This window comes from Fictibacillus arsenicus (assembly GCF_001999465.1).
Taxonomy (GTDB): domain Bacteria; phylum Bacillota; class Bacilli; order Bacillales; family Fictibacillaceae; genus Fictibacillus; species Fictibacillus arsenicus.
In genome coordinates this window covers 230686-288356 of sequence record NZ_MQMF01000003.1, presented here as the reverse complement: position 1 = coordinate 288356, position 57671 = coordinate 230686, and the positions used below count along the sequence as shown (strand labels likewise).

General features: G+C 37.6%; 50 protein-coding genes, 1 riboswitch and 1 other annotated feature (2 of these 52 only partly in view). Of the genes, 40 read left to right on the top strand and 10 right to left on the bottom strand.

The features are described 5' to 3' along the window. Window positions 1-211, top strand: partial view of a nuclease-related domain-containing protein gene (locus UN64_RS15380; RefSeq protein WP_077364339.1) — the 3' portion only. 470 nt of this gene lie to the left of the window's left edge; only the last 211 of its 681 coding nucleotides appear in the window; the start codon falls outside the window, past its left edge; it ends in the stop codon at window positions 209-211. A gap of 494 nt (window positions 212-705) precedes the next feature. Here UN64_RS15380 and UN64_RS15370 read toward each other — a convergent pair whose 3' ends face one another. Next, window positions 706-1668, bottom strand: a complete 963-nt coding sequence (locus UN64_RS15370) for a quinone oxidoreductase family protein (protein ID WP_139343147.1) — start codon at window positions 1666-1668, stop codon at window positions 706-708. A gap of 177 nt (window positions 1669-1845) precedes the next feature. On the opposite strand from UN64_RS15370, the gene UN64_RS15365 reads away from it, so the two are divergent. Continuing rightward, entirely contained in the window at window positions 1846-2046 is a 201-nt protein-coding gene (locus UN64_RS15365; RefSeq protein ID WP_077364333.1) for a DUF6501 family protein, read from the top strand. Window positions 2047-2105: 59 nt separating this feature from the next. On the opposite strand, the gene UN64_RS15360 is transcribed toward UN64_RS15365, so the two are convergent. After that, window positions 2106-3185, bottom strand: a complete 1080-nt coding sequence (locus UN64_RS15360; protein WP_139343145.1) for a bifunctional 3-deoxy-7-phosphoheptulonate synthase/chorismate mutase — start codon at window positions 3183-3185, stop codon at window positions 2106-2108. A gap of 315 nt (window positions 3186-3500) precedes the next feature. Continuing rightward, window positions 3501-3705 (top strand) — a binding site (T-box leader). A gap of 60 nt (window positions 3706-3765) precedes the next feature. Here UN64_RS15360 and aroC point away from each other — a divergent pair. The 5 genes from aroC to katA all read left to right on the top strand — a co-directional run bounded on the left by aroC (window position 3766) and on the right by katA (window position 10149). Continuing rightward, entirely contained in the window at window positions 3766-4935 is a 1170-nt protein-coding gene (gene aroC, locus UN64_RS15355; RefSeq protein ID WP_077364329.1) for a chorismate synthase, read from the top strand. Then, entirely contained in the window at window positions 4936-6009 is a 1074-nt protein-coding gene (gene aroB / locus UN64_RS15350) for a 3-dehydroquinate synthase (RefSeq protein ID WP_077364327.1), read from the top strand. Window positions 6010-6027: 18 nt separating this feature from the next. Next, on the top strand, window positions 6028-7125 hold the full coding sequence (locus tag UN64_RS15345; protein ID WP_077364325.1) for a prephenate dehydrogenase: 1098 nt from the start codon (window positions 6028-6030) through the stop codon (window positions 7123-7125). A gap of 14 nt (window positions 7126-7139) precedes the next feature. Next, on the top strand, window positions 7140-8426 hold the full coding sequence (gene aroA / locus UN64_RS15340) for a 3-phosphoshikimate 1-carboxyvinyltransferase (RefSeq protein ID WP_245802051.1): 1287 nt from the start codon (window positions 7140-7142) through the stop codon (window positions 8424-8426). Between the two features lie 262 nt (window positions 8427-8688). Then, window positions 8689-10149: a catalase KatA gene (gene katA, locus UN64_RS15335; protein WP_077364323.1), complete on the top strand. Its 1461-nt coding sequence runs from the start codon at window positions 8689-8691 to the stop codon at window positions 10147-10149. A gap of 56 nt (window positions 10150-10205) precedes the next feature. Here katA and cbpA read toward each other — a convergent pair whose 3' ends face one another. Next, window positions 10206-10853 (bottom strand): cyclic di-AMP binding protein CbpA, encoded by a 648-nt coding sequence (gene cbpA / locus UN64_RS15330; RefSeq protein ID WP_077364321.1) that lies wholly within the window; start codon window positions 10851-10853, stop codon window positions 10206-10208. Between the two features lie 417 nt (window positions 10854-11270). Here cbpA and abc-f point away from each other — a divergent pair, with 417 nt between their 5' ends. The 6 genes from abc-f (at window position 11271) to UN64_RS15300 (ending at window position 20158) form a co-directional block, all read left to right on the top strand. Beyond that, entirely contained in the window at window positions 11271-12890 is a 1620-nt protein-coding gene (gene abc-f / locus UN64_RS15325) for a ribosomal protection-like ABC-F family protein (protein WP_171978934.1), read from the top strand. Window positions 12891-12995: 105 nt separating this feature from the next. Next, a complete protein-coding gene (locus UN64_RS15320; RefSeq protein WP_077364317.1) occupies window positions 12996-14537 on the top strand; it encodes an FAD-dependent oxidoreductase in 1542 nt (513 codons plus the stop codon). Window positions 14538-15048: 511 nt separating this feature from the next. After that, entirely contained in the window at window positions 15049-16788 is a 1740-nt protein-coding gene (locus tag UN64_RS15315; RefSeq protein ID WP_077364315.1) for an ABC transporter ATP-binding protein, read from the top strand. Next, entirely contained in the window at window positions 16785-18563 is a 1779-nt protein-coding gene (locus UN64_RS15310) for an ABC transporter ATP-binding protein (protein ID WP_077364313.1), read from the top strand. The genes UN64_RS15315 and UN64_RS15310 overlap by 4 nt, the downstream gene beginning before the upstream one ends. Window positions 18564-18934: 371 nt before the next feature. Next, a complete protein-coding gene (locus UN64_RS15305) occupies window positions 18935-19693 on the top strand; it encodes a TspO/MBR family protein (protein ID WP_077364311.1) in 759 nt (252 codons plus the stop codon). 30 nt (window positions 19694-19723) lie between these two features. Next, window positions 19724-20158 carry a hypothetical protein gene (locus UN64_RS15300; protein ID WP_077364309.1) on the top strand — a complete coding sequence of 145 codons (435 nt, stop codon included), beginning with the start codon at window positions 19724-19726 and terminating at the stop codon, window positions 20156-20158. Window positions 20159-20203: 45 nt separating this feature from the next. Here UN64_RS15300 and UN64_RS15295 read toward each other — a convergent pair whose 3' ends face one another. After that, window positions 20204-21532 (bottom strand): oligosaccharide flippase family protein, encoded by a 1329-nt coding sequence (locus tag UN64_RS15295; protein ID WP_077364653.1) that lies wholly within the window; start codon window positions 21530-21532, stop codon window positions 20204-20206. 133 nt (window positions 21533-21665) lie between these two features. Between UN64_RS15295 and UN64_RS15290 the strand changes: the two genes are divergently transcribed. The 7 genes from UN64_RS15290 to UN64_RS15260 all read left to right on the top strand — a co-directional run bounded on the left by UN64_RS15290 (window position 21666) and on the right by UN64_RS15260 (window position 30719). Continuing rightward, window positions 21666-22937 (top strand): M24 family metallopeptidase, encoded by a 1272-nt coding sequence (locus UN64_RS15290; RefSeq protein ID WP_077364307.1) that lies wholly within the window; start codon window positions 21666-21668, stop codon window positions 22935-22937. 96 nt (window positions 22938-23033) lie between these two features. Next, window positions 23034-23531, top strand: coding sequence for a GNAT family N-acetyltransferase (locus tag UN64_RS15285; RefSeq protein ID WP_077364305.1), 498 nt, complete (start codon window positions 23034-23036; stop codon window positions 23529-23531). Window positions 23532-23641: 110 nt separating this feature from the next. Then, window positions 23642-24838 carry a GTP-binding protein gene (locus tag UN64_RS15280; protein ID WP_077364303.1) on the top strand — a complete coding sequence of 399 codons (1197 nt, stop codon included), beginning with the start codon at window positions 23642-23644 and terminating at the stop codon, window positions 24836-24838. Window positions 24839-24939: 101 nt separating this feature from the next. Next, a complete protein-coding gene (locus UN64_RS15275; protein ID WP_077364301.1) occupies window positions 24940-25680 on the top strand; it encodes a CBS domain-containing protein in 741 nt (246 codons plus the stop codon). 262 nt (window positions 25681-25942) lie between these two features. After that, window positions 25943-28900 (top strand): formate dehydrogenase subunit alpha, encoded by a 2958-nt coding sequence (gene fdhF, locus UN64_RS15270; RefSeq protein WP_245802058.1) that lies wholly within the window; start codon window positions 25943-25945, stop codon window positions 28898-28900. Further along, window positions 28893-29456: a helical membrane plugin domain-containing protein gene (locus UN64_RS15265; RefSeq protein ID WP_077364297.1), complete on the top strand. Its 564-nt coding sequence runs from the start codon at window positions 28893-28895 to the stop codon at window positions 29454-29456. Before fdhF ends, UN64_RS15265 begins: the two co-directional genes overlap by 8 nt. A gap of 3 nt (window positions 29457-29459) precedes the next feature. Further along, a complete protein-coding gene (locus UN64_RS15260) occupies window positions 29460-30719 on the top strand; it encodes an L-lactate MFS transporter (RefSeq protein WP_077364295.1) in 1260 nt (419 codons plus the stop codon). Window positions 30720-31266: 547 nt separating this feature from the next. Here the strand turns inward: UN64_RS15260 and gltC are convergent. Further along, on the bottom strand, window positions 31267-32169 hold the full coding sequence (gene gltC / locus UN64_RS15255) for a glutamate biosynthesis transcriptional regulator GltC (protein WP_077364293.1): 903 nt from the start codon (window positions 32167-32169) through the stop codon (window positions 31267-31269). 138 nt (window positions 32170-32307) lie between these two features. Between gltC and gltB the strand changes: the two genes are divergently transcribed. The 7 genes from gltB (at window position 32308) to UN64_RS15220 (ending at window position 43251) form a co-directional block, all read left to right on the top strand. After that, complete coding sequence (gene gltB / locus UN64_RS15250) at window positions 32308-36864, top strand: glutamate synthase large subunit (RefSeq protein ID WP_077364291.1); 4557 nt, start codon at window positions 32308-32310, stop codon at window positions 36862-36864. Window positions 36865-36889: 25 nt separating this feature from the next. Beyond that, window positions 36890-38368: a glutamate synthase subunit beta gene (locus UN64_RS15245; protein WP_077364289.1), complete on the top strand. Its 1479-nt coding sequence runs from the start codon at window positions 36890-36892 to the stop codon at window positions 38366-38368. Window positions 38369-38473: 105 nt separating this feature from the next. Further along, entirely contained in the window at window positions 38474-39403 is a 930-nt protein-coding gene (locus UN64_RS15240; RefSeq protein WP_077364287.1) for a manganese-dependent inorganic pyrophosphatase, read from the top strand. 108 nt (window positions 39404-39511) lie between these two features. Then, window positions 39512-39618, top strand: a riboswitch (TPP riboswitch). Window positions 39619-39710: 92 nt separating this feature from the next. After that, window positions 39711-40418, top strand: coding sequence for a thiaminase II (tenA, locus tag UN64_RS15235; RefSeq protein WP_077364285.1), 708 nt, complete (start codon window positions 39711-39713; stop codon window positions 40416-40418). Continuing rightward, the gene (locus UN64_RS15230; RefSeq protein WP_077364283.1) at window positions 40411-40992 is read left to right on the top strand and encodes an ECF transporter S component; all 582 of its coding nucleotides are present in this window, start codon (window positions 40411-40413) and stop codon (window positions 40990-40992) included. Before tenA ends, UN64_RS15230 begins: the two co-directional genes overlap by 8 nt. A gap of 14 nt (window positions 40993-41006) precedes the next feature. After that, window positions 41007-42476, top strand: a complete 1470-nt coding sequence (locus tag UN64_RS15225) for an ABC transporter ATP-binding protein (RefSeq protein ID WP_077364280.1) — start codon at window positions 41007-41009, stop codon at window positions 42474-42476. Continuing rightward, complete coding sequence (locus UN64_RS15220; protein ID WP_077364278.1) at window positions 42454-43251, top strand: energy-coupling factor transporter transmembrane component T family protein; 798 nt, start codon at window positions 42454-42456, stop codon at window positions 43249-43251. Before UN64_RS15225 ends, UN64_RS15220 begins: the two co-directional genes overlap by 23 nt. A gap of 32 nt (window positions 43252-43283) precedes the next feature. On the opposite strand, the gene UN64_RS15215 is transcribed toward UN64_RS15220, so the two are convergent. Both UN64_RS15215 and UN64_RS15210 read right to left on the bottom strand, forming a co-directional pair. Beyond that, window positions 43284-43580 (bottom strand): hypothetical protein, encoded by a 297-nt coding sequence (locus UN64_RS15215; protein ID WP_077364276.1) that lies wholly within the window; start codon window positions 43578-43580, stop codon window positions 43284-43286. Window positions 43581-43691: 111 nt separating this feature from the next. Further along, on the bottom strand, window positions 43692-44312 hold the full coding sequence (locus UN64_RS15210) for a DUF2238 domain-containing protein (protein WP_077364274.1): 621 nt from the start codon (window positions 44310-44312) through the stop codon (window positions 43692-43694). A gap of 106 nt (window positions 44313-44418) precedes the next feature. Between UN64_RS15210 and UN64_RS15205 the strand changes: the two genes are divergently transcribed. From UN64_RS15205 to UN64_RS15200, 3 genes are all read left to right on the top strand, one after another. Beyond that, the gene (locus UN64_RS15205; protein WP_077364272.1) at window positions 44419-45288 is read left to right on the top strand and encodes a chemotaxis protein; all 870 of its coding nucleotides are present in this window, start codon (window positions 44419-44421) and stop codon (window positions 45286-45288) included. A gap of 236 nt (window positions 45289-45524) precedes the next feature. Beyond that, window positions 45525-45662, top strand: coding sequence for a hypothetical protein (locus UN64_RS22005; RefSeq protein WP_425590120.1), 138 nt, complete (start codon window positions 45525-45527; stop codon window positions 45660-45662). 31 nt (window positions 45663-45693) lie between these two features. Further along, window positions 45694-46158 carry an aminoacyl-tRNA deacylase gene (locus UN64_RS15200; protein ID WP_077364270.1) on the top strand — a complete coding sequence of 155 codons (465 nt, stop codon included), beginning with the start codon at window positions 45694-45696 and terminating at the stop codon, window positions 46156-46158. A 240-nt stretch (window positions 46159-46398) separates the two neighbouring features. Here the strand turns inward: UN64_RS15200 and UN64_RS15195 are convergent, their stop codons facing one another. Both UN64_RS15195 and UN64_RS15190 read right to left on the bottom strand, forming a co-directional pair. After that, complete coding sequence (locus tag UN64_RS15195; RefSeq protein WP_077364268.1) at window positions 46399-47502, bottom strand: AbrB family transcriptional regulator; 1104 nt, start codon at window positions 47500-47502, stop codon at window positions 46399-46401. 85 nt (window positions 47503-47587) lie between these two features. Further along, entirely contained in the window at window positions 47588-48226 is a 639-nt protein-coding gene (locus UN64_RS15190; RefSeq protein ID WP_077364266.1) for a YczE/YyaS/YitT family protein, read from the bottom strand. Window positions 48227-48382: 156 nt separating this feature from the next. Between UN64_RS15190 and aac(6') the strand changes: the two genes are divergently transcribed. Beyond that, window positions 48383-48826: an aminoglycoside 6'-N-acetyltransferase gene (gene aac(6'), locus UN64_RS15185; protein ID WP_077364264.1), complete on the top strand. Its 444-nt coding sequence runs from the start codon at window positions 48383-48385 to the stop codon at window positions 48824-48826. On the opposite strand, the gene UN64_RS15180 is transcribed toward aac(6'), so the two are convergent. Next, the gene (locus UN64_RS15180) at window positions 48823-49098 is read right to left on the bottom strand and encodes a hypothetical protein (RefSeq protein WP_077364262.1); all 276 of its coding nucleotides are present in this window, start codon (window positions 49096-49098) and stop codon (window positions 48823-48825) included. The genes aac(6') and UN64_RS15180 overlap by 4 nt on opposite strands. Window positions 49099-49359: 261 nt before the next feature. On the opposite strand from UN64_RS15180, the gene galT reads away from it, so the two are divergent. The 9 genes from galT to UN64_RS15135 form a co-directional block, all read left to right on the top strand. Then, window positions 49360-50346: a galactose-1-phosphate uridylyltransferase gene (gene galT / locus UN64_RS15175; protein ID WP_077364260.1), complete on the top strand. Its 987-nt coding sequence runs from the start codon at window positions 49360-49362 to the stop codon at window positions 50344-50346. A gap of 126 nt (window positions 50347-50472) precedes the next feature. Beyond that, on the top strand, window positions 50473-52149 hold the full coding sequence (locus tag UN64_RS15170) for a DUF6044 family protein (protein ID WP_077364258.1): 1677 nt from the start codon (window positions 50473-50475) through the stop codon (window positions 52147-52149). Window positions 52150-52168: 19 nt separating this feature from the next. Further along, window positions 52169-53206, top strand: coding sequence for a glycosyltransferase family 2 protein (locus UN64_RS15165; protein ID WP_077364256.1), 1038 nt, complete (start codon window positions 52169-52171; stop codon window positions 53204-53206). Then, window positions 53160-53594 (top strand): GtrA family protein, encoded by a 435-nt coding sequence (locus UN64_RS15160; protein WP_245802050.1) that lies wholly within the window; start codon window positions 53160-53162, stop codon window positions 53592-53594. The genes UN64_RS15165 and UN64_RS15160 overlap by 47 nt, the downstream gene beginning before the upstream one ends. 11 nt (window positions 53595-53605) lie before the next feature. Then, window positions 53606-54181, top strand: coding sequence for a DUF2238 domain-containing protein (locus UN64_RS15155; RefSeq protein ID WP_077364254.1), 576 nt, complete (start codon window positions 53606-53608; stop codon window positions 54179-54181). Between the two features lie 188 nt (window positions 54182-54369). Then, a complete protein-coding gene (locus UN64_RS15150; protein ID WP_077364251.1) occupies window positions 54370-55305 on the top strand; it encodes a DUF6454 family protein in 936 nt (311 codons plus the stop codon). Window positions 55306-55433: 128 nt separating this feature from the next. After that, window positions 55434-56198 carry a MerR family transcriptional regulator gene (locus UN64_RS15145; protein WP_077364249.1) on the top strand — a complete coding sequence of 255 codons (765 nt, stop codon included), beginning with the start codon at window positions 55434-55436 and terminating at the stop codon, window positions 56196-56198. Between the two features lie 113 nt (window positions 56199-56311). After that, window positions 56312-57499 (top strand): alanyl-tRNA editing protein, encoded by a 1188-nt coding sequence (locus UN64_RS15140; protein WP_077364247.1) that lies wholly within the window; start codon window positions 56312-56314, stop codon window positions 57497-57499. A gap of 35 nt (window positions 57500-57534) precedes the next feature. After that, window positions 57535-57671: the 5' portion of a P-loop nucleotide/nucleoside kinase family protein gene (locus UN64_RS15135; RefSeq protein ID WP_077364245.1), read on the top strand. The gene runs 391 nt beyond the window's last position; 137 of the gene's 528 nt are visible here — the first part of the coding sequence; the start codon lies at window positions 57535-57537; its stop codon lies beyond the right edge, outside the window.

Sequence of the window (57671 nt, the reverse complement as noted above, 5' to 3'; positions counted from 1 at the left end):
TACCAATCCTAAGTCTTATATAACGATTTCACCTAAATACGGGATAAATGCACAAAAAATTATCCGCGGAAAATACTTGGTATCAAAAATAATGGAATATCTGCAAAAGAATAATGGAATAGAGGTATCCAATAAAGAAATTAAAAAGTTATCATCTATCTTAATAAAACAACATACCGAACATAACAGTGATATTTTAAAAAGGTACTAGATTCAGCCAGAAGATTTACAGACTGGTGTAACCTGCCCAAAGTGCGGAGAAATACCGATGATTCGTAGATATGGATACTGGTTCTGTTCTAACTGCTCACTTAAAAGCAAAGATGCACATATACAAGCTATTAAAGAATACGCTCTGTTATTTAATCAGGTAGTAAAGAATAAAGAGATTAGAGAATTTTTACATGTTAAATCGAGTACTAGTATGAAAAAACTTCTTATTTCGATGAAAATCCTTCCAAAAGGGAATACCAAATCCGCCACTTACAAACTTCCGCTACCAAAGTAATAATACTCCTAAGAATGAAATTAAATCGTCTAATTTTTTATCTAGAAATCCACTTAATCTCTTAAACAACATTATTTGCATATTACAAATATAACAAGTCGCAATATGCAACTACCTATAATATAACTATTTGCAATATGCAACTACACCACAAAAAAAGACGGCCTAGCCAGCCGTCATCAATGTATTTATCAAAATTAAGGAATCAACAAAATCTTACCGGTACTTTTTCTGCTTTCAATAAACTCATGTGCTTTTCTGCCTTCACATAAAGGAAAGACTGTTTTTGAAATTTTCAATTTACCTTCAGCAATCCATTTAAACAATTCACTAGAACGGGTAACTCGTTCTTCGTGGGAAGTAAGTACGTTCCATAAGTCACCGCCAGTTAATGTTTTGGATGTATCCATCAGCATACGAGGGTCCACCTTCACAGGATCACCGCCTGCCATGCCAAAAAACACTACTGTTCCGCCAACACGTGTTGCGTCAAAACTATCCATTAATGTAGAACCTACAGATTCATATACAACATCTACGCCATTATCTGATGATATTTGCATAACGGATTTTTTCCAGTTGTCCCTATATAAAAATACCGATTCCGCACCAGCATTCAGTGCAACTTGTCGCTTTTCTTCAGAAGAGGTTAAGCCGATTGCCGTTCCTCCGAGCAGATTAATAATTTGGATCAGCAACTGTCCAACACCGCCTGCAGCAGCATGTACCAGGGCGACATCACCTTTTTTAATAGAATAGCTGTCTTTCGTTAAATAATGAGCTGTAAGACCCTGCAATAGAAGGGAGGCAGCTGATTCAAACGAGACATCATCGGGAATAGGTATCGCCTTATCTTTTGGAACAGCGACTAATTCCGCGTTTGCAGCAGGGACGTCTGCAAATGCAATCCTGTCGCCAACCTTAACATCATGCACATTACCGCCGATACTTTTTACAATTCCCGCGCCTTCATAACCTAATATATAAGGAGGCTGACCTTCTAGATGATAATTTCCTTTTCTTCTATATACATCTGCAAAATTCAAGCCAATCGCTTTCATTTCAAGCAAAATCTCATCTGGTTCGAAAACCGGATCATTTATTTCACGAAAATCTAAGACGTCTGGACCGCCAAACTTTTCGAATACTAATGCTTTCATGATTTTTTCCACCATCCATGTATGTTAATGTTCTTTATTATTTTATAGATAAAAATAATGAAAGACTAGGGAAGGACCTTGAGAAAAGATGAATTTGACATTATTCCTCCTGCACCATTATCATTTAAGGAAGAATAGATAGATTTGCCGCATCCATATTTAAAGGAGAGAATTTGAATGATTCACTTAGACTGGGCTACAAGACCAACAATTCGAGAAATTAAATGTGTCCACACGAACGCCGAAAAATATATGGTAAACAGAGCTTTAACAGGCGGAAAGGTGTACGAACTGAAAAACGAAACAGAAGAATTTTATTTTGTTATTGATAACACCGGGAAAATCGGCGGATACTATAAAGAATACTTTGAAGGTTGAACAGTATAAAAAACTGCATAAAGAAAGCCTGACTCATTGAGCCAGGCTTTCTTATATTATTATGAATGAATTTTAGCTTTTTGCTTATTTAAAAGGGCATCCATGAATTCATGGAATTCAGGAATGTTCATTTGCTGGGCTGAATCGGATAATGCGACTGCTGGATCTGGGTGTACTTCAGCCATTACAGCATCTGCGCCGATCGCCATAGCTGCTTTAGCAGCAGGCAGGAGGAGATCCTTACGCCCTGTAGAATGCGTCACATCCACAACTACTGGTAAATGTGTTTCTTTTTTCAAGATCGGTACAGCAGAGATGTCGAGCGTGTTACGCGTGGCACGTTCGTACGTACGGATGCCTCGCTCACATAGGATAACCTGGCTGTTGCCTTGAGCTAGAATGTATTCCGCAGCGTACATGAATTCTTCAATCGTGGCTGCTAATCCGCGTTTTAGGAGAACAGGTTTGTTAACCGAACCTGCAGCTTTTAATAGGTCGAAGTTCTGCATGTTACGTGCACCGATTTGGATAACATCAACGTAATCCAAGGCCATCTCAATGTCATTCGGGTTTAAGATTTCACTTACTACAGCCAGCTGATGTTCATCTGCAGCTTTACGCAGTATCTTCAGTCCTTCAAGACCTAGCCCTTGGAAATCGTACGGGGAGGTACGCGGCTTGAATGCACCGCCTCGAATTAATGTTAATCCTTTTTCAGCGATTACCTCGGCAACTTGTTTCACTTGTTCATAGCTTTCAACTGCACAAGGCCCCATAATGAAATGTGGATTTCCATCTCCAATTTTTTCACCTTTAACATTAACAATAGTATCTTCCGGTTTCTTTTTACGAGATACCAGCAATGCTTTTCTATTATCATCTTTTTGCAGCTCTAAACTTGCCTTGAAAATTTGTTTGAAGATATGCTGCACAGTAGATGTTTCGAACGGTCCATCATTATGAGAAGCAATCAAATCTAAAAGGTTTCTCTCTCTGACTGGATCAAAACGCTTCACACCTTGCGTTTCTTTTAACTTTCCAATCTTTTGCGCGACATTGCCGCGTTCATTTAACAGTTCTAAAATTTTTAATGAAATCTCATCAACTTCTTTGCGTAACACTTCTAATTCGTTTGACATCGGCGGTTCCTCCCCAATTGTTTTACTTCTCCACATTTCCTATATCGCGGCCGCTAATAGGCTATTTGTCATTTATTATCACACTGGGCACTTTCGCGCTTTAAAGCGTGTGTCTCATAAAGTATTGTTTGTAACTTTAAAGGGATTTGACAAGAAAGTCAAGTGCTTTTCCAAAAAAAGTTTTATTAAATTTCTGAATGTTCATTTTACGCAAGTTGACTATTAGATGAAGGTAATGTAAATTTTAAGAAAAATGAGTGAATTCCCTTTACAACAGCGCTTCAACGTGTTAAAACTGTCTATAACTTTATAAAACAAATTGCTATGAAAGAACACGAGTAGTGAAAAGGTTCCCTGTTTTAGAGAGCTGATGGTGGTGTGAATCAGTACAAAGCCTTTTGCGAATTACAATTCTTGAGCATGCTTTTTTTGATAAGAGCCGGACTTTCCGTTATGTAATGAAGGTGGCAGAGATTTATCTTTGCTGTCAGGGTGGTACCGCGATTAATTCGTCCCTGCTTTTTAGCAGGGATTTTTTTGTACAATAAAAATTGAAAAACAGCAAATTGGAGGAATGAAAATGAGATATTTAACAGCCGGTGAATCACACGGACCGCAGCTTACAACGATAATAGAGGGTGTACCAGCTGGTCTTCCTCTTTTAGCTGAAGACATAAACGAAGAACTTGCAAGAAGACAAAAAGGACATGGCAGAGGCCGCCGCATGCAGATCGAGAAAGATCAGGTACAGATTCTTAGCGGTGTAAGACACGGTATAACACTTGGTTCACCAATTACATTAGTTGTTGAGAACAAGGATTTTACCCATTGGACAAAAATAATGGGGGCTGATCCGCTTGAAGTCGAGAATGCTGAAGTTAAACGTGTCATTTCAAGACCACGCCCTGGACACGCTGATCTTAACGGAGCCATTAAGTATAACCATCGAGATATGAGAAACGTGCTGGAACGATCTTCAGCACGGGAAACAACTGTCCGAGTAGCAGCAGGAGCTGTAGCGAAAAAACTCCTAAAAGAGCTAGGGGTTGAAGTCGGCGGGCATGTGCTTGAAATCGGCGGTGTAAAGGCAGAACAAACAACATATGAAACACTTAACGAACTTCGTGAAAAAACAGAGGCATCACCAGTTAGATGTTTAGACGAAACGGCAGAAAAAATGATGATGAAAGCTATTGATCACGCAAAAGAAAACGGTGATTCAATTGGCGGCATTGTAGAAGTTATTGCTGAAGGGATGCCTGTTGCTGTAGGGAGCTATACACACTACGACAACAAACTCGATGCTAAACTTGCTGCGGCAATCATGAGTATTAATGCATTTAAAGGTGCTGAGATCGGCATTGGCTTTGAAGCAGCAAGAAAACCAGGCAGTGAAGTACATGACGAAATTCAATGGGACATCGAAAATGGATACACTCGCAAAGCGAATAATGCCGGTGGTTTTGAAGGAGGAATGACAACAGGAATGCCAGTTGTTGTCCGCGGAGTAATGAAGCCGATCCCGACGTTATACAAGCCGCTTCAAAGTGTTGATATTGAAACGAAAGAAGCATTTGCAGCGAGCATCGAACGCTCAGATAGCTGTGCCGTTCCAGCAGCAAGTGTTGTAGCAGAATCAGTTGTAGCATGGGAACTTGCAAGCGCACTTGTGGAGCAATTCGGTAAGGATAACATGGAAGTGATCAAGAAGAATATCGTTCAGCATCAAGAACGTGCAAGGGTGTTTTAAATGGAGCAAATCAACATCACGACACCTTCAAAAAACTATCCGGTTTATGTAGGTGAAAAAGCGATTACTAAGCTAGTTCCAGTTTTACAATCATTAACGCCTGCTCCAAAAAATGTGCTGATCATCACAGATCATAATGTAGGAGAATTATATCTAAAAGATGTTCAAGCAGAACTTGATCAAACATTTTCGTATGAGACCTTTCAAATCAAACCAGGAGATAGTCAGAAATCTTTTGAAAACTATTACGCCTGCCAAAGTTTTGCGTTAGAAAAGGGACTTGACAGAACTTCTGTAATTCTTGCACTTGGCGGCGGTATGATTGGTGATATCGCCGGATTCGTTGCCGGGACTTATATGAGAGGCATTCGTTTTATTCAAATCCCAACTACAATTCTAGCTCATGATAGTGCAGTAGGAGGAAAAACAGGAATCAATCATCCTGAAGGCAAAAACATGATAGGTGTTTTTTACCAGCCAGAAGCCGTAATCTATTCAACAGATTTCCTATCAACTTTACCTGAAAATGAAATAAGGTCTGGTTTTTCGGAAGTGATCAAGCATGCGTTAATAGCGGATCCAAGCTTCTATGAATATCTTCACAAAAGTATAACAACATTGCATGATCTAAAAGACGAACACCTTTTAAACTGCGTAACAAGAGGAATTGAGATTAAGAACGAAGTAGTATCACAGGATGAGAGAGAAAAGGGCATCAGAGCTTTTTTAAATTTTGGCCACACACTCGGACATGCCATTGAAGGGGAGCTTCAATACAAAGATATTACACATGGTGAGGCAGTAGCACATGGTATGCTGTTTGCTTTATCACTTAAAGAAGAAACCATAAAGCTAGGGAAAGATCTCAAAAGATGGCTGCATGACCTTGGGTATCCACCAATACCAAAGAATCTTTCCGTACCATCTCTTATCAATCGAATGAAAAAAGATAAGAAAACTGCAGGAGGGACTATTAACATGGTGCTTCTAGAACAAACAGGACATCCGTATATAGCTCCTTACCAAGCAATAGATTTAGAAGAAAAATTAACTGAATTCTTAAAAGAGAATTAACCTCAAAGGAGCCTGCACATGAAAAACGTCTTGCTGATAGGAGTCGGATTGATTGGCGGATCGATCGCTTTAACAATAAAAAATGAACACGAAGCGGTTATCGTAGGGTATGACGTCCAGACTGCTAATTGTGAGACTGCAGTAAAATTAGGAGTCATTGATAGAATCGCATCTGATTTGCAACACGATGCAGCCAACGCTGACCTTATCATAATCGCTACGCCTGTAGAAGCAACATTGAACATTATGGACCAGTTGTCTTCCATAAAGCCAGCTATTAAAGCACTTGTCATGGATGTTGGAAGCACGAAGAACACAATAATGAAAAAAGCTGAAAACCTGGCTGAAAACGGAATTGTTTTTATCGGCGGTCATCCTATGGCAGGGTCGCATAAAACTGGAGTAGAAAGTGCCAGACCACATTTATTAGAAAATGCTTTTTACATTCTAACACCCAGTTCCAATGCATCTGAAGCAAGAATTGAAGAAGCCAAGGACTGGCTAAAAGGAACTCATGCAAAATTTATAGTGGCTGAGCCGGATGAGCATGATTTTCTAACAGGTATTGTAAGCCATTTTCCTCATCTCATTGCATCGAGCCTCGTAAGACTTGCTCAAAAACATGCCAATGATAATCCGCTGGTTCAGCAGCTGGCAGCGGGTGGTTTTCGTGATATCACACGTATTGCATCAAGCTCTCCAAAAATGTGGAGTGATATTGTAAGCCAAAACAAAGAACACCTATTATCACTTTTAAATGAGTGGAAAGAAGAGATGGACCAAGTTATTAGCTTTGTAGAAAGTGGCGATCAAAATCAATTATTTGACTACTTTAATGGAGCAAAATTATTTCGAGATGGACTTCCAGTTCGTTCCAAAGGAGCAATACAGCCGTTTTCTGATTTATATGTAGATATTTTAGATACAGCAGGTGCTTTGTCTAAAGTTACTACCCTCCTAGCAGAATCCCAAATTAGCATTATCAATATAACCATTCTCGAGGTAAGAGAAGATCTAAATGGTGTACTGAGGTTAAGTTTTCAAAACGATAATGATCGGGATAAAGCACAACAACTATTACATCATAAAAACTATTTAACACATATCACGGAATAAAGGAGGCACTTTTTATGGAAAAACAATTAATGCCTATTCAAAGCTTAAATGGAACAATTAAAGTGCCAGGTGACAAGTCCATTTCTCATAGAGCAGTTATGTTTGGTTCTATTGCAGAAGGCAAAACAACTATAAATGGTTTTTTAACTGGTGAAGACTGTCTAAGTACTATATCTTGTTTTAAAAAGCTAGGTGTAAACATTGTCCAGGAAAATGAACATGTAACTGTTGAAGCCAAAGGGATATCAGGATTACGTCCGCCATCTGAAGATCTGTATGTTGGAAACTCTGGGACTACCATCCGTTTGATGCTCGGCATCCTTGCCAATACTCCTTTTACTTCTGTACTGACAGGTGATGATTCTATTGCAAAAAGACCGATGAATCGTGTTACAAGGCCATTGAAACAGATGGGTGCAGAAATCAATGGCAATGATTCAGGAAATAAGGTTCCTCTTCAAATAAAAGGAGGAAACGTCAAAGGAATCCATTACAATTCTCCAATAGCTAGTGCTCAAGTGAAATCAGCTATTATCCTTGCGGGACTGGAAGGTGAAGGAACAACTTCTGTTACTGAGCCTCTAAAATCAAGAGATCATACAGAACGAATGCTGGAAGCCTTTGGAGCTAAAGTGAAGTCAAATTCATTAACTGTTTCCATTGAAGGTGGACAGCAGCTAAAAGGCACACATATTGAAGTTCCTGGCGACATTTCTTCTGCAGCCTTTTTCTTAGTTGCTGGTGCTATTGTTCAAAACAGCACGATTACGCTGCAAAAAGTAGGACTTAACCCTACCCGTACCGGCATTTTAGATGTTTTGAATGATATGGGAGCACAGATTTCATATCAAAATTTAAATGAGGAAGCTTCTGAGCCTTATGGCGATCTGGTCATTAAAACTTCATCATTAAAGGGTACCGTTATTAAAGGAGATGTCATTCCGCGGTTAATCGATGAGATTCCGATTATTGCACTAGCTGCAACACAGGCTGAAGGGCAAACAATCATTCAAGATGCACATGAATTGCGAGTCAAAGAAACGGACCGTATAGAAACGGTCGTAAATGAGCTTAAGAAAATGGGAGCGGAAATCGAAGCTACAGAAGACGGAATGATTATTAACGGGAAAACACCTTTAAAAGGGGCTTCTGTTCAAAGTCATGGGGATCACAGAATCGGAATGATGTTAAGCATAGCCTCTTGTATTGCAGAAGGTAATACAACTCTGGATCAAAGCGAAGCTGTAGCTGTTTCATATCCATCATTTTTTGATCAATTGAAAGATCTATCAAATCAATAATTAAAAACACACTTTCTAAGAGGTTAATGCTTCTAAATTTATTTTCCATAGAAATTACTGAAAAGTTGATTAGAATGGAAGGTTAACCTTTCAAACCAGCATTTATCGCGGATGCTGGTTTTTTGTATGCGGTATTCTATCATTCGACAGATTATAACATTTTTCATATTAGAATAATTATAAAAAAGTATTGATTATCCATTGATAAGTGATATCATTAGAGTTGTACAATAAATCTATTAAAACAATGAGGTGATTTAGTTTGAGTAATGGAAACAAACATCTTACTACCAGCTGGGGAGCACCTGTAGGGGACAACCAGAATTCGATGACAGCAGGATCAAGGGGTCCAACATTAATTCAGGACGTACATCTTTTAGAAAAGTTAGCGCATTTTAACAGGGAGCGTGTACCAGAGCGTGTTGTACATGCTAAAGGCGCTGGCGCGCACGGGTATTTTGAAGTAACAAATGACGTGAGAAAATATACAAAAGCAAATTTCTTATCTGAAGTAGGGAAAAGAACACCATTATTTGTAAGGTTTTCTACTGTTGCCGGCGAGAATGGTTCTGCTGATACTGTTAGAGATCCCCGTGGATTTGCTGTTAAGTTTTATACTGAAGAAGGTAACTATGATCTTGTTGGAAACAATACACCAGTCTTCTTTATACGAGATGCTATCAAGTTTCCTGATTTTATTCATACTCAAAAGCGTCATCCTCAAACACACCTGAAAAATCCGAACGCAATATGGGATTTTTGGTCATTATCGCCTGAATCACTTCATCAGGTAACAATCCTTATGTCTGACCGTGGTATTCCTGCAACGTTCCGCCATATGCATGGGTTTGGTAGCCACACTTTTAAATGGGTAAATGCAGAAGGCGATGGAGTTTGGGTGAAATACCACTTTAAGACAGAGCAGGGTGTAAAGAATCTCTCAAACGAAGTAGCTGCTAAGATCGCTGGAGATAATCCTGATTACCATACAGAAGATCTTTTCAACGCTATTGAAAATGGCGATTTTCCTGCTTGGAAACTCTATGTGCAAATTATGCCTCTAGAGGATGCGAATACTTACCGGTTTGATCCATTTGATGTAACAAAAGTCTGGTCACAAAAAGATTATCCTTTAATTGAAGTAGGCCGTATGGTTTTAAATAAAAATCCTGAAAATTATTTTGCAGAAGTTGAACAAGCGACATTTTCCCCTGGAACATTGGTACCAGGAATCGATGTATCTCCTGATAAAATGCTTCAGGGCCGCCTTTTTGCATACCATGATGCACACCGGTACCGTGTAGGTGCAAACCATCAAGCACTCCCGATTAATCGTCCGCGCCATGAAGTAAATAATTATCAGCGTGATGGTCAAATGCGATTTGATAATAACGGCGGAGGATCTGTGTATTACGAGCCTAATAGTTTCGGTGGTCCTAAAGAATCTCTCGAAAATAAACAAGCTGCATTTCCAGTCACAGGGGTAGCGGACAGTGTTGGCTATGATCACCATGATCACTATACACAGCCTGGAGATTTATATCGCATTTTAAGTGAGGAAGAACGTTTTCGGCTAGTAGAAACTATTGTTGGAGCAATGAAACCGGTTGAACACGATGAAATAAAACTGCGCCAAATACAGCATTTCTATAATGCAGATCCAGACTATGGTACTCGTATAGCAAAAGGACTTGGGCTAGCCGTCCCGCAAGAAGTTAAATAATACAGCACAAAAAATACGTTCCCCAATTTTGCGGGAACGTATTTTAATTTTACGAATTAAACTTTCGCAAACGTTCTTAGATCTTCTATATCGGCTACTTTAAATCCATTTGCCTCAACACGGTGAACCAATTCATCAATTTCTTTGCGCGAAACACTTTTATTAAATGTGATTACAACTCTGCGCAAAAATTGTTTCCCAGCATCTTGTGTAAACACACCTTCAATATTGTATTCTTCATGGATGGCTGTGAATAGTTTTCTAAGAGATCCTTTACCTTCAGTAGTAGAGACAGTTAATGAATAGCCACCATTTTTAATTCCGTATGAGTCCTGCAGAATGTCCATTACTTTAGAGTGAGTAATAATTCCTAAGAAATTATGTTCATCATCTATAACTGCCATGAAAGGAAGACGGCGGATTGAGAACAGCACTTTAAAATAAGCTGTATTTTCATGAATGAAGGCATCTGTTTCTTCTACAACCCTGCTAACATTGTCTTTAACAGAACCTACATTATCAATAATATAATCGGATGTTGTCTCCTTAAAAAGCAAGCCCACAAACTTTTCTTCTTTTTCATCTAAAACTGGAATACAGCGGTACCCAGATTGAATGATGGTATAACGGGCTTCACTAATTGACATATTTTCTGTTACATACGTTACTTTGGATTTGGATAGATAGTTAGATTTTACTTTCATAAGACACACCCTTTTTCTGAATTATATAAATATTTAAAACTAATTCGCTATAAATTGCAAAATACCTGCTTTTTTCATTTTTAACGGCAACTTTTTTCCCTGTTTGCACATTTGAAAATTCTGTCATATAATAAAATGGAAATTATTTATTACATAACAATGTAAGGAGGTGTAAGGAATGCTTAAAGGTGTACAACTGTTTAGCTGGCTGGTCGTTTTTCGTTCAATTACTTATGTGATTTTTCGTAATTGGTGGAGTCTGTCCAATTTCAGCTATTCAAATATTGTACATCGATAAGTAACCTTACCCTTTCCTTTTTCTATGTTAAAGATAAAACCATGGGCAGGTACTATTTGCTCATGGTTTTTTTGTTGAAAAAGGACAGTGGCATACCATTAATAAAGGAGAAAAATAAATTGATTATATGCACTGTTCAAAATCTAAAAAAAATGTACGGCGGAAATGAGATTCTTAAAAATATATCATTTGAAATACACGAACAAGATCGAATTGGCATTGTCGGTCAAAATGGTTCAGGAAAGACAACGTTATTTAAGCTGCTCAGTAATTTAGAGCATTTTGATTCAGGTTCAATTTTTATTAAAAAGGATGCAGCTATCGGATACCTTGCCCAGCTGCCTGATCATGATTTCCATTCCACAGTTTACGAGGTTATCTCAGCAACATTCCAAGAGATTAAAGACATTGAAAAGAAGATAGAAGAAGTAAACCTTCAATTAAGTGATCCTTCACAAGGAGATCGACTTGAAAAGAATTTAAACAAACTATATAAACTTCAAGAACAATACGAGAAATTAGACGGCTATGCAATAGAATCAAAAATAAACGGTGTTTTAGCAGGTCTTGGTATATCTCATCTTACAAATCATCTATTTAAGCAAATTAGTGGCGGGGAACAAACGAAAGTGGGGTTAGCTTGTCTGCTTCTTCAAGAACCAGAACTTCTTCTGCTGGATGAACCTACTAATCATTTAGATATAAATACCATAAACTGGCTTGAAAATTATTTACAAAAATACAAAGGTGCAGTAGTAATTATCAGTCATGACAGATATTTTTTGGATAAGGTTACTATGAAGACGATTGATTTCGAAGATGGTGAATGCACTGTATATCACCATTCTTACTCTGGGTTTGTAAAAGAAAAAGAAAACAATCTTTTGCTAGAATTTGAAAAGTATCAAGAACAGAAAAAAAAAGTAAGGAAAATTAAAGAATCAATTAAACAACTGCGGGATTGGGGAGCGCGTTCTGGAAATGAAAAGTTCTTCAAACGAGCCAGAAGTATGGAAAAGGCACTTGCACGTATTCAAAACATGAAAAGACCGCAGCTTGAACGCAAAAAAGCAGCTTTTGAATTTACTGTGAATAAAAGAAGCGGTCAGGATATTGTTGTTTTGGAACAAGCAAGCAAGTTAATAGAAGATCGTTTGATTCTTGAAGATATTGACCTGCAGGTAAGACACGGAGAAAAGATTGCTCTCATCGGCAAGAACGGTTCGGGAAAAACCACATTAATAAACTGTCTGCAGAATAATGATTTTGATTATGGTGCTGTTAAACTTGGGTCCTCCGTTTCAATTGGATATCTATCACAAAGAGGTCTGGAAGCGAAAGGTAATATGACCGTACTTGACATTTTTCGAGATAAAGTACCCATGGAGGAAGGAGAGGCGAGACATCACTTGGCAAAGTTCTTATTCTATGGGCCTTCTGTATATAAAAAAGCTAGTGACCTAAGTGGAGGAGAAAGAACCAGGTTAAGGCTAGCACAGCTTGTTTATGAAGGGTTCAACTTTCTAATACTTGATGAACCTACAAACCATTTAGATATAGATTCACGCGAAGCTTTAGAAATAGCTTTAGAAGAATTTGACGACACGATAATGGCAGTAACACATGACCGTTATTTTATGAATAAGCTATTTAATAGAACAATATGGCTGGATAATGGCAAGATCGATAGCTATACAGGGAATTATGATTATGCTCTTGAAAAAAGAATTACCAAGTAAATTTGGAACAGGCTAAATTTTAGCCTGTTTTTTGTTTTTTGGATTGTGACCCACACATATGGGGAATAATGGGTAAAAACATTGTATAATTATAGGAGGTACTCCGTGAATAGTTACGAACAAAATTTGCCGCAATACCCTGAACCATTATGGAGGCAAAATGTTGATTTGCCTAAATACCCTTCATTAACTGGAAATGAACACGCTGACGCTGTTATCGTAGGCGGGGGAATTACAGGTATAACGACAGCTTATTTACTTGCTAAAGAAGGACTGCAAGTAATATTGCTTGAAGCTGGAAAAGTCTTGAACGGAACAACAGGTCATACAACGGCAAAAATAACTTCTCAGCATGGTGTTATTTATGATCGTCTGATCTCCCATCTAGGGTTAGAAAGGGCAAAAAAGTATTATCAATCCAACGAAGCTGCAGGTCAGTTCATTCATAATTTTATAAAAGAAAATGGTATCCACTGTAACTATGAAACTCATGATGCTTATCTTTATGCGAATACAGAACAAGGAATTAAAAAACTTGAATATGAAGCTCATGCATATGAACAGCTTGAGATCGATGGCGATTTAACCGAAAAGATGCCTTTTGATATACCTCATAAAAAAGCACTTGTTATGAAAAACCAAGCACATTTTCATCCTGTAAAATACTTGATTGCACTATTAAAAGAAATGGATTCACTAGGTGTAAAGATATACGAACACACTACGGCTTCTGATATTCAGGAAGATAAGGAAGATAAAAAAGCTATCGTAAAAACAGAAACTGAACATGAAGTGAAAGGGAATTTTGTAGCTTGCTGCACACATTTTCCGTTTTTCGATGGAATGGGTTTTTATTTTACAAGGATGATGGCAGAACGTTCATATGTTCTAGCGGTTAAAACTAAAGATAAATTCCCTCATGGAATGTATTTGAGTGTAGATGAAACCGTAAGATCATACAGATCCATTCTTCAAGATGGAGAACATGTAGTTCTTGTTGGAGGTGAAAGCCATCAGACTGGACAGGGAATCCCTACACATCAGCATTATGAAGCGTTATTAAAAGAAGCAAAAAAATCGCTTAACTTTGAAAGAGTTTTGTATCGATGGTCAGCTCAAGATCTTATCACACTTGATAAAGTTCCTTTCATTGGTAAGTTAACACATAAGCATGACAATATTTTTGTAGCAACTGGATTCAGAAAATGGGGGATGACAACTGGTACACTAGCTGCCCATATCATCCGGGACCATATAATGGATAGAGAAAACGAGTTTGCGGATCTGTATAAACCTCAGCGTTTTCAAGCAGACCCTTCAGATATAAAGCAGTTTGTTAAAGAAAATTCCGATGTGGCAAAGCATTTTGTGTCAGGAAAGTTAGAGAAGCCTTCTAAAAATCCTCGGAGCCTTAATAAAGATGAAGGCGGAGCAGTAACTGTTGACGGAAAACGATGCGGAGCATATCGAGATCCTAATGGTGAGTTGCACGTTGTTGATACCACTTGTACACATTTAGGCTGTGAAGTGGAATGGAACAGCGGTGAAAGAACGTGGGACTGTCCTTGTCATGGATCTCGCTTTACTTACGAAGGAGCAGTTGTAGAAGGACCAGCCACTAAGCCTTTAAAACGTGTAAATCCTTAAACAAAATAAATTACTCAAAAAGACCGATATCAAACAGTTGCAATATAAGCGACTTTTGGTGTTGGTCTTTTGTTCGTTACTTACATAAACTGTTTATTTTACGCTTTCTCTTATATATTTTAAAGGCTCTTTTCTAAAGGAATTGCTGCTTTTAGCTTTTTTTCATTATCTGCAAGTTGGTTGGAGCGCAAGGTACGAGACTCCTACGGGACGAGCGGTCAGGTGGAGACTCCTAATGGCGCAAAGCGGCAGGAGGCTCACCGCACGCCCCGTGGAAAGCGAGCAGCCTGGAGCGGAAATCAACTACTTTTAAAAGCAACAATATATGCGAAAACAGCCTTTTAAATTATTCTTCTATTGGGAATTTTAGATCCAACATTTTATCTATAATTGCTTAATTAAAGACTTCATATATTTTTCTTATATTGAAAAAAATAACAAGTAAAAATAATGATAATTTTTAGAAAATGGTTTAAAATAAAGTGCTTAGGAGCGAGAGGGGGAACTAAATATGAAGCTTTTAAGAGAGACACTTAAGCATTTCAAGCCTTATTGGAGGGGGCTTCTGCTTGCTTTTGCATGTTCATTAATCGGAGGTGCCTTTACAGTAATACCTCCTATATTAGCAGGAAAGCTAGTGGATGAAGTGCTTCCAAATCAAATGACAGATATGATCGGCTGGCTCGTTGCAGGAGTACTGTTTGCATTTTTATTTAAAGTGATTTTCGAATCGCTTCAGGAATATATTCAGGTTCAGATCGGACTTGATGTAATTACTGATATGCAGATGAGAGCTTTTGGACGTTTGCACCGGACACCTATGTCATTTTTTACGACTACACCTCGCGGAGATATGCTTTATCGCCTTACGCATGATGTAGAAGCTGTACAAAACTTGAATAATACTGTTGTACCTCGATTTGTTCAGCAAGTGGTTAGTGCTGTAGCTGCATTTATCGCAGTATTCGCTCTGTATTGGCCAGTGGCGATCGTAATGTTCTGTGTATTCGCTATCTATTTATATCCATCTTTCAAACTTGGAAATACAATGCGAAAAATGAGTGCAGTGCAGCGTGATATGCGTGCTGACATTTATCATCATCTTCAAGAAAGCATCGAATCCACAAGACTTGTTCGTACATTCCAAACACAAGAACGAGAAATACATACACAAGACAAGAAACTTACGGACTGGAAAAATTATTCGATTCGTGCTGCTTTGATTGGCAAAGTAAATTGGCGACTAGGTAATTTATTCAACATCGCAACACCTGGTGTTGTTATGTTAGTAGGAGGTATGGCTGTCTGGAACAATACCATATCCGTTGGGACGCTTGTAGCGTGTCTAGGTTTTATACCTACGATGTTTTTTCCTATCCGGTCACTTGCTGAGAACGCATTAATCATTCAGCAGGCAATACCTGCCCTTCAACGAATCTATGAATATTTTGATCTTCCAGTTGAACATGAAGAGAACTTGCCAAAAATGAACGCCATACGCGGGGATATAGACGTTGAAAATCTATGGTTCCGCTATCCCGGGAATAATGAATATGTTCTTAAAGGTGTTTCTCTTAGCATGCAATCTGGTCAGCATATTGGAATAGTAGGAACGAGCGGCGGCGGAAAATCAACTCTTATCCAATTACTTCTCGGTCTTTACGAACCTGAAGCAGGAACCATTGAAGTAGATCAGCAAAATCTATTTGATTACAATCGGAATTCTTTCCGTCAGCAAGTAGGAGTTGTGTCACAGGAAACTTTCCTATTAAACAATACACTCCGTATGAATCTATTATATGGAAGAAAAAATGCATCTCAGGAAGATCTAGATGCAGCATGTGCAGCGTCAGGACTAACGGAATTTATAGCCGCACTGCCCGACGGATACGAAACCATTGTAGGGGAACGTGGACTCAAATTATCAGGGGGACAAAGACAGCGCGTCGCTTTAGCAAGGGCAATTTTAAGACACCCAGCTCTATTAATCTTTGACGAAGCAACTTCTTCTCTTGATGGTGAAACTGAAGAGCGAGTTCAAGCCGCTTTAGAAAACCTTATTCCTGGCAGAACAACCATCACAATCGCTCACCGTCTCATAACCGTTAGAGATGCGGACAAAATTTTGCTCTTGGATAAGGGCATAGTTGCAGAAGAAGGAACTCATGAGGAACTTCTTGCACAAAGAGGTCAATACTATGAACTCTATATGGCACAATACAGTGAATTAGAAAAGGAGAGAGCGATATGAGCCAATTAGCCGCCAAGTCAAAAAACCGTGACGGCAGACGCGTTCTTGCCTTTTTAAAACCACATAAAAACTGGGTATTTGCAGATGCTTTTGTTATTGCGGTCAGCCAGGTTTTCTCTGCGCTTATCCCAACACTTGCTCTCGGATGGCTTGTCGATACAATACTTCCTGGAGATTCTAATAATCTTTTATGGGGATTAATGTGGCTTCTCGTATTTGCAGCTGTTGCTGACTTAATACTGATGGTAATTGATGAATACTTTTGCCACCAGGTTGCTAAAACAGTAACGAACTGGCAAAAACTTCGTTTGTTTAAACATCTGCAGATCTTACCATTCTCTTTTTACCAGAACAATCAATCTGGTGAGATGATGGCGAGGGTATCTGATGATCCTGATACGCTGCACAATTTCCTTGCATGGGAAGGTTCAACCTTCATGGCTTCCGTTCAAGGAGTAATCCTCTATAGCATCGTTTTGCTTTGGATCCATCCCTATCTGATGATTACAAGCGTTGTGTTAGGGGTTATCTTCTATTTAACATCTAATGCAGTTGGACGAAGAACGCGCCAAGCCTCTGCAAATGCAAGAAAAGAAGCTTCTCGCTATCTTGAAAGACTTCGGGAATCTGTTACAGGCATCCACCTTTCAAGAGTTCTTGGAGTTTCTGACGGGGAAGTGCAAAGTGTTGCTGAAATTCGCAAATCGTTCATTAAAGAATCTCGTTACGAATTAAAAGCACGTATGCAATCCATCGTCGTTATTGGGAGTTATAATGGACTGGGTTTAGCAGTTGTATATGGGCTTAGCGCCTATTTAATCTGGAACGATAGATTAACTACCGGTGAGATGCTTACTGCCGCTGGCCTTGTTGCAATCGCTGCAAATGAAATGCAAAAAATGCTCAGAAACTGGTTATCTGTAAGAAGAACCGGTCCAGCGCTCGATCGATCTGAAATTTTATTAAGCGAAAAAACGTCAAACGCAGAAACCAAAAAAGGTATTACATTGCCTCTAGTAGAGGGATCGATTGAATTAAGGGAAGTAGCATTTGGCTATCCGGAAAAAGATGAACAAGTACTTAAAGGCTTATCGTTTATTGTTCAGCCCGGTGAAGCAATCGCACTTGTCGGACCTAGCGGTTCCGGGAAATCTACGATCGTCGATCTATTACTCCGTCTATATGAACCTGACAGCGGTTCTATTCTTTTAGACGGCAAAGATATTTCATCTATTGATGCTGGGTGGCTACGTTCACAAATCGCTATAGTTTCACAGGATGTTCAGCTGCGTAACGGTTCACTTGCAGATAATCTCCGCATAGCAAAATCTGATGCTACTGATGAAGAGTTATTAAGTGCAATAAATGACAGTGGTCTAGGTGATTTTATCCAAACACTGCCTGAGGGCTTAAACACAATGGTAGGTGAGCGGGGAAGTTTGTTATCTGGCGGTCAAAAACAAAGATTGTCTCTTGCCAGAGCTCTTGTTAAGGATGCTGCTATTCTTATTTTAGATGAAGCGAGTTCAGCACTTGATCCAATTACAGAGGTTCAAATTAATGAGGCGATCAACAAAAGAAAATCAAAGCAAACCGTTTTTATCATCTCTCATCGATTATCAACGGTGCTTGCTGCAAATCGTATTATCGTTATAGAAAATGGAAGAATGATCGAAACAGGGAAACACGAATCACTGCTTGAATCAGAACATGGTGTATACAGCCGCTTATTCAAACGTGAAGCAGAAATTGGCACTCAGGCATTTAGCAATTAATCATCTAAAAAGGCAGTCCAATTAAGGATTGCCTTTTTTCTAAAGATTGGTTTTTTTGGATGATTCTTTTCTCTCCTATGCAAGTTGATTGAAGAGCAAGGTTGCCGACTCCTCGAAAATTGAACTTCAAATTTTCTTCGTGCGATGTTTCGCTGCCGAAGCCTTCCTTGTCCTATGGGACGAGCGGTCCGGTGGAGACTCCTAAAGGCGCGTAGCGGCAGGAGGCTCACCGCACGCCCCATGGAAAGCGAGCAACTTGGAGCGGAAATCAACTACCTACTAGAGCAACATGTATAATAAAACAGCTTCTCATAAACAATCTCTTAATGGGGTATATATGATTAAAGAGATCCTATTAGGAGGTACAACAAATGTCCGAAAAATTTAGAGCGTATTTTAATATATTGGCTCTAGGAGCAGTAATTGTAGTTAATTATATGGCAAACGCGTTACCGTTAAACGGGAATACAACAGGTGCACTGTCAGCTAAGTATAATGTCCTTATTACTCCAGCAGGGTATGTATTCTCGATTTGGGGACTCATCTATACGTTGCTGGCTTTATGGGTAATTTATCAGGCCATGCCTAAACATATTAGTCAACCTGTTTTCAAAAAAATAGGTTATTGGTTTGTGATTAGCTGTTTATTTAACTGCCTTTGGATTTTTGTGTGGCATTATGAAAAACTGATTCTTTCACTCATTGTAATGATAGGATTACTGCTGTCTTTAATCCTTATTTATTCAAAAATACAAAGCGATGAGAACCGTCCAAGATATGTTCTGTCTCCTTTTTCAATCTATTTAGGATGGGTGAGTTTAGCTACAATTGTTAATACCTCCGTTGTACTTAAATATTCGGGTTGGAAGGGGTTTGGGCTTTCTTCAGAAACTTGGACGATCACAATGCTTATTGTTGGATCGGTATTAGCCTTATTTTTTACTTTTAAAAACGATGATTTTATTTATCCGCTCGTTTTTGTTTGGGCATTTATCGGTATTGGCATAAGGCATATGGGTGATATTGACATTATTGCTAACACAAGTTTCACTTTAGCTGTTTTGCTCTTATTATTCATTATTTGGAGAGCATCAAAACGGACAAATATTTTAAAACCAATGCGTACTTAATTTTTCTATTAATTGGGGGGGATTATCATTGTGAAATTATCGATGCCAGCCGGCTTATTAATTGAAGCTGCAATTGCTGGAGGGGTTGACGGAGATCATTTAGTTGATGTTATTAGACAAAAAAATATTAGTGCTTTAAGTCATATAGGTAAAGAAGAAGCTAGCTTGCTTAACTTCTTTCATTACGCAGAAGAGAATTGGGAAGATATCGTACTCGCTATTAAAAATGGGTATATGTTTAAGTTTATTACGATTAGAGGATTACAAAATTTGCTGCAAACAAAATTCTCTTTTAAAGAAAAGGAACATTTTAAAATCGATGACTCATGGCTGGAGCTAAATCTAAATGAATCACAACTTAAATTTTTGCAATCCCGTATTCCTGATCAATGGGCGTTTGTAAAACAAGAAAATAGCCCTTTTAACTTTCGGGCAGTCCTTGCTCATACTCAGAAACTTGTCTGACAAAAAGGCATCTCTTAAGGAATTATCCTTATAGAGATGCCCTTTTTATTCTTGAAAATTGTTTCTTGCACCCAGCCAAAAGGTAATGCCAATAGCTTTGCAGACTGAAAAATAATGAAGAAGCATTAGAAGAACGGATCCTGCATTCATACCTATGATGACACCATGCATTCCAAACGATGGCTGTGAACCGAGTATATACATAAGGAAAAAAGAAATAATTGTTGACCAAACAGACTGTATAAAAGCTGTTGTGATCAATCCTAAACCAATTAAATAGGCCTGAAGCGGAATTAAGAAAAAAGTAAATAAAAAGCTGGGCCATAAAAGTTCTAGATAGATTGCAGCAGAAGCTGAGTGAAAAAACATCACCGTCAATTTCTCAGAAAATAAAAGAAATATGATAACTGCAGGAAAACCATAAGCTGCTGTTATTTTCATAATCCTTATTAGAAGCATTTTTAATGTATCCACATCTTTTTTTGCAGTAGCTTCAGAAACAGTCGGTATTAGTACGACGAGCAAAGAGTGAGCAATAAAGGCTGGGAAGAATCCAATCGTTATAGCAACACCTGCAAGCAGCCCAAACTGCTCGGTTGCCGCTACATCAGATAGTCCGGTCAGCGTAAGTGAGTATTTAATCAAAAAAGGCTGAACTGCATTTGTAAATGCATGAAAAAGCCGCAGTCCTGTTGTGGGTATAGTCACGGCCAGTAAGCTTTTTGTAACTTCTCCAGCACTTAAATTTTGATTCATTTGGTATTTCATTTTCCTGAATTGCAGCAAATAAGCTGTAAACAAATAAACGAAGACAACAAGTTCACTGCCAACGAAAGTAGCTAATGCAATTAAGATTGCTGTTTCTCTATCAAAGGAGAATAATTGATAAATACCTGCCAGTAATATGAGCTGTGCAAATTTACGGAAAAGATTAGAAAAAGCGAGCTTTCCCATCTGCTGTTTTCCCATAAAAAAACCTCTTGCGATCGAGGTAAGCGAGATAAGAGGAATTAACAACACCATTAACCATCTTACAAGCGGATGATAACTGTTAAAGACCGGGATAAAGGGCAGTACAAATATAGCAATAATAATCATAGCTGCCGTTAGAATCAAAGTGAGCTTAGTTGCATGTTTAAGCATACTATAGTGCTGCTTTTCTTCTTTTTCTGCTACAAATTTAGATATGGAGATTGGCAGCTCTAGACTTGCAATGATGATAATCAATATCACAGTTGGGAAAATAGACATGTAATGACCTAATCCCAATTCTCCTAATTGACGTGCAAGTATCATATTCACAATGAATTCTAAGCTTTCTCCCACTAATGCTGCAGCTGCAAGCAAAAGGACTCCCCGAAAAAATATATTCATATCATGGTGCATCTCCTTGTACACTTTGTCCTCCTATTCATATGCATCAAATTATGAAACAAGACCTCGAAGGACTTTGCATAGAGAAAGGAGAAAAGTGTAATTAGACATTGAAAGAGAGGACTGAGAGTTCGTGGCAATCCAAATAGATCAAAGACCTTTTAAAATAAAATCACTCATTGAAAGAGATAAAATAACAGATGAATGGCTGCACACGAGACTAGGGGTTTTAATGCCTGTCCTTATGATTAAACATAATTTTGATATGTGGATTACACTAGGCAGAGAATATCATGAAGATCCAGTAGCCATTACTCTTTTCCCATCTTCAATAGACAGCTCGAAGCGTATAACGATATTTGTTTTTGTTAGAGAAAAGGAAACAGGAAAAGTAAAAAGGCTAGTAATTTCATCAAATAAACATTTTGAACCATTTTATACATGCTGCATCGGGAAGAAAGGTGAAGGACCATTTGAAGTACTCCGGAAACTAATGGATAACTATCAGCCGGATCAAATCGCTGTTAACCATTCTCGTCATTTTTCTTTTTGTGATGGGTTAAGTCATTCTTTTTATCAGTCAATGACGGATACGATCGGAAAAGATTACTCATCTAAATTAGTATCTTCAGCACCTTTGGTTATGGATTGGCTTCAATTTAGAACAGAATCTGAACTGGATGCATATAAAGAACTCGCATCCATTACTCGTGAAATAGCTAAACAAGCTTTATCTAATCAAGTGATTTCCCCAAATCAAACTACAACTCGTGAACTAGTTGAATGGATCAGGCAAAAAACTTTTGATCTCGGATTAAAAACCTCTTTCTATCCTACAGTTGACATTCAAAGAAAAGAGTCATCTGCTGACAGGATTGAAGATACTATTCAGCCTGGTGATATTGTACACCTTGATTTTGGCATTGAATATTTGGGACTTTGTTCAGATACACAGCAGTTAGCCTATGTCCTGCATCCAGAAGAACAAGAAGTTCCAGAAGGACTGCGGAATGCTTTATTCACAGCTAATAAATTTGAAGATATCGTTTTCGATTCGGTTAAACAAGGAATGACAGGTAATGAAGTCTTTGAGGAAGTAATAGAGAAAGCTATTGCCTGTGGCATTTCACCTATGCTATATTCTCACCCTATCGGTTACCATTGCCACGCAGCAGGTCCTTTAATAGGGTTATTTGATAAGCAGGAACCAATTCCTGTCCGAGGAGAATTAGAAATTCTAAATAATACGTGCTATGCGTTAGAGTTTAACATTAGACAATTTATACCTGAGTGGAATAAGGATATTCCTATATACCTTGAGGAATCAGTTTGCTTTACAAACAATAAATTGAATTACTTAACACAAAGGCAAACTGAATTTTATGTAATTTCATCTGGACATTAATAGCAGGAAACAATTTACATTTGATATATCTCCTTACCTTTAGTAAAATGGGAAACTGTGTGTTTCTGTAAAAATAATCTAAAGGGGGGGGATATCATGTTGCTTCTTGGGCTTGAAAAAGAAACAGAAAACAAACTTGACCGGGATGATCTAGAATTTCAACTTCTCCGATTACAGAACGATATGAAACAGATTGCGAAAGACTATGATGTAATCGGTGTTGACCAAACAAAAGATGATAATCTTGTTATCGTATATAAGACAGAAGAAATGGATCAATGCAAAATCATGCTAAACGATTGTGAATCAAGATATGATGGCTGGGATTTTGCTATTGATGCGGTATATGAAGATGACAATACTTTGCATATTGGTGATATTAAAGGGCCCGCCAACAAAGGATATGGATCAATATGTATGGAGTACTTAAAAGAAACTGCTTCAGACAATAATATTCCATTAATAAAAGGTGACATTGCTAAGAGAGACTGGGATCACGTTGACCGTTTAATTCATTTTTATGAAAAGCATGATTTTGAAGTTGAACTAGACGTAGAAAATAAATGCGGAAAAATCGAATGGAAAGATTTTTAGAAAGAAGATGTGTATCCATGTGATATGCGTCTTTTTTTATTTATTGACATAGACCTATGATGTGAATTATTATGTTAATCGTAATGATTACGATTTAAAAGGAGTTTAAAATGATACATACACTTACTAAAAGAATCCCCGTAACCGTATTAAGCGGCTATCTGGGAGCTGGAAAAACAACGATTTTAAATCATGTATTGACAAATCAAGACGGTTTAAAGGTTGCAGTGATTGTTAACGATATGAGTGAGATCAATATCGATGCCTCACTTATAAAAAATGAAACAAAACTATCTAGAACTGAAGAAAAACTAATCGAAATGACTAATGGGTGCATCTGTTGTACATTAAGAGAAGATCTCCTTATAGAAGTTGAACAGATCGTTAAAAATGGTGATATAGAATACATACTTATTGAATCAACAGGTATTAGTGAACCGATTCCTGTAGCACAAACCTTTACCTATTTAGATGAAGAATCTGGAGTGGATCTAGCTTCTCTTTGTAAACTAGACACCATGGTAACCGTAGTAGATGCTAACCGTTTTTGGCATGACTTCGCTTCAGGAGAAAGCTTGCTCGACAGAAAAGAAGCATTGGATGAAATGGATACAAGAGAAGTTGTAGACCTGTTAATTGATCAAATTGAGTTTTGTGATGTTCTGATTCTCAATAAATGTGATTTATTAGATCCTGAAGAGCGAGAAGAAATAAAAAGAGTTTTAAAAAAATTACAGCCAAGGGCTAAGTTTCTTGAAACGGAACATGGGAGGCTTAACCCAAATGAGATACTTAACACAGGTCTCTTTAATATTGAGTATGCAAGTGAATCAGCAGGATGGATGAAAGAACTTGAAAACGAACATATACCTGAAACGGATGAATATGGAATATCTTCCTTTGTATATAGAAGAAAAATACCTTTCCATCCGGAACGGCTGCTTGCTTTCTTAGAATGCTGGCCTCCTGAAATTGTACGAGCGAAAGGCTTTATATGGGTAGCATCCCGAAATGACTGGGCAATATTGTTAAGTCAAGCAGGTACAAGCATAATCTTTCAGCCTGCGGGACATTGGGTAGCTTCATCAAAAAATGATAAACAAGTTATAGATCAAGAAAAAACAGAGAATCCATACTGGGATGACACATACGGCGACCGGGTTACTGAACTTGTGTTTATTGGAATTGATTATAAAGAGGATGAAATAATTAAAGAATTAGATCATTGTCTACTTAATAATGATGAAATGTTAAGAAAAGACTGGAACGCATTTTCCGATCCATTGCCTGTATTTGCAGAAAAATAATAACAGATTGAAACGAATCCAAGTACGGATTCGTTTTTGTTTATTACTATGCTGTTATTGGGTATGTAGAGGGTAGCGTATGAAATAAGGAGAGATAGAAAATGACCGTGACTCATTTAAAAACCAATAAAGAAAATGCTTTGTCAGAACGTTTTGAGATCGCATTTAATCAAATTCATAAGTGTCTAATGGAAAAAGTAAAGGATACGACAGATGATCGGTTTAAAAATTTAGTTGAAGTTGGAATGAAAAAACATTCTCTAATCAGGTCGTTTTATAATGAGCTTTGCCAGTTCGCGAAACTTCGGAATGCAATCGTTCACGAAAAAGTTGACCATGATTATTATATTGCAGAGCCACACCTCGATATTGTGGAGCGCATTGAAAAAATAGCAGGTTATTTTCAAAAGCCTGAAACAGCATTAAGTATAGCTACAAAAGAAGTTCAACATTTTAAAGAAAGTGATAGATTAGCAGATGTATTAAGCTGTATTAGAAAAACATCTTATTCACGGTTTCCTATATATAATGAAAAAGGCGAATATCTATGGCTGTTAACTGCAACCTATTTATTAAATTGGCTTAGCGACCGGCTGGCAGATCAGGTTATTGATTTAAGCAATGCAAAAATATCTGATATCACTAGAAAAAAAGGGAAGCAATTAGTAGCATTTATTTCAAAAACATCAAGTATTTTTAAAGCGGAAGAAATATTTGAAACGTTCCATAAAGAAGACAAAAAACTTGAGGCAATCATCATTACACTAAATGGAAGCGAGAATGAAAAACCGCTTGGGATTGTAACTTCTTATGACTTAATCGAAATTGATTTAGATAGCTGATTTACTTAGACACTTCATAGGTGTCTTTTTTTCTGTATTCACAAACTATGATGCTCTTGAAAGTGGTTGATTTCCGCTCCAGGATGCTCGCTCTAATCAACTAGTCAAAGAAGCGTACGCCACAAAAAAAGTTGAAAAGTAAGTTGTTATCACATAAAAGGATTTGAATAACCTTATTTGTTTAAGGAGATAACGATTAGGGAATCGGCATTTTTAGATGACTGATTTTTTTGTAAATAAATTTTATTGAAAGGGTGAAATCATTTTGTCCGATTATTCTATTAGAATTAATGGTTCTGAAGTAAAAGCCAACAAAGATCAAACAATTTTAAATCTGCTTACTGACAGTCCTGATCAAGTTCCTCATGTATGCTATCACCCCAGTTTAGGTCCAATTGAAACCTGTGACACTTGTATTGTAAAAGTAAATGGTGAATTTGTTAGAGCCTGTTCCACCACCCTTAAAGAAGGGGATGAGGTTGATACGAATTCAGATGATGTGAAGGAAGCTCAAGTCATTGGAATGGACCGGATCCTGTTCAACCATGAATTGTATTGTACGGTTTGTGATTATAACAATGGCGGATGCGAAATACATAACACCGTAAAAGAGATGAAGATTAACCACCAAAGCATTCCTTTCGATCACAAGCCCTATGAAGTAGATCATTCAAATCCTTTCTACAGATATGACCCGGATCAGTGTATTTTGTGCGGACGATGTGTTGAAGCATGTCAGGATGTTCAAGTAACTGAAACGCTATCTATTGACTGGGACCGTGAGAGACCTCGTGTAATCTGGGATAAAGATGTACCGATCAACGAGTCTTCATGTGTTTCTTGTGGACATTGCTCTACAGTATGTCCTTGTAATGCCATGATGGAAAAAGGTATGGAAGGCGAAGCCGGCTACATGACTGGCATTAACCGGGAAACCTTGCGACCTATGATAGAAATTACTAAAAATGTAGAAACCGGTTATGGCTCTATATTAGCTATTTCTGATATGGAAGCCGCTATGCGTGAACAGTGTATTAAGAAAACAAAAACCGTTTGTACTTACTGCGGAGTTGGCTGCAGTTTCGATGTGTGGACAAAAGGAAGAGAAATCTTAAAAGTAGATCCTCAGATTGAAGCGCCTGCTAACGGTATATCTACATGTATAAAAGGCAAGTTCGGCTGGGATTTTGTAAACAGCGAAGAGCGGTTAACAAAACCGCTTATCCGTGAAGGCGATTCATTTAGAGAAGCTTCTTGGGATGAAGCTTTAAACCTGATCGCATCCAAGTTTACTGAAATCAAAGAAACATATGGCTCACAAGCTCTAACATTTATCAGTTCTTCTAAATGTACGAATGAAGAGTCCTATTTAATGCAAAAATTGGCTCGGGGAGTTATTGGAACGAACAACATCGATAACTGTTCACGATACTGCCAGACACCCGCGACGGTGGGATTGTTCCGTACCGTAGGCCATGGGGGTGACTCAGGTTCCATTAAAGATATTGAAAAATCCGAGCTTGTGATCGTTATCGGATCCAATACATCTGAATCCCATCCAGTACTCGCTACAAGAGTTAAACGTTCTCACAAGTTAAATGGTCAGAAACTGATTGTGGCGGATCTCCGTAAACATGAAATGGCAGACCGTGCTGATCTTTTTATTCAGCCTAGGGCAGGTTCTGATCTAGTTTGGCTTTCAGCTGTCACAAAATATATTCTCGATCAAGGCTGGGCTGATAAAGAATTTTTAGAGAATCATGTAAACGGTTTAGAAGAATTTAAACAAAACCTTGAAAAGTACACGCTTGAATATGCTGAAAAAGCAACTGGACTTTCCCAAGAAACTTTGATGAATATTGCTGAAACTATCCATCAATCGAAAAGTGTTTGTGTACTTTGGGCAATGGGTGTTACCCAGCATATGGGCGGCAGTGATACGAGTACAGCTATTTCAAACATGCTTCTTGTTACTGGAAATTATGGACGTCCCGGTGTAGGATCTTATCCACTTCGAGGTCATAATAATGTTCAAGGAGCAAGTGATTTTGGAAGTATGCCTGACCGTCTTCCATCTTACGAGAAAGTGGCTGATGATCAAGTTCGAGCGAAATACGAGCAAGCCTGGGGTGTAAAGATTCCTGAAGAACCTGGTCTGAACAATCATGAGATGGTCACTGGGATTCATGATGGACATGTTAAAGCTATGTATTTAAAGGGAGAAGACATGGGGATCGTGGATTCCAATATTAACCACGTTCATGCAGCGTATGAAAAGCTTGATTTCTTCGTCGTTCAGGACATCTTTTTAACGAGAACTGCTCAGTTTGCTGATGTTGTGCTGCCAGCAAGTCCAAGCTTAGAAAAAGAAGGTACCTTTACAAATACCGAGCGGAGAATTCAACGATTATATCAAGTGTTGGAGCCACTAGGTGATTCAAAGCCTGATTGGCAGATCATACAGGACATCGCTAACCGCTTGGGAGCAAACTGGAATTATACCCATCCGAGTGACATTATGGATGAAGCTGCCCAATTGGCACCGCTATTTGCAGGTGTTTCTTATGAAAGACTTGAAGGATACAAAAGTCTTCAATGGCCAGTTGCTCCAGATGGAACAGATACCCCGATTTTATTTACTGAAGGGTTCCCGTTTGATGACAGAAAAGCAAAATTATACCCTGTTGATTGGACAGAACCGAAGGAATTTGGTGAAGAATACGATATCCATGTTAATAATGGAAGAATTTTAGAACATTTCCATGAAGGAAATATGACATATAAATCAGAGGGGATCACATCAAAGACTCCAAACACGTTCCTTGAAATCTCACATGAACTCGCTGACGAAAGAGGGATTAAAGACGGGACTCTCGTACGCTTATCTTCTCCATATGGAAGTGTAAAAGTTCATTGTTTGATCACAGATCGTGTAAAGGGCAAAGAAGTCTATTTACCGATGAATGACACTGGAGAAGCAGCGATAAATCTTTTAACCAGCAGCTATTCAGATAAAGATACGGATACGCCAGCTTATAAAGAAACAAGTGCAAAATTAGAGATTTTGCAAGAAGAAGGTGTTAACCCTCTTCCAAAAACAAACTTCAGATACGGGAACCCGCAGCCGCAGATCGGTGTAGCAGTTGAAAAGAAGTGGGCAAGAAAAGATTATATCTTCCCTGGAGATGTTGTGAAAAAGGAGCGAAACCAACATGGCTAAGGCGATTAAGAAAGTTCATAAATTAACCCTATCGGAAGAAGAACAGCGAACAATAGATTTACGGGAAGTGGAAGATGCTTTAGTAAAAAATAAGGAAGCGATCATGCAAACACTCGAGATTATGAATCATATGCAGGACAAGGGAATCCTTTCACTTTTAAACGGGTTGTTTGGCCAAGGTGATAAAGTGCTGGATATTGCCGTTAAAGCAATGGACAAACCTGAAAACACAAACACCATGAAAAATCTCCTGCTGCTCTTGGGTACGCTGGGAATGATCAACGTGAGACAACTCGAACCCTTTTTGCTGAAGATCGATGCCGGAATTGCGCGTGTCGCAGAATATAAAGATACAGAAGAGAAGACCGGATATTTCGATCTTGTAAAATCGCTAAAAGATCCAGAAATCAATAGAGCGGTCACTATTCTTATGCAATTTCTTAAAGGGATGGGACAAGATACTGAGCCTTACGAAAAAACTACTCAAGATACGCCTGAAAAACGGACAAATCAAACTAAAGATAAAACGTTAGAGAAAAACGGGCAAAGGAGCTAAACAATGGCGAACAAAGTCAAGAACCGCTGGTTGATTGCTGCGGCTGCTGTTGGTATTCATATATCAATTGGTTCAGTCTATTCCTGGAGTGTATTTACTAATCCACTCCGGGAAAAGCATAATTGGGGACTCAGCGAAATCTCGTTAACTTTTAGTATTGCAATCTTGTTTTTAGGTTTATCTGCCGCTTTTATGGGACATTTCGTAGAACGTTACGGACCTCGAATTTCAGGTATGATCGCTTCTGCATGTTTCGGAGCAGGTCTTATAGGAGCAGGATTTGCAGACAGTATCGGCTCTTTGTATATGCTTTACTTCTTTTACGGAGCTCTAGGGGGAATAGGGCTTGGAATCGGTTATATTACACCGGTTTCATCTCTTGTTAAATGGTTTCCTGACAGAAGAGGCCTTGCTACAGGATTAGCTATTATGGGGTTCGGTTTCGCCTCTCTTATCGCGAGTCCTGTAATTGCTAAGCTGATAAATGGAATTGGCATATCAAATACTTTTTATCTATTAGGCGCCATCTATTTTGGCCTTATGTTTTTATCTTCACTCTACCTTGCCCCGCCTCCAAAAAATTGGCAGCCTGAAGGAATGAAAGATAAAGATCAAAAAGAAGAAAAGAAAACAAATGACCTTGCACAGCTAACTGCCAATGAAGCAGTAAAAACAGTTCGCTTTTGGGCACTTTGGTCAATGCTCTTCATAAATGTAACGTGCGGAATAGCCGTTATCTCAGTAGCCTCACCAATGGCCCAGGACATTGCCGGTCTGAGTGCTGGCGCAGCTGCAACTATGGTAGGTATTATGGGATTGTTTAATGGATTTGGAAGAATTGGGTGGGCTTCGGTTTCAGACTATATCGGACGTCCAAATGTATATACCACTTTCTTTGCATTGCAAACCGTTGCGTTTTTACTGCTGCCAAATGTTACAAATGCGTTTTTATTTCAGCTCTTAGTATATGTGATCCTTACTTGCTATGGAGGCGGGTTCGCTTCCATACCTGCGTACATCGGAGATCTATTTGGAACAAAGCAGCTTGGCGCAATACACGGTTATATATTAACAGCTTGGGCGGCGGCTGGTCTTGTGGGTCCGCTAGTAGTCTCCTGGATTCGTGAGACAACCAACAGCTACTCTCTGACACTCTATATCTTTACAGGTGCTTTTGTAGCAGCACTGGCTATATCGTTATTAATCCGTATTAATATCCGCAACATTAGAAAAGCGAACAATGACACACAAGCTGCAGGTTGAATAATAAGAAAGAGTGACCCAAAACATTCATTTTTGGGTCACTCTTTTTTTAAATAGAGCATAATTATGTTGATCGGGCAGGCTCCAATTCAAATTCATTTGTTTATTAGTGCCGTGAAGAGAGGAAAAGCTATGATAAGAAGCTTAGTTAACCGTAATTCCACAAAATAAACCCATGAATCCACGAGTTTCGGTAGCGAATCCAAAAATTTTATGCTGAAATCCATAAGTTTAGGCTCTTTATCCACGAGTCTACAATCCTCGACAAATTTTGATTTTCATCCTTTCTATTTCCCTCATCTCAATCATAATTAATACACCAAAAGCGTTTCCTTTTAAACTTTGGCTATTTCAAAAAGATAATTGCTCCGGATGTTTTTAATTCAGCTTTGCTTAGTTGATTGGAGCGCAAGGGTGCGAGACTCCTGGGGGATGAGTGGGACAGGTGAGACTCCTAACAGCGCAGAGCGCTAGGAGGCTCACCGCACACCCCGCGGAAAGCGAGCATCCTGGAGCGGAGATCAACCGCTTCAAATAGCAACAATGTTTATTGATATTGTTCCAGCACAGAGAAGAATTTAATAACAAATTCATAAAACACTTGTTCAGCAGGTGCAAGTTCTCGGCCACGTGGAGTGATGATTCCAACCGTTCGTTTCACATCTGGAATTTCTATTGGGATTTTCACTGTGAAACGTGGTTTAGTTTCATAGAAAGAACTATCGGGTAAAAGTGTTACACCCATACCAGCGGTGACTAAGCCTTTTATCGCATCAAGATCTTCACCTTCACAAGCGATTTTGGGTATAAAGCCCGATTCTTTACAAGCATTCACAACAACTTCTCGTAAAATGTACCCGTTTGGAAATAGAACAAAATCATCATTTCTTAAATCACTTAATAAAAGAGTTCTCTTTTCAGCTAATGGGTGCTGTTCGGGCAATAATGCAGAGATTTTTTCCGTGAACAAAATAAAGCCTTCCAAATCAGGGTCATTCGTTGGTACAGGACCAAGAAAAGCTAAATCAATGTCGCCGTTCTTCACACTCTCAGTTAAAAAACGATAAGATCCTTGGCGTAAATGAAAGGCAATATTCGGATGTTCTCTTTTAAAAGCAGAAACTACTGTAGGAAGCAGATGACCTGCAAGGCTAGTTGGAAATCCAATCTTAATCGTACCTCTTTCAGGATCTAAGTATTCATCTATCTGCTTTTTGGCATGTTCGATTGCTTTCATCGCTGTTTTTGCATGAGTTAAGAATAACCGGCCAACAGGTGACAGTTTGATATTTCTGCCTTCTCGTTCAAACAGTTCCACACCTAATTCCGATTCTAAGTTTGCTATTTGACGGCTTACGGCAGATTGAGCTACATGCAATGCAAGCGCAGCTTCTGACACGTGTTCTCGTTCCGCAACTTCAATAAAATACGCTAATTGACGAATCTCCATTACATTCCCACAACCAATCATTCTCAATTTGAGATCGTTTTAATCTAAATTATATATTGTTTCGATTAATTATAAACCTTAAACTAATTGAAAGAAAGTTTTGAACATTAAGTTGAAAACGTGAAGGGGGAGTAACCGATGACCTACAGTCAATTTCCAGAACCACAAGGGTTATATAATCCGAACTTTGAACATGATGCTTGTGGAATTGGTCTATACGCTCATCTAAAAGGGCATGCTACCCATCAAATAGTTAAAAAAGGACTTCATATGCTATGCCAGCTTGATCATCGCGGAGGGCAAGGAAGTGATCCGTTAACAGGTGATGGAGCAGGTTTGATGACTAAATTGCCACATCGTTTTTTTGAAAAGGTAACTGATTTTGATCTGCCGGAACCAGGCAGATACGGTGCAGGCATGATTTTTTTCCCGAACGATAAAGAAGCTCAAACGAAACTTGAAAATCAAATTAATTATTTTATTGAACAAGAAGGACAAAAGCTTTTAGGCTGGAGAACTGTACCGATTAATAGTTCTTCTATCGGAGAGAAAGCCCAAAACACATGTCCTTTAGTCAAGCAGGTGTTTATTGCTTGTGATGACTCCATAACTGACGAGCTTGTTTTTGAACGTAAACTTTTTGTCATTCGAAAGCAAGCAGAACACTGGGCAAGACAAAACGGGCTGCAAACTTATTTTGCGAGTCTGTCTACACAAACCATCGTCTATAAAGGATTATTAACACCAGAACAAGTTGATACTTTTTATATTGACTTGCAGGATGAGGATTTCGTGTCCCCATTCGCTTTAGTGCATTCCCGTTTTAGCACAAATACATTTCCAACTTGGGAACGCGCACATCCAAATCGTTATATCATTCATAACGGTGAGATCAACACTCTTCAAGGTAATATGAATTGGATGAAAGCACGCGAAAAACAGTTTGTATCTGAAGCATTTGGCGATGATATTGAAAAGCTTCTTCCGATTTTAGATGCTGATGGAAGTGATTCTTCTATTTTAGACCAGGCGTTTGAATTTTTTGTACTTGCAGGAAGGAAGCCTTCGCATACGGCTATGATGCTGATTCCAGAACCATGGAGTGAGAATCCGCATTTAGAACAAGAACGACGTGCTTTTTATGAATACCACAGCTGTTTAATGGAACCATGGGATGGACCTACAGCCATTTCATTTACAAACGGTAAACAGATAGGAGCGATCCTCGACAGAAACGGATTGCGTCCAGCACGGTATTACGTAACAAAAGATGATTATATTATCTTCTCTTCAGAAGTAGGTGTCATTGATGTTGAAGAAGAAAACATTCTTTACAAAGAGCGATTAAGTCCTGGAAGAATGCTTCTTATCGACATAGAAGAGGGACGCATCATTACTGATAACGAAATAAAGGCAGAAATGGCTAATGAACAGCCTTATGAAGAATGGCTGACAAATGGATTGCTTCAATTAGAAGATAACGGGGAAGAGCCTGTTGTTAATTTAGAAGATATCAGAAGGAAACAAAAAGCTTTTGGGTATACGTATGAAGATATTCATAAATATCTAATTCCTGTAATTACCGAAGGAAAAGACCCAATAGGATCAATGGGAAATGATACACCTCTTGCAGTGTTATCAGACAGACCGCAATCATTATTCAACTATTTTAAACAGTTATTTGCACAAGTGACAAATCCGCCAATCGATGCGATTCGAGAAAAAGTCGTGACTTCAACGATGACATTGCTGGGCGGAGAGGGTAATTTGCTCCATCCCGGACCGCAGAACGCTCGCAGAATTCAATTAGATTCTCCAGTTCTGACAACAAATGAATTTAATCAAATCAAAGAAAATGACATTACTGACTTTAAATCTATGATTTTGCAAACACTTTTTTCAGAAGATTTGGAAAGTGATTTGAAATATTTCCATAAGAAAGCAGAAAAAGCTATTTCCGAGGGAGCAAGCATCCTTATCTTATCGGACCGAGAAATGAGTCCATCTCAAACACCCATGCCGGTTCTGCTTGCGGTTAGTTCATTGCACCATTATCTAGTTCAGAAGGGCTTGCGCACAAAAGTAAGCTTGATCGTTGAAGCTGGTGAAGTTAGAGAAGTGCATCATTTTGCTGCTTTAATCGGATATGGTGCAGATGCAATCTACCCATATCTGACTTACAAGACGTATGAAGAAGCAATAGTGGAAGGGCATATCAACCTTTCACTTCAAGAGACAGTTAAAAAGTATAAAAAAGGCGTAACTGATGGAATTGTTAAAGTGATGTCGAAAATGGGTATTTCCACTGTTCAAAGTTATCGAGGTGCTCAAATTTTTGAAGCAGTAGGGATTGGAAAAGAAGTTATTGATCAATACTTTCCTGCAACTGCTTCTCAAATTGACGGTATCACACTAGCTGAAATCCAGAAAGAAGCCCAGCTGCGACATCAAGAAGGGTTTATGGAAACAATTGAGGACACTTTAGATTCAGGAAGTGACTTCCAATGGAGAAACTCAGGTGAGCATCATGCGTTTAATCCCAAAACGATCCACACCTTGCAATGGGCTTGCCGTAAGAATGACTATTCGTTATTTAAAACTTTTTCTAAACTAGCGGACGATGAGCGCACAACGTTCTTAAGAAACTTATTTTCGTTTAAACCTGAAGTAAAAAGTATTCCTCTTGAAGAAGTTGAGCCTGTAGAATCCATCGTTAAACGGTTTAAGACCGGAGCGATGTCATTCGGATCATTGAGCGCAGAAGCACATGAATCACTTGCGATTGCAATGAACCGCTTAGGCGGAAAAAGCAATAGCGGCGAAGGCGGAGAAAACCCAGCGCGGTTCATCCCAGATGAAAATGGAAACAACAGAAGAAGCAGCATTAAACAAGTTGCGTCAGGAAGATTCGGTGTTAAAAGTCATTATTTAGTGAATGCAGATGAGCTGCAGATCAAGATGGCTCAAGGAGCTAAGCCTGGTGAAGGAGGTCAGCTACCCGGTAACAAAGTTTATCCTTGGGTTGCTGAAGTTCGCGGATCAACTCCTGGTGTCGGTCTGATTTCACCGCCGCCGCATCATGATATTTATTCGATTGAAGATATGGCTCAGCTTATACACGATTTAAAGAATGCAAACCGCGCTGCAAGAATCAGTGTAAAACTTGTAGCAAAATCAGGTGTAGGTACGATTGCTGCAGGTGTAGCGAAAGGAGCTGCTGATGTTATCGTGATCAGCGGTTACGACGGTGGAACAGGAGCGTCGCCAAAAACGAGTATCAAGCATACTGGACTTCCATGGGAGCTAGGTCTTGCTGAGACTCATCAAACACTGATGCTGAATGGACTTCGTGACCGTGTGACGCTAGAAACAGACGGTAAACTAATGACTGGTAAAGATGTAGTACTGGCAGCTCTTTTAGGTGCTGAGGAATATGGATTCGCAACTGCTCCGTTAGTTGTCTTAGGATGCGTGATGATGCGTGCATGTCATCTCGATACATGTCCTGTAGGAGTAGCAACCCAAAATCCAGAACTTAGAAAGAAATTTATGGGTGACCCTGATCATGTTGTAAACTACATGATGTTTGTTGCAGAAGAGATCCGTGAAATCATGGCACAGCTTGGGTTTAGAACAATGGATGAAATGGTTGGCCGCACTGACGTATTAACTGTTGGTGAGCGTGCAGCGGCACACTGGAAGGCAAAACACTTGGATCTTTCAAGACTTTTATATCAGCCTGAAGGTGTACGAACTTGCAAGACTGTTCAAAATCACAAGATTGAACAATCATTAGATATTCAAGAAATACTTCCTAAGCTAAACCCTGCACTTGAACACCAAAAAGCTGTATCTATAAACCTTCCCATAAAAAATACAAACCGTGTTGCCGGTACGATTGCAGGAAGTGAGATTACTAAGCGATTTGGAGAAGAAGGATTACCTGAAGATACAGTCACACTTAACTTTACTGGATCTGCAGGACAAAGCTTTGGTGCATTTATTCCACGCGGCATGTCTCTATACCTGAATGGGGATAGCAATGATTATTTCGGAAAAGGTCTCTCAGGCGGAAAGATGATTGTTGCTCCTCCAAAAACAGCAGAATACCTTGCTGACGATAATGTGATTGTTGGTAATGTCGCGTTCTATGGAGCAACGAGCGGCGAAGCTTATATTAATGGTCTGGCTGGTGAAAGATTTGCTGTCAGAAACAGCGGAGCAAACATTGTTGTTGAAGGTATTGGCGATCATGGCTGTGAGTATATGACTGGCGGAAATGTTGTAGTTTTAGGAGATGTCGGCAAAAACTTTGCAGCTGGAATGAGTGGCGGTATCGCTTATATCTACACACATCAGCCATTACTGTTTAAGAGACTTTGCAATAAAGAAGGTATTGAGTTTGAGAGACTGGTTGATCATGATGAAACTGAATCAGTTAAACAATTAATTTTAAATCACTTTGCATATACACAAAGCGGTAAGGCTGCAGCAATCCTAGAGAACTGGAAATCTGCTCAATCACACTTTGTAAAAGTTATCCCGAAAGATTATAAAGAAATGATAAAAAGAATCGATGATGAGAAACAAGCTGGTCTATCGGATCAAGAAGCTGTCATGAACGCATTTGAAGCAAGATCTTCTGCTAAAAAACCAGCAGGAAGCCCTGGACCTACGAAATTGATTCTTAAGTAGTTATAAGATGAAAGGAGAGATAATCATGGGTAAACCAACTGGATTTTTGGAATTCCCGCGAGAAGATACAATAGAGAGAAAACCTCTCCGCCGTCTGAAGGATTGGAAAGAATATACTGAGAAACAGCCGGAAGATATGCTTAAAAGACAAAGTGCAAGATGTATGGATTGCGGTACACCATTTTGCCATATCGGTATTGAAATCAACGGGGCAGCATCTGGCTGTCCCATCAATAATCTGATTCCTGAATGGAACGATCTTGTTTACCGCGGAAAATGGAAAGAAGCACTTGACCGTTTATTAAAAACGAATAACTTTCCTGAATTTACTGGACGAGTTTGTCCTGCTCCTTGTGAAGGATCATGTACGGTCGAATTAGCGGGGCCAGCTGTTACCATTAAGAATATTGAACGAGCTATTATTGATAAAGGCTTTGAAAATGGATGGATTAAACCGAGAATTCCGAAAAAACGTACAGGAAAAAGAATTGCTATTGTCGGTTCTGGACCAGCTGGACTTGCAGCTGCGGATCAATTGAATCAGGCAGGACACTCTGTAACTGTTTTTGAAAGAGATAACCGTGCTGGAGGACTTCTCACATACGGTATTCCAAACATGAAGCTTGATAAAGATATTGTAAAGCGCAGAATCACACTTTTAAGACAAGAAGGCATTGATTTTGTTCTTAATACGGAAATCGGAAAAGATGTTATGCCTGAAGATCTTAAAGCTGACTTTGATTCAGTAATCCTTTGCACAGGTGCTCAAAAGCAAAGAGATTTGAATCTTGAGGGAAGAGAAGCAAAAGGCGTACACTTTGCCATGAAATATTTAACTCAATCGACTAAGCGGTTATTAAATGATAAAATCAGCGAACCGCTAATAGACGCAAAAGATAAAAATGTTATTGTAATCGGCGGCGGTGATACTGGTGCAGACTGTGTCGCGACTGCTTTACGCCAAAAATGTAAAAGTGTTGTTCAATTCGGAAAGCATCCTAAATTACCGGATGTAAGAAGCAAGGCAAACATGTGGCCTGAACAGCCTTATATTTTCACGATGGATTATGCATATGAAGAAGCAACTGCACAATTCGGATCAGATCCAAGAGAATATTCGGTACAAACAAAGAAATTGGTTGCTGATGAAAATGGAAATTTAAAAGAGCTTCATACGATTCAAATGAAGAGAACATCAGATGAAAATGGTAATCTTTCATTTGAAGAAATTCCAGGTACCGAAAAAGTATGGCCTGCAGACCTTGTTTTTATTGCAATCGGTTTCGAAGGAACGGAACAGCCAGTTTTGAAACAATTTGGTGTTGAAACAAAGAATAATAAAGTAGATGCGAAACATGGGGATTATAAAACAAACGTGGATGGTGTTTTTGCGGCTGGCGATTCCAGACGCGGGCAAAGTTTAATCGTTTGGGCAATTCAAGAAGGACGCGACTGTGCCAAAGAAGTTGATAGACATCTAATGGGCAGCACGGTTTTGCCTTAAGTGTTTTTTCCATGCTACAATAAACTCTAAAAGCCAAAACCGTTTATTCTGTGATAAAATAAGGGCTGGCTATGAAAATTCTATTTATCAATAAGGAGTAGAAGCATGGAAAAAGTACTTATTTTTGGTCATAAAAATCCCGATACTGACACAATAACATCTGCAATTGTTTATGCAAATCTAAAAACAAAACTAGGACAAAATGTTGAGCCTGTTCGCTTAGGCGAGATAAATGGTGAAACAAAATATGTGCTTGATTATTTTAAAGAAGATATTCCTCGCTTAGTGGAAACTGTTTCCGATGAAACAAACGCTGTTATTTTAGTAGACCATAACGAACGTCAGCAAAGTGCTAATGACATTGATAAAGTACGTGTTTTAGAAGTTATCGACCATCACCGAATCGCAAACTTTGAAACAAGTGATCCATTGTATTACCGTGCTGAACCTGTTGGATGTACTGCTACAATCCTAAATAAGATCTATAAAGAAAAAGGAATAAAAGTAGAAAAGAACATTGCTGGATTAATGCTTTCTGCAATTATTTCTGATTCTCTTTTATTCAAATCCCCAACATGTACAGGAGAAGATGTTGATGCAGCTCGAGAGCTGGCTGAAATCGCTGGCGTGGATGCAGAGACTTACGGTCTTGAAATGCTGAAAGCTGGAGCAGACTTAAGCGATAAGTCCATTGAGGAGCTAATTTCCCTCGATGCGAAGGAATTTAACATTGGTGCAAGCAAAGTAGAAGTTGCTCAAGTGAATACAGTTGATGCAAGTGATGTCTTAAAACATCAAGACGACCTTGAAACGGCAATTTCGAAAGTAATTGATGAAAAAGAATTAGACTTATTCATGTTCGTGGTAACAGACATCCTGACAAATGACTCAACAGCACTTGCACTTGGAAAAAGAGCTCAATCTGTTGAAGACGCTTATAATGTAAAGCTTGAAAACAATACAGCTGTATTAAAAGGTGTAGTATCACGTAAAAAGCAGATTGTACCTGTACTAACAGAGGCAATGAGCAAATAAAATCGATATTAAAAAGATGGAGAGATCCATCTTTTTAATTGGTATTTTAGTTGACAATTTAAACTACCCTGTTATGATTTAAAACATAATACCAACTTAATAATTTCACAAAACCACTAGGGGTGCCTTTTAAAGGCTGAGATCGAAGTTTGACTTCGAGACTCTTAGAACCTGATCTGGATTATACCAGCGTAGGGAAGTGGCTGTTACGGAAACTCTATTACTTATTTTGTTTTCTCTACAACCACTTTCTATTGCTGAAAGTGGTTTTTTTGTTGGTTAAAAACTATCTTGAGGAGGACTTTTTATGCCTGCATTTACTGAAGTACTGCGTAAAAAAGCTGACCAAATCTGGGAAGCCAATCTTAATCACCCATTCGTAAGAGGAATTGCCGAGGGTACTCTGCCTTTAGGAAACTTTAAGTATTATGTGCTTCAAGATTCTTATTACTTATCTCATTTTGCAAGAATTCAAGCATTGGGAGCTGCAAGAGCTGAGGATTTATATACAACTTCTAGAATGGCCGCACATGCTCAAGGCACGAATGAGGCAGAGTTAGCACTGCATGAAAAGTTCATTAAACAACTTCATATCACAGAAGAAGAACTAGCAAAATTCGAACCTGCACCAACCGCTTATAATTACACTTCACATTTGTATCGAGTTGCTGATTCTGGAAGTTTAGGAGAAATAATTGCTGCTATTCTTCCATGCTATTGGATTTATCATGAAATCGGAGAAAAGTTTGAAGGGGCTGAGCCAAAAGAACCTATATACCAGGAATGGATCGCTGCATACGGAGGAGAATGGTTTGGCCAGCTGGTTCAAGAACAAATAAGCCGATTAAATAACTTAGCAGAGAATGCCAGTCACGCTGAAAGAAAAAAAATGACACAGCACTTTTTACTCAGCTGCCAGTATGAATATTTGTTTTGGGAGATGGCTTTCTCATTGGAAAAATGGCCGGTTCCAACGCGCACATTATGCAGTGAGAGGAGAACTGAAAATGTCTAACAGATTAAAGTTAACTGATATATTAGTCACAATTGTAATTTCGATTGGTTTTGGAATTCTTTATAAAATATGGGGACCTCTCTATTATGCTGTTAAACCATTCGGTATTAATATTGATCAATTAATCTATGGGATGTGGTTTATGGCAGCAACAGTGGCATTTTTGATCATTCGTAAACCAGGAGTGGCTCTTCTTGCAGAAGTTGCTGCTTCTTCAGGAGAATTTTTAATGGGATCCGAATTTGGACTAGAAGTATTGTTATATGGAATAATTCAAGGTTTATTTGCTGAACTCTTACTCATGGCATTTAAATATAAGCGTTATGATTTATTAGCGGTTTCTATGGCAGGGATAAGTTCTTGCATAGGATCTTTAATATTGGACTTTTATAAAGGATATATTGGAGATTTATCAACTTGGAATCTTGTCCTCTATATGACATTTAGATTTATTGGAACGATTCTTTTTACAGGAGTACTGGCGAATTCTATCGTTAAGGCACTTGAAGCTACTGGTGTTACTAATCTTGTCAGGACTACATCACAAAAAGATTTCGATTCATTGGATCAATAAAGAGGTGATTGTGTATGGAATGTATTACATCCGTAAATAAATTAAAATTAAAATTTCCAGAAGAGGAAGGACTATTATTTAACGATTTAACTATTTCAATTCGAAAAGGAGAAAAAGTATTATTGCTTGGTCCGTCGGGATGCGGAAAATCTACTCTTCTACAAGTCTTATCTGGTCTTATCCCTCAATCAATTGATATTCCCATTAAAAGTGAGAGCATACAAATCCCTGATTCATGGGGATTTATATTTCAAGATCCTGATTCTCAGTTTTGTATGCCATATGTTGATGAAGAAATTGCGTTTGTTTTAGAGAATCTTCGAATACCTAAAAAAGAGATGACAGGCAGAATTAAAGAGCTCTTAGCAACTGTCGGCCTCTTCCTGGAAGATATTCATACGGAAATTCGAACGCTTTCTGGAGGTATGAAACAGCGTTTAGCACTAGCAACGGTTTTAGCTTTAGATCCTGAGGTGATCTTTTTAGATGAACCAACTGCATTAATTGATGAAGAGGGTACTGCACAAGTATGGGATACAGTTAAAGCTATTTCAAAAGATAAGACGATAATCATCGTTGAACATAAAATTGATCAGATTATGGATGTTATCGATCGAGTTATAGTGTTTACACATGACGGAAAGATCATGGCAGATGGAAATTCAACTTACGTTTTTTCTAATTTCAAAGAAGAGCTTAAAAGATTTGGAATTTGGTATCCAAATGCATGGGAAGAATATAAAAAAGAGAAAGTCCAAAACACTTTCACGGAACCTAGTGATCATATGCTGCGTTTACAAAACTTTCGAGGATACAGAAAAAAAGAAAATGCGATTACTTTAGAAAAAGCTGCTGTCCACTCAGGTGAATGGATTGTTGTTACAGGAGCTAATGGTGCTGGGAAAAGTACGCTTTTACTATCAATGATGCAATTACTAAAAACATCTGGTGATTACAGAATGGATGGACGACCAATAAAGAAATTTGCTGACTTGCAGAGAAAAGCATATTTTGTTTTTCAAAATCCTGAATATCAATTTTTAACGAATAGTGTAATAGAAGAGATTACTTATGAATTAAGGCAAAGAAACGAAGTGAGTAATGCAGAGTTTGTTAAGAAGGCAAATGATCTCTTAACAATATTCGGATTGAAAGATAAACAGAAACAACATCCTTATCATCTTTCTCTTGGTCAAAAAAGGCGTTTAAGTGTGGCCACTGCTTTTATACAAAATCCTCAATTGCTGCTATTGGATGAGCCTACTTTTGGGCAGGATTCTAAAAATACATTTAAGCTGCTTGAATTGTTGCAAGAAGAGTGCCAAAAAGGAACGATCATCATCATGGTTACACATGATTTAAATATCATAGATCATTTTGCTACAAGAGTATGGGAAGTGAAAAATGGAAAAGTGATCAGCGACTGGAAAAAGGATGAAATTAAAACAGGATCTGAGGGTAATGTGTATGAATATATCTTTTGAAGAAAGTTGGCTGCATAAGGTTAACCCTGCTCTTAAGCTATTTACACTCACATTTTTATTTGTATTTGCTGTAACGATCCATCATTTAAATTATATGATTACTTTTACATTGACCGTGTCTATCTTGTTCTTCTTTTGTACAGGTCAACCATATAAACACCTTTTACTTTTTCTCCTGCCTTTTTTACTTGTATTCTTCTCAACGGCAGTTTCAATGATTCTATTTGGAAAAGGGGAAACAACACTATTTAAATGGGGGCTTGTAAACGTTACAGAGGAGAGTTTATATCGGGGCTTGCACTTAGGTTTTAGAGCACTTGTATTTGCGATGATGGGTATTACATTCGTTTTGACGACAAAGCCAGTCCAGCTATTTTATTCATTGATGCAGCAGCTTAAACTGCATCCAAAGTATGCTTATAGTTTTATGGCAGCGATTAGGTTGATTCCAATCATGTTTGAAGAATTACAGACCATTCGGGATGCACGAAAAGTAAGAGGAATTCAAAGTCAAAAAGGATTAAGCGGTGTATTGAAGAGTATTAAATCACTGCCAATTCCTTTGCTTTCACAGAGTATAAGAAGAGCTTTTCGTATTGCAGTTGCTATGGAAGCAAAGAGGTTTAATTCGTCAAACGCAAGAACTTTTTATTATCATATAGGATTTTCAATATATGACCTATTATTTATTGTTTACTTTGTTTTAACAATAAGTTTAGCTTATTTTTTCGCATTGGAATTCCCGCTGTTTCCTGTTACAGATGTAAGACATTAAAGCACACCCAATACAGCCTAGTGTGCTTTTTACTATGGAATCATAATACGATCATTTTGTTTTAACAAAATGGTATATTCACCTTTATTTAATTTTTGATATATGGGATATGACACGGTTAATGCTTCCCCGGTTGAAAGAACAATCTTGTAATTGGGCTTTACAGTCATTGCAGTTCCTAGATCGATAATTTGTTCAGATCGAATTTTATAAATGATATGACCCTTATATTCAGTAATCTTAAATTCTTCCTCTACATAACCTGCCCATGCAAAGTAAAGGAAAAAACCTGCCAAAAATGTACAGGTTACAATCAGAAAACGTTTCATAATTCCACCTCATTCTAGTATGAATCAAAAGCCTAAAAATTATAGAAAGAGGGAAGGAGTATTTAAAAGGATTTGCCTTTTATTTAACTAATATAAATAACAATAATAAATTCATGACCAGCTTTTGTTATTCAAGGATTTTAGAAATAAATTATGCAATCTTGTTAATAGGAGCAAGGTAATGAGTGATCCCGCTAAAGTAAGGCCCATATCCCATTGAGCGTCCCACATATCTCCCTGAGCACCAACAAAGTCTTTCGTTTTTCTATTTGAAATTCTGCTGGCAATCCATTCAATAATTTCATAAAACCCTGCCAGTGAAAGAGTCATATTAATCGCTATAAATTGAACCCACTTTCCTAAAGGCAAAGGAGTTTTCAAGATTAATATTTCGCGAATAACGATAAAGGTTAGTCCTTTAAGAAAATGGCCAAATCGATCATAGTGGTTTCTTTCAAAGTCATAATTTTTTTGAATCCAATCAAAAAGAGGAACATCATCATACGTAAAATGGCCGCCGATAAAAGTCATTATCGTTAATAATGCAATGATGCTATAAGAAAGACTAGTCAGCCTTACTTTGTTATAAAAATAAAGGACAGCCAAAATGATAATTACAGAAGGGCCAACTTCTAGTATCCATATAGGATAATGCGCAGGCTTGATGAATGACCAAATAAAAAAAGCGATAACCGTCGTTAGTAGAAATATATGAAAGTAATTTCTTTTCATATTAAAAAATCCCTCGCAATCTACTATTAGTATTGATTTTCTATAAAGAAAGTATACGTTTAGCAGAATATTAAGATTAAATCTAACAAAAGGGATGTGAAGCATTATGACAAAAAAGATCGCTGTAGCTGTCCTGCATGGTATCGGGGACCAAAAAGAAGATTTTTCAGATATATTATCAGAAGAGCTGACTAAAAGATTTTCACAAAATCTGAAACCTTATTTCCCAGCTCCCGAAGCAGAAATTGTTATTCAGCCTATCTATTGGGGCAGCGTGTTCAATGGACGAGAAAATGAGATGTGGGAAAAGCTCTCAAAAGCTGCAGAATTAGATTTTGCAAAGCTAAGACATTTTGTTATTCACTTTTTTGGTGATGCAATTGCTTATCAGCCGTCTGCAAATCACAATCCGAATTACATAAAGGTACATGAAGTCTATGCGAAGGGACTTCAAAAGCTGAGCGAAAAAGCAGGTCAGAATGCCCCTTTATTTGTTATAGCTCACAGTTTAGGAACGGTTATAACAAGCAATTATTTTTATGATTTGCAATACATACCTGATAGAGTTCCTTTGAAAGTGCAAGAAAGTATGGCTGATACCCCTCTTGAACAAGGAGACACACTAACAGGATTTTATTCTTTAGGAAGTCCGTTGGCGTTATGGAGTTTAAGATATGCTGACTTTGATGTGCCAATAAACGTACCTTCACCTTATCTAAAAAAATATTATCCGAACCTGAGCGGAAAGTGGATAAATATGTACGACAAAGATGATGTCTTTGGGTACCCGCTTAAACCGCTAAATGATACATACGATAAAGCAGTTGAAAATGATGTTGAAATTAATAGCGGAAATTTAATCAGCAGCTGGTCACCTTTATCTCATATGCACTATTTCACAACTAACGATTTAATCAATAAAATAGGTGATGACCTGGCTAACGCATGGAAACAAATTAATTTAAAAAACAGCTAATGCAGCAGCAACCATTCATGTCCAAGAATACACTGGAAAATGAACTTTCGAAATGGATGGAATCAGATGAATAATCAGCAAAAACAAAGGACGGTTCTATCATTCGAGCAATTGGAACTGTCATATCTGCTTATACGAATACACCTAATAAATACTTTACGATACATTCCTTGACGATCTTGATTTAATCGGGAATGCTCTTCAAGCTATAGGAAATGTATTAACATTCAAATTTATTGCAGGCTGCAGGAAACGCATTACAGGGGCTTGAAGGAAAATATGAACTGCCTAATGGTGACCTCGAATACAGTCAGTCTTTAATTTTAGCAGGAAGCTGGATTCACGCAGTTGGGGCAGTACTTTCAATATTTTAATAACTGATCGAAAAAAGAAAGGAAATTAAAAATGGAAGAGTATGAAAATATAATGAAAACATACATAGAAGAAAACAATCTATCAGCAGAGCATTATCGTTTATCAGAGTCTTGTCATTCAGTTGAAGAAGCCGCACAAGCAATAAAAGCTTCTTCAGATGAGTTTGTAAAAAACATTTGTCTAATCGACGAAAATAATCGATTAATTCTCGCAATTGTAAAAGGGAAAGATCGAGCCAGCACAACCCTTGTGGGGAAAGTATTAAATATCTCTAGACCAAGGTTAGCTAATGAAAGAGAAATTTTAGAGTATACTGGATTTCCTATAGGAGGGGTTCCATCTTTTGGATACAAAGCTGTATTTTTAGTGGACCCTAGAGTAACAGAACAGTCCTATATCTATACTGGAGGAGGATCTGCGCATGCTCTCATAAAAGTAAGTGTGGAAGAGATGCTGAAAATTAATGAGGGAAGAGTAGTAAGAATTAGAAAGTAAATAATTCACTAACCAAAGGGGCTGTCCCAAAAGTAAGGTAAACTTACTTTTGGCAGCCCCTAATTTTTTATTTTTGTCAAAATAAAAAATAAATAAAATCGCCAAATTTTCGTTATCTAATCGAGTTTATTAGATAACCTACTATTTTATAATGATGTACGTTATCTAAAATAAAATGAGGCATAACTAAAAAGTTTTTATACTTTTTAGTCAGCCTCTTTTATTTAATAAAGTGAAATATTATTCATTTTTGAAATCCCTTTTTTTCAAACTGAGTCCTAAGATTAATTTTAATAGGGGAGGTACTGCAAAGAATATGAATAGAATTCTAAATAATTGATATCCCGTAATCATTGATACATCTGCTTCTAATTCATGTCCTATAATCCCCATTTGATCCGCGCCGCCAGGGGCAAGGCTTAGGAAACTTGTTATGGCTGAAAATTGATACTGCCATACAAGCAAAAAGCTCAATCCTAATGAAATAGACACTAAAATTAAACTGCTAAATAGGGCTACAGGAATAATTTTTGCTTTATGTTTTAATTTATCAGGTTTTAGTAATAAACCTATATAACCTCCAATCATAAATTGAGAGATATCCAGAACTGCAGAGGGAAGAGGCGGTCCTTGAACACCTGATACATTCAAAAAAGCGATTCCTAGAATAGGTCCTAATAAAAAAGCTGTTGGCAGATTGATCTTTTTTCCTATAAGAGAAATTATCACAGAAAATATCGCAAATAGAATGATTTGCGGAAAAAACTCCTGCTGTATATCATTGCTGATAGCTTGTGGAGCAATTTCCAATCCTTCTTTAGAAAACAGGGGGCTGAAAATAAGAAAGGGAACAAAAAAGATAATCATAATAACTCTGATTACTTGAAAGAATGTAACTGTAGTAATATCAATTCCTTTTGTTTCTTCCGCAAATGTTATGATTTGCGATAAACCTCCAGGAATACTGCTAGTCAGAGCGGTAGGGAAATTAATATCGGTAATACGTGAAATAAAAAAAGCCATTCCGGTACATATCAATATAAGGAAAAACGTCATAAATGCCATCGATGGAAGTTTTGATATCATCGTTAAAAGAGTATCGCGTGTAAATGTAAGACCGATTGAATAACCGACAATAATTAACCCTGTATTTCGGATATATATTGGCCAGTGCAGCTTGACAATTCCTAGATTTGAAACTATTAATACTGCTGTCATTGGTCCCAAAAGCCAAGGGATAGGTAATTTAAAAATGTAAAAAACGAATCCGCCAATTAAAGCTGACAATAGAGCTATAGATATTTGGAGAAGTGGATTAGTTTTATAATCTGATATACTCTTCATCACAAAACCTTCTTTTGTTACTATTGTTTTTATGTTTGCTTACTATAGTGTAGCACAGTAACTTCGTGAACTGTAAGGGATATACTCAGCTGGCTGCTTTCTTATTATCCTTTATTGTTTCTAGCAAATTATCAATCCATCTTGAACAAAACTGAAAGGAACGCTGAAAGATAGGGCTCTGAATAAATGTATAGATGAATGTGAAAATGAAGACAGGTCCACCGATTAATAATCCAACTATTAGTACAAAACATTCCATCATAATTCTGACTCTGCTGATAGAAATGCCCGTTTTCTCCGATATTGACAGCATGAAACCATCCCTGGGTCCTGCTCCTATTCCAGCAGCAGAATACATACCACCGCCTATCCCCATCAAAACAATGCCCATAAATAATATAAGTACATCAAAAGAAAGTCGAGATGAACTAGGAAGTATTTCAAAATATAGAAAAGTATCTACCAATACACCAACTAAAACAGCATTTAAAAAAGTACCCACGTTTATGTATTTTCTATTTATCTTTAATGTTATTGAGATCAGAACAAGTCCTATAATAATGTTCCAAGTGCCAATCGTTAATCCGAACTTATCAAATAAAGCGATATTAAGAACATCCCATGGGCTAACCCCTAAATATTTCACTTGTATAGCTAATGCAATTCCATAGCTGAAGATGCATAACCCAATTACAAAAAAGAAAATCCTAATTCCATATCTCATCTGCTAATCCCTCTTTTCCATAATTCAGTCTATAAATTAATTAGACTATAAAGGAAAGAAATATAAAAAGAAACTTTAAAAGATTTATTATTTTGAGAAGGATTTATCCGCATTTGTCGAATCATAAGAGATAAATAAATAATTTGAGGGGTGCACATGGAATCCATAGTTGAAGCAAGTGAACAATATTTAGATCGGGTAACAGAAATGGGTATAGATCTTTGGCCTAATAATGATTTTGATGAGTTAAAAAAGGAGTTTTCAGATCTTATTTATTCATCGAAGGATATGGTTTTCTTATACATAATAAATGAAAAACCCTCTGCTTTTATTCATATTTCCATTAGGAGTGATTATGTAGAAGGCTCAGATTCAAGTCCAACAGGTTTTGTTGAAGGTATATACGTGTCACCTAATTTAAGAAGAAGAGGAATCTCCAAAAAACTCTTAGATAAAGGAGAAACATGGCTTAAGAGTAAAGGATGTATTCAAATTGGATCAGATATTGAACTAAATAATGAGACGAGCTATTTGTTTCATACTCAAGTTGGATTTAAGGAAGCCAACCGGCTGATTGCATTTATTAAGGATATTAATTAGTGAATAATGAATAATAAAGAGGGCAGCCACATGGAAAGAAACACAATAAACAGCCCGGCGGTAATAAGCAGGAAGACGTTCAGCCTAAACTTACTCTTTTTATGAGAATAAAGCAGTTTCCAGGTTCCCAAAAAGATAAGCACGAGTCCGCTTAGAAAGATAAACAAAGAAATAATCCCGCTTGCTTTTAAAACTTGACTGCCTGCTGATATAGCAGATACAGCAAATAAAAGAATGAAGATCTTGGGATTAACTCTACTTTTCACCTTCATATTAGTCCCTCCAACAAGACATGAGAAATTAGCTCTCATGTTTTTTTACATCACGACCATTCTACTTCCGTATAAATCTGAAAAGAAGTGTATAAGTACCTATTGAGCCTGGATAAAGGCTATACTCTTCAAATATTTAAATCATTCATGTTCTTCAATTGACTTTAATAAAATCAATTAAAGACCAATATGTTATAACCCTTTACTTTAATGGACCACTCTTGTATTACATCATAAGTATTACTTCTGGGGGTGAATTGAATGGCTGAACTTCGCTATAATCCGCTTTTGGACAGCTGGGTAATGGTATCTGCAAAGAGACAATTTAGACCTTATTTACCAAAAGACCATTGCCCTTTCTGTCCAGGGTCAGGAAAAGTTCCTGAAGACTATGATGTTCATGTTTTTCAAAATGATTATCCTGTACTAAGAGCAGAACCTTCAGAACCTGACGATGTAGGAGGAAACTTGTATCAGACAAGAGAAGCTGCAGGCAGCTGTGAGGTTATTCTTTATTCTTCAGATCATCATGCTACGCTCCCCGATCTTACAAGATCACAAATGAAGCGGATAATCGATCTTTGGACAAAAACTTTTGACAAATTAGATAAGGATGAAAAGCACCAATATGTAATGATTTTTGAGAACAGAGGAGAAGAAGTAGGAGTAACGATTACCCATCCACACGGTCAAGTATATGCCTATCCATTTATTCCTCAAAAAGTGAAGATCGAATTAGATAATTGTAAAAAGTACTTACAAAAAACTGGAAGAAATATGTTTGATGACATAATTAAAGAAGAGAAACGCTTTGACCAAAGAGTAGTTTTAGAGAATGATTATTTTATTGCATTTATTCCTTTTTTTACTGATACTCCTTTTGGTCTTTTTATTGTAAGTAAGGAAAATAAAACGGCACTGACGGATTTTACTGAAGAGGAAAAGAACGCTTTAGGAGATATTCTTCAAGAAGTGATAGGCGGCATGGACCACTTATTTAATTGTACATTTCCATTTATGATGGGTATCCACGGAAGACCAAGCAACTCAGAAAATGTTGAAAGCTATTATCGTTTTCACATCGAGTTTTATTCTCCAATGCAAACAAAGGAAAAATTAAAACTAAATGCAGCTTCTGAAACTGCGGGCTGGGCAGTGGCTCTTCCAACAAGAGCAGAAGACAATGCTGTATTACTGAGGAAAGCCATTCAAGTATTTTGGAATAATGGCGGAATAAAAAATAATTAATGTACAGCAATCATTCAGTTTGGGCACTTATTTAAGTGTCTTTTTTTATTGGCCACAAATAGGGTATACAATATTTTTTTTATGTTAAACCTGAATACGACTCTATTTTAGTGATGGGGTGTCCATATGTCATTTAAAAATATTGTTTCAAATGAACAAAAGCTGCTGTACATTGCGCTAACCATTATTCTTCTTTATTTGTCACCACTATTTATTTTAGGAGAAAATGCACATATTCGTGTTCATGATAACCTTGATTCAAATCTCGCCTGGTATAAAGTTTTAAAAGAAAGCGGGCAGATGTTTGGCGGGGTAAATTCAACTATTCCTCAGATTATTAATGGACTTCCCCGGAATGCACTTGGAACAGAATTTAGCGGTATTGTCTGGCTTCATGCAATATTCCCGACCATGATCGCTTATGCGATAAGCCAAAGTATAACAAGGTTTTTTGCTTTTGCAGGCATGTATTTATTATTGAAAAAACATTTCTTACACGAGAAAAAGTATGCAGTGATCACGATTGGTACTGCCCTCGCTTTTGCTCTCACTCCATTTTGGCCATCCGGAATGCTAAGCACACTTGGTATGCCATTAGCATTATGGGCATTCTTAAATATTCGGAAAGGGGAAAAAGGGTGGAAGAACTACTTAGTTCTTGGTCTTTTGCCCCTTTATTCGAGTTTTGTTTTAGGCTTTTTCTTCTTTTTATTTGCAATGGGTATTTTTTGGCTTACAGATGTACTGCGTAAAAAGGGCTGGAACTGGCCGTTCTTTTTTTCAATCTTGTTTATGACTTTCGTATTTATGTTAGTCGAATATCGATTAGTGTACTCGTTTATTTATGATGACGAACCGAATACAAGAGACGAGTATTTTCATGCAAGATTGCCATTTTGGTGGGTCACTAGGCTTACATTTAAGAACTTTGTACTTGGCCATACTCATGTCATGACTGTACATGGTTTGTTTGTTTTGCTGGTTACCATACTTGCTTTCATTGTTGTCATTTGGAAAAGGCTATGGCAGAAGGAAAAAGTTTTCGTTTTCTTGTTAGGACTAAATTTTGCACTATCAGCATGGTATGCGTTTTGGTTCTATAAAGGCTGGCTTCCATTAACCGAAAGATTTCATTTTATGGATACATTTAATTTTGCGCGGTTTCACTTTTTACGTCCGATAGCGATCTATATGGGCTTTGCTTTAGGTCTGAAAATTATTTGGGAAAATAGAACACTTAAAAATATAATACCGTATTTTATCTTAGGACAGATTGTATTGTTATGTTTGTTTAACGACGAGTTTATTTATCGTAAAAAACCTACAGTAAAAGAATTTTATGCTGAAGAACTCTTCCAAGACATTGAAAAATACATTAACCGTCCACTGGATAGATATAGAGTCGCAAGCATAGGAATACATCCGGCCATCGCACAATACAACGGATTTTACACTCTGGATACCTATAACAATTTCTATCCATTAACATACAAATACGCATTTCGGGAAATAATGGATAAAGAATTAGCAAAAAATAAGCGGCTGCGCACTTACTATGATGAGTGGGGAGGACGCTGTTACATATTTACAGACCAGTTAGGCAAGCATTATATGTTCAAAAAGAACTCCAGTGAAACGTTAAAGAACCTGCAGCTTAATATAGAGCCTTTCAAACAGCTTGGGGGAGAATATATTTTTTCAGCGCTACCTATAGAAAATGCTGCTGAAATAAAACTGGAGTTAGAAAACGTTTTTGAATCCGATACGGCCGCATGGAAAATCTATTTATATAAAGCAATGTAAACAGCCAGGAGGTACTTTCATGAAACAGCCAGCTTTAACAATTGTTGTTCCTTGCTACAACGAGGAAGAAGTCTTGCCAATTACGATAGATGCCCTTAATGTTCTGCTTAAAAGAATGATATCGGAGGAACTGATTTCCGATGATAGCAAGCTGTTATTTGTAGATGATGGCAGCAAGGATCAAACATGGGCCATTATTCATAAAGAAGGTTTAAGAAATGATAATGTCAGGGGTTTAAAGTTAGCAGGAAATGTAGGACATCAAAACGCCTTGCTTGCTGGACTTTTTACAGCAAAGGAAACTTCAGACTGTGTTTTATCAATTGATGCTGATCTACAAGACGACATTTCAGTAATACCTCAATTTATTGAGCACTTCAATAAGGGCTGTGATATTGTCTATGGCGTTCGAAAAAAGCGAGACTGCGATACATTTTTCAAACGTAATACAGCTGAATTTTTTTATAAATTCATGAACAAGATGGGGGTAAATCTTGTTTATAATCATGCAGATTTTCGTTTGATGAGTAAAAGAGCTTTAATTGAATTGGAAAAGTTTGAGGAAGTAAATTTGTTCTTAAGAGGTATTGTTCCACTTATCGGATATAAGTCTGCTTCTGTCTACTATGAACGTAAAGAAAGACCGGCTGGAGAAACAAAGTACCCGCTTAAAAAAATGCTTTATTTTGCCTTTGACGGCATTACTTCATTTTCTGTAACTCCTATTCGTTTTGTCCTTCTGACAGGATTAGTTTCTTTTTTTGTAAGCTTGTTGTTTGGTGTCTATTTCTTAGCCTTAAAGTTTATCGGAAATACGGAAACCGGGTGGACATCCCTTATTACATCTATTTGGCTGATTGGAGGACTTCAGCTAATTGGCATCGGATTAATTGGCGAATATATCGGTAAAATTTATAAAGAATCAAAGAGGAGACCTAAATATATTGTTGAAACTGACTCAAATCATCTTTCAAAGCCCATTCAACTAAAAAATACTCAGAGAGTTAAAGATGAATCATATAATCTCAACCTTCGAAAACTTCCTGAAACCAACTAATACTTTTTTGAAGTTTGTCATTGTTGGAATAATAAATACGTGTATCGGGCTTTTCGTTATCTTTATTTTATTGAACCTATTTCATATTGGTTATTGGGCATCAACTTTTATAGGCAATGCAACAGGTGCTGCTATTAGTTATATCTTGAATCGAAAATTCACATTTCAAAGTAAAACTTCAGTTGGCGGCAGCTGTTTACGGTTTTTGGCAGTCATTCTGATTTCTTATTTAGCAGCATATAGCCTGAGTGATCAAATTATAAACACTGCATATCAGCATACAGCTCTTAAAATTCTTACTGATAAAGAAGCGTCTGTTTTATTGGGTTCTTGTTTATATACTTTCGCTAATTATTTCGGACAAAAATACTTTGTTTTTACCCGTTGAGGTGACCAAACATGAAACGAAAATTCCTGCTAATTTTAAGTGTTGCATATACCGTTTTTATGGCATACCTTTGTTTTTACTATTTCACAAAAGGTGAAACCCATAGCTATCAAGTAGCTTTTGGCGGTATTTTCTGCGGACTTGTACCCTTAAGTTTAATTCTTTTCACAAAGATAAAATTTAATATGCCCATTATGATTTCTTATTTCGCCTTTCTATTTGCCTCACAATATTTAGGATCGATCTTAGGTTTTTATCATCTTGGCTGGTGGGATACGTTTTTACATCTTTTAAGCGGAGCTCTATTGGCATTTGTCGGAATAGCACTCTATGAACGTATGACACACCAGCATGCAAGGAGTGATATTTCTTATTGGCTTGTATTTCTTTTTGTTCTGTCCTTTTCAGTTTTTGGCGGGGTCGTATGGGAAATCTACGAGTTCAGTATGGATCAGTTCTTTTCGATGACCTTACAGGGCGGAGGAAATTTCGATACGATGATTGACCTTATTGCCGATACTGCCGGAGGGTTGCTAATTGCTATAATAGCATCTTTAAGAACAAAAAGAAGGTTTAAAATGACTTAATAATATAACTTATCGTTTTGCCATTGCTTAAATCTGCAATGGTTTTTTAATGTTCAAATGCTTAAAACAAATAAGGAATGTAATTAATCTTTTACAAACCTAAAATGCTCCTTTTACTTTAGCTTAATAACCATTTAGTAAGGTAAAGATGAAACATACAGAGTTATAAGCATATGAGGAGGATAATAATGAAAAAAATCATGCTCACACTAGCAGCTGCTGCCACTATTGGCTCAGTTACCACGGTATATGCAAATCCAGATGTTCTTCAATTAAGTTCAAACGGTAAACAATTTGAAGAAAGATTTAAGCAGCTTTCCCGTGATACAGCATGGGAAGAAAAAGAAAAGGTTAATTTACAGTTTAACACCTACCATCCACAAGGCATGACAAAAATAGGGAACTTATTCTACATGTCTTCTGTTGAAATTATTGAAAAACCTGTGAAATACGAGCAGCCTCGTAATGGTTATGACCGCACTCCAGGGAAAGGGATTGGACACCTTTTTGTTTTCAATAACGAAGGGAAGCTTTTAAAAGATATTGAGCTTGGTGAAGGGAATATGTACCATCCTGGAGGCATTGCTTCCGATGGAGAGTCAATTTGGGTATCTGTTGCCGAATATCGACCAGACAGTGAATCCATCATTTATAAAGTGGATCCCAAAACGATGAAATCAAAGGAAATGTTTAGAACAAATGATCACATTGGTGGAATACTGCGCGACGGCAAGAAAGGAAACCTTAAGGCTGTAAGCTGGGGCTCAAGAACTTTTTACGAGTTTGATCAAAATGGGAAAGTAGTAAGCAAATCCAAGAATCCAAGTCACTTTATTGATTACCAGGATTGTGAGGATGCCGGAAAAGAAAATATGATTTGCAGCGGAATCACTGAACTTCCGCAGAGCGGAACTAATTCTGAAAAATATGAATTAGGGGGATTAGCTTTATTAAATAAGAAAACAATGAGAATTGAACACGAACTTCCAATCTCGCTATTTTCTGATCAAGGACACACCGCTACACGTAATCCTGTTTATGTAGAAAATAGAGATCAAGCGTTTCAGTTATATGCTGTACCTGATGATGATAAGTCATCAATGCTTGTTTATGAATCAAAATAAATACATTAAAGAATTATAGAAAAACACTTTGGAAAACTTCAAAGTGTTTTTTTATAATATTTAAACAAAAAACCATTGACCTTCACGCACCGTAAAGGTTTAAAGTAAAATTGTCAGGAGGTGAGCACATGGAATATACAATACAAAAGCTAGGCTTGCTGGCTGGAGTCAGCACCCGTACATTGCGTTATTATGATGAGATTGGGATTCTTAAGCCGGCAAGAATCAACTCATCTGGATATCGCATCTATGGGCAGACAGAAGTCGATAAACTCCAGCAAATTCTATTTTACAAGGAACTCGGGCTCCAGTTAGTCAAAATAAGAGAAATAGTAAGCTCTTCTTCTTTTGATGCTGCAACTGCTCTAAGTGAACACCGTGAACAGCTCCTCGACAAACGATTACAGTTAGATAGATTAATCGCCAATGTGGAAAAAACGATTGCTTCTAACGAAGGGAGGATTACGATGACAGACAAAGAAAAATTTGAAGGCTTCAAACAAAAAATGGTAGAAGATAATGAAAACAAATTCGGTAAAGAAATTCGTGAGAAATATGGAGACGATGCGGTAAACAAATCTAACCAAAAAGTTTTAAACATGACTCAAAGTGAACATGATGAAGTAACTAAGCTTAGTGAAGAGCTGCATACTACATTAGCCGAAGCATTTAAAACTGGAGATCCTACTGGTGAGCTTGCTCAAAAAGCAGCTGCTATGCACAAGCGATGGCTGACTTATTATTGGAATGAATACAGCAAGGAGACACATGCTGGTCTTGCCCAAATGTATGTGGATGACGAAAAATTTACTGCCTATTATGATAAAGAGCAGTCAGGAACAGCAGAATTTCTAAGAGATGCTATCTACATTTACACAGGCGTGAAGCAGTAAATGAAATTGGGAATGTATTAGTTAAAAGGGATAACCTTGGTTATCTCTTTTTTTATTTTATCATCGAGATAGTTTACACTGATTAAAGAGACTTTGAAGGGAATGGCCTAATCATGACGAAAAAAATATACTACTCTTCACCATATACAACAGAATGGGAAACAATCTTTAAGAAGTCATTTACAAAAGAAGATAAATATTTTGTGGTCTTAGATGAAACAGCTTTTTATCCAACGGGTGGCGGGCAGCCTCACGATACGGGAACGATAAACGGTATTGAGGTTCTAGATATTTTCAATGATGAAACTGGTGAAGTTGTCCATATGATAGAAAGACTTCCCGAAACAACACAAGCTTTCTGTTCATTGAACTGGAGAAGAAGGTTTGAACACATGCAGCATCACAGTGGACAGCATCTATTGTCAGCAGTATGCTACACACTTTATAACGCAAAAACTGTGAGTTTTCACCTTGGTCAAGATTATGCAACGATTGATCTTGATTTATCTGAACTTAATCCCTCACAAATGGAGAAAATTGAACAAACCGCGAATGAGGAAATATATCATAATAGATCTATACATACTTATTATGTAACGAGTGAGGAATTAGCTAAACTGCCTCTCCTAAAAATGCCAAAAGTAACAGAGAATATTCGAATAGTAGAGATTGAAGGCATAGAGTACAATGCATGTGGCGGAACTCACGTTTTAAGAACCGGCGAGATTGGAATTATCAAGTTAATTAAAGCAGAAAAACAAAAAGGAATGATAAGGCTCTATTTCAAATGTGGTTTACGGGCACTTCAAGATCTCAATGAAGGGCAGCAGATTTTAGGTAAGATAGCGGCAAAATTTAATACGGGACGTTATGAAGTAATGGGCAGGATTGAAAAGTGGGAAGAAGAAAAGAAGAAGTTGGAATCAGAACTTGCAAAAGTCAAAGAAGAAAAAAATGCTTACGTTGCAAAAGAACTCCTTTTAAAGAAAGAAGGAGATTTTCTTTTTCATGTTTTTGATGACAAGTCGTTTGATGAATTAAAAAACCTCGCCATAATAATGGCACATGACCATAATTTGTTTATACTATTTGCTTCAACGTTGGAAAATAAGGCAGTTGTAGTTCATAACGGAACTAAAAATGTTCCATGCGGAAAGTTTCTAAAAGAACACATGGGATCATTTAATGGAAAAGGCGGAGGCAACGATAAATCTGCACAAGCCGGTTTTCCAACTTTAGAAGATACTTTGAATTTTTTGGATTTTAGCCGGCGGGAATTATTAAAGAAAATAAAAAATTAAACAAAAATGGTGTACAGCTGGAGGTTGGTAATCAAATGTTTGAAAAGTTTAATTTTGACATACTTTATCGTGAACGAGATTATATCACCCCTCTAGTAGTAATGATGTGTGGTGTAGCTGGTTCTGGTAAAACTACATTCGCACAACAATTAGAAAAAGAAGGTTTTATTCG

Bases quoted from the DNA above. Each gene is read 5' to 3' on its own strand.
- UN64_RS15370 (WP_139343147.1), bottom strand. From the start codon at position 1,668: ATGAAAGCATTAGTATTCGAAAAGTTTGGCGGTCCAGACGTCTTAGAT.
- UN64_RS15365 (WP_077364333.1), top strand. From the start codon at position 1,846: ATGATTCACTTAGACTGGGCTACAAGACCAACAATTCGAGAAATTAAA.
- UN64_RS15360 (WP_139343145.1), bottom strand. From the start codon at position 3,185: ATGTCAAACGAATTAGAAGTGTTACGCAAAGAAGTTGATGAGATTTCA.
- aroC (WP_077364329.1), top strand. From the start codon at position 3,766: ATGAGATATTTAACAGCCGGTGAATCACACGGACCGCAGCTTACAACG.
- aroB (WP_077364327.1), top strand. From the start codon at position 4,936: ATGGAGCAAATCAACATCACGACACCTTCAAAAAACTATCCGGTTTAT.
- UN64_RS15345 (WP_077364325.1), top strand. From the start codon at position 6,028: ATGAAAAACGTCTTGCTGATAGGAGTCGGATTGATTGGCGGATCGATC.
- aroA (WP_245802051.1), top strand. From the start codon at position 7,140: ATGGAAAAACAATTAATGCCTATTCAAAGCTTAAATGGAACAATTAAA.
- cbpA (WP_077364321.1), bottom strand. From the start codon at position 10,853: ATGAAAGTAAAATCTAACTATCTATCCAAATCCAAAGTAACGTATGTA.
- UN64_RS15315 (WP_077364315.1), top strand. From the start codon at position 15,049: ATGAAGCTTTTAAGAGAGACACTTAAGCATTTCAAGCCTTATTGGAGG.
- UN64_RS15310 (WP_077364313.1), top strand. From the start codon at position 16,785: ATGAGCCAATTAGCCGCCAAGTCAAAAAACCGTGACGGCAGACGCGTT.
- UN64_RS15305 (WP_077364311.1), top strand. From the start codon at position 18,935: ATGTCCGAAAAATTTAGAGCGTATTTTAATATATTGGCTCTAGGAGCA.
- UN64_RS15295 (WP_077364653.1), bottom strand. From the start codon at position 21,532: ATGAATATATTTTTTCGGGGAGTCCTTTTGCTTGCAGCTGCAGCATTA.
- UN64_RS15285 (WP_077364305.1), top strand. From the start codon at position 23,034: ATGTTGCTTCTTGGGCTTGAAAAAGAAACAGAAAACAAACTTGACCGG.
- UN64_RS15280 (WP_077364303.1), top strand. From the start codon at position 23,642: ATGATACATACACTTACTAAAAGAATCCCCGTAACCGTATTAAGCGGC.
- UN64_RS15275 (WP_077364301.1), top strand. From the start codon at position 24,940: ATGACCGTGACTCATTTAAAAACCAATAAAGAAAATGCTTTGTCAGAA.
- UN64_RS15265 (WP_077364297.1), top strand. From the start codon at position 28,893: ATGGCTAAGGCGATTAAGAAAGTTCATAAATTAACCCTATCGGAAGAA.
- UN64_RS15260 (WP_077364295.1), top strand. From the start codon at position 29,460: ATGGCGAACAAAGTCAAGAACCGCTGGTTGATTGCTGCGGCTGCTGTT.
- gltC (WP_077364293.1), bottom strand. From the start codon at position 32,169: ATGGAGATTCGTCAATTAGCGTATTTTATTGAAGTTGCGGAACGAGAA.
- gltB (WP_077364291.1), top strand. From the start codon at position 32,308: ATGACCTACAGTCAATTTCCAGAACCACAAGGGTTATATAATCCGAAC.
- UN64_RS15245 (WP_077364289.1), top strand. From the start codon at position 36,890: ATGGGTAAACCAACTGGATTTTTGGAATTCCCGCGAGAAGATACAATA.
- UN64_RS15240 (WP_077364287.1), top strand. From the start codon at position 38,474: ATGGAAAAAGTACTTATTTTTGGTCATAAAAATCCCGATACTGACACA.
- tenA (WP_077364285.1), top strand. From the start codon at position 39,711: ATGCCTGCATTTACTGAAGTACTGCGTAAAAAAGCTGACCAAATCTGG.
- UN64_RS15230 (WP_077364283.1), top strand. From the start codon at position 40,411: ATGTCTAACAGATTAAAGTTAACTGATATATTAGTCACAATTGTAATT.
- UN64_RS15225 (WP_077364280.1), top strand. From the start codon at position 41,007: ATGGAATGTATTACATCCGTAAATAAATTAAAATTAAAATTTCCAGAA.
- UN64_RS15220 (WP_077364278.1), top strand. From the start codon at position 42,454: ATGTGTATGAATATATCTTTTGAAGAAAGTTGGCTGCATAAGGTTAAC.
- UN64_RS15215 (WP_077364276.1), bottom strand. From the start codon at position 43,580: ATGAAACGTTTTCTGATTGTAACCTGTACATTTTTGGCAGGTTTTTTC.
- UN64_RS15210 (WP_077364274.1), bottom strand. From the start codon at position 44,312: ATGAAAAGAAATTACTTTCATATATTTCTACTAACGACGGTTATCGCT.
- UN64_RS15205 (WP_077364272.1), top strand. From the start codon at position 44,419: ATGACAAAAAAGATCGCTGTAGCTGTCCTGCATGGTATCGGGGACCAA.
- UN64_RS15200 (WP_077364270.1), top strand. From the start codon at position 45,694: ATGGAAGAGTATGAAAATATAATGAAAACATACATAGAAGAAAACAAT.
- UN64_RS15195 (WP_077364268.1), bottom strand. From the start codon at position 47,502: ATGAAGAGTATATCAGATTATAAAACTAATCCACTTCTCCAAATATCT.
- UN64_RS15190 (WP_077364266.1), bottom strand. From the start codon at position 48,226: ATGAGATATGGAATTAGGATTTTCTTTTTTGTAATTGGGTTATGCATC.
- UN64_RS15180 (WP_077364262.1), bottom strand. From the start codon at position 49,098: ATGAAGGTGAAAAGTAGAGTTAATCCCAAGATCTTCATTCTTTTATTT.
- galT (WP_077364260.1), top strand. From the start codon at position 49,360: ATGGCTGAACTTCGCTATAATCCGCTTTTGGACAGCTGGGTAATGGTA.
- UN64_RS15170 (WP_077364258.1), top strand. From the start codon at position 50,473: ATGTCATTTAAAAATATTGTTTCAAATGAACAAAAGCTGCTGTACATT.
- UN64_RS15165 (WP_077364256.1), top strand. From the start codon at position 52,169: ATGAAACAGCCAGCTTTAACAATTGTTGTTCCTTGCTACAACGAGGAA.
- UN64_RS15160 (WP_245802050.1), top strand. From the start codon at position 53,160: ATGAATCATATAATCTCAACCTTCGAAAACTTCCTGAAACCAACTAAT.
- UN64_RS15155 (WP_077364254.1), top strand. From the start codon at position 53,606: ATGAAACGAAAATTCCTGCTAATTTTAAGTGTTGCATATACCGTTTTT.
- UN64_RS15150 (WP_077364251.1), top strand. From the start codon at position 54,370: ATGAAAAAAATCATGCTCACACTAGCAGCTGCTGCCACTATTGGCTCA.
- UN64_RS15145 (WP_077364249.1), top strand. From the start codon at position 55,434: ATGGAATATACAATACAAAAGCTAGGCTTGCTGGCTGGAGTCAGCACC.
- UN64_RS15140 (WP_077364247.1), top strand. From the start codon at position 56,312: ATGACGAAAAAAATATACTACTCTTCACCATATACAACAGAATGGGAA.